Source organism: Maribacter aestuarii (assembly GCF_027474845.2).
Taxonomy (GTDB): domain Bacteria; phylum Bacteroidota; class Bacteroidia; order Flavobacteriales; family Flavobacteriaceae; genus Maribacter; species Maribacter aestuarii.
The window spans coordinates 3576371-3633160 of the sequence record NZ_CP107031.2 but is presented as its reverse complement, the minus strand read 5'-3'; the positions used below and the strand labels follow the sequence as shown (position 1 = coordinate 3633160).

Sequence of the window (56790 nt, the reverse complement as noted above, 5' to 3'; positions counted from 1 at the left end):
CGATAGAATCTACATCTTGGACTGTTTTAACCTACGGTTTTGTCAAATTATAAAGTATGTTAAGCTCATAATAAACTTTTCTTAATACATGCGGCTCCTATTTGTTTAATTTGATAATTTAAAAGGATTCAATCTAACTATAATCGCAACGAATGGATTCATCAATCAACTATTCTTACGACGCTTATTTTCATATTTTTAAGGTACCCCATTGGCGGGCCTACTTTTATAAATTTCTATCCGTTAACTTATGGGGCTCCATTCCAAGCACTATTCAAAAAAGGCTCTCCGCTTTTTACGCTAATATGTACAACAAGCCTTTTTCTAAATTTATAATTAGGCCCTACGTACAAGTCAATTATAGGAATAAAAATTACTTGGAAAAGTTTAAACCACCCTTTGGAAAACCCGATTTTGATAGCTTTCAAGACTTTTTTGTTCGCGAATTCAAGACGCTGCCAATAACAAAGAATACAGAGGTCTGGCCCTGTGAAGGATTGCTATGTGATATGGGCAATGTTGGTGAATTCAAAGACGTATGTGTAAAATCGGACAGAAGAAATATCCATACTATTTTTGGGGTCTCCCAAGGTACCATTCCCCCGGGTTATTCATTTTCTAATGTTTTTTTACATAACAAAAACTATCACCGCATTCACGCCCCCATCTCAGGTAAAATAACGAGAGTACAGCATGTTCCGGGAGATTTGATTGTACTTAGACCATGGATTTACAAGCAAAACCCCTCCTTACCGGCCTTTCGCAATGAACGCTATAATATTGACATTTTAGATACCGATAATAAAACTTGGTATTTGTCTATAATCGGAGGCCCGGCAGTTGGTACCATTGCCCTGCAAGATGGAATAGCGGTTGGAGCCAGCGTCAAAAAGTTACAGCAATTGGCCATGTTCTATTTGGGCTCAACCTGTTGTATCGCTGGTCCCAGGTCACCTCGCTATCATACAAAAAACACCTTCGTAGAAGTGGGGATGTGCTATTAAAAGGGAGATGGGGCATCGATTAATGTTTTAGGTACCGTAAGTCCTAAATCAAAACGTTCGTTAAGCTTCTTAATAAAATACGCGGAAAGTAAGGGCGACTCTAGTTCCATATTTTGGTGAATAAAGAAATTCACTTTTTTCAATCCTTGTTCTTGCCATTCCCCAATTCGTGTCACCCATTCATCCAAACGCGTATAGTCACTTTCATGATTCGCACCCACAAATCTAATGAAAGCTTCGTTGTTGGTGAGACGCATATGCATGATATCCCTTCTGCCAGCAGTATCCACCAAAATATTGGCAATACCATTTTTCTCCAATAGATGGTATAATTCCTGTGCTACTTTTTCATCATTGAACCAATCCGTATGTCTAAATTCCATGGCCAACCGAAGCTCCTTTGGCCATTTTTCAACGAAACGGACTACCCTATCCAAATCCTTAGGCGCAAAGTTATTATGCATCTGTAAAAACAATGTTCCAAGCTTATCGCCAAGTTGTGTAGTAACCTCCAAGTAGCGGTCTAATACAGGATACGCGTGATCGTTCAAACGCCTTAAATGACTCACATTTTGCACTATCTTGGGAAAGAACGTAAAGTTCTCAGGTGTCTTTTCCTTCCATTTTTGATAGGTTTCCACGGGAAAAATACGATAAAAGGTAGCATTGAGCTCTATAGAATTAAATTGTGTAGAATAATAAGCGAGTTCATCTTTGGTACCTCTGGGATAAAAATTCTTAAGGTCATTTTTGTTCCATTTGGCACATCCAACTTGTATGTGAAAAGGACTTTTATCTTCCAATCTCCTTAAAACCACTTCCGTATCGGGATGGTCCTTGGGCAAGGAAAAATCTATTAACTCTGGTTGTTCTACTTTTCCAAATTTCATCTACGCTACTTATTTCTTTAAAAGTAGGTAATTATTGAAAACTTTTGAGTTCACTAATCATTCCTGTTTATAACCCCGTTGAAAACTAATCTCCTTCTTATAATCTTAGGCATTCTTAATCCTTACCTTTATAAAAACCACATAAAATGAACGACCGATCCGAAAAGTTGATTCAGATACGTCCCCAAATCCCTTCCGCTAAAATACTTCCTCATATGAGTTCCGAAGAGCATTTTCAGAACATGACCTTACGTCCGGTTCTTAAATTGCAGAACAATTTGTTATTGGCCTCTTTCCAAAATTATATCGTGAAAACGAAAAATGCTTTTTACGAGTTGAAACTGGAAAGTCGGATGGACTTCATCACCAATGCCATCCAAAAAGACATCAAATTCCGAAATTCTTTAAAGGGAATGCTCATCGGACAGTTTACTCTGGAAGAGTACGAACTTTACATCCAGAACTCTTCGGCACTGAACAAACGGATGATGAATATGGTTATTAAAAGGCTGCAGGACCAAATCCAATTTTTTGAAAAAGTGGCCTTAGTCTAAAAGCGACTCCCCGTTCAGGTTTGTTGTAAGTACGGAGCTCATCAGATCAAAATAGGGCCTTATGGCCTTAAAATCATCGTTGATTTTTTCAGCGAAATCGGGCGCAATTACTTCTTTATCCGTAAAGTTCTTTACAAAGATGAACTGCTTTTTGCGGATCAAATCAATATTTGGGTCCTCTTTATTAAACCCTTTGGGAGAAGTTTTAAGCTCCTCCCCTGCCATTTCACCCCAAACGGATTTAAATTCTTTTTTGTCGATTATGGTGCGCAATTCGGAAGCATCTATCTCCCATTCTTTTCGAATCCTAAAAAGGTCTTCCTTTTCCGGAGCCCAAAAACCAGTGGCTATAAAGCTTCCTTCGGGTTGTATATGAACGTAGTATCCTCCGCGTCGGTGGGCTCCAGCACGTGAATACGAAGCCGAAAAATTAAATTTATAAGGTGTTTTGTCCTTGGAGAAGCGTACATCCCTATAAATCCGGAATACTTTCAGTTTTTCAATTTCATCGTGGGATTTCAGTCGTTCCAAGAGTCCGTTAAAAAAGGCTTTGGCATTCGCTTCATGTACTTTAAAGGTCTTTTTATGTTCCGTAAACCACTCTCTAGTATTGTTCTTTTTCAGTTCATTTAAAAATTGAAGGGTTTCTTTGGTAATTACTGGATTTAACATACGACCTAGCTCTTGTGATTTTAAGCTAAAGTTAACCATTTGCCTAAAAGGCAATACGTTTTATTGGTTAATTTTGGGAACGTAAGCAACAGCCATGAAACAGCAACAAATAATTGATCGCATCAATAAACACAAGAAGCAGCCCAACCTTCGGTTTCGGTTGAAAAGGGATACGGAAATCTTTACCAATTTACTTTTCTATACCCTTTTTGATATAGAAACCCCGGTTTCCGATAATTTAGAAGTCTTGGAAAAGCAATTTGATAATCTTGTGGACCTTGCTTGTTGGGACAGTGAAAAGGCATGCAAAAAGATATGGGAAAATTATGTACAAAAGCTTCCCCGTATATTGGAAAGCCTAAATTTGGATGCAGAGGCTACGGTGAATTGCGACCCTGCTTCGCTATCCATTGAAGAAGTTTACATGGCTTACCCCGGTTTCTATGCCATTGCCATCTATAGGCTGGCACATGAACTCTATGAGGTAGGATTTCCTTTGGTCCCAAGACTAATGACGGAATATGCGCACCGCCAAACCGGCGTGGACATAAACCCAGGGGCACAAATCGGTAAATCTTTTCATATAGACCATGGGACCGGGGTGGTTATTGGAGAAACAGCAATCATAATGAACGATGTAAAAATATACCAAGGCGTAACGCTAGGGGGATTGTACGTGGCTAAACATTTACAGAAAACCAAACGGCACCCGACCATAGAGGATAACGTAACCATTTATGCCAATGCTACCATTCTAGGTGGCGATACGGTAATTGGTGCGAATAGTGTCATTGGCGGTAATGCCTGGCTGACTTCCTCCATACCTCCCCATTCTACGGTGTACCACACCCCGGAAATTCAGATAAAAACAACTACTGATGCCTAAGAGTATTCTAGATTTAATCGGAAACACGCCCCTTGTGGAATCTAGGGTTCTAAATACGAATCCCGATGTGAGGCTTTACTTTAAGATGGAAGGCCATAATCCCGGAGGAAGTGTAAAGGATAGGGCTGCCTATAATATGATTAAAAACGGACTGGAAACCGGTAAAATAAAAACTTCAGACAAATTGATTGAAGCAACCAGTGGCAATACAGGAATTGCCCTTGCTATGATCGCGGGAATCTACGGACTTGACATTGAACTCGTAATGCCGGAAAACTCCACCAAAGAGCGGGTACAGACCATGCGGGCCTATGGCGCCAAGGTTACGCTCACTTCTGCGGATGTTGGTATCGAAGGCGCTAGGGATTATGCTGAAAACAAAGTGGAAAAAGAGGGATACGTTATGGTGAACCAGTTTGCTAATGACGATAATTGGAAAGCCCACTACAAGACTACAGGTCCTGAAATTTGGAAGGACACCGAAGGTAAAATAACCCATTTCGTTTCTTCCATGGGAACTACGGGAACCATCATGGGGACCTCTACCTATTTGAAGGAAAAGAACAGCCAAGTACAGATAGTTGGCGTACAGCCTACCGATGACGCCAAAATTCCCGGTATACGTAAATGGCCTAAGGAGTACCTTCCTAAAATATTCGATGCAAAAAAGGTAGACCAGATCATGGAAGTGAGCGAAGCGGAGGCTAAAGAAATGGCCATTAGGCTCGCCAAAGAAGAAGGTATATTTTCTGGAATGAGCAGTGGTGGCGCAGCAACGATAGCGCTTCGACTGGCTGCACAACTGGAAAGCGGTGTTATCGTTTCCATAGTTTGTGACCGTGGTGACCGTTATCTATCCTCGGATTTGTTTGATTAACGCAACTACAAAGTCACATCGTTTGACATTCATTTCCCATTCAACATATTAAGTAGCTATAAAAGTGTTGGGGCTTAGCTCCTCCTTTTAGTTAAAGGGAGGTGTCCAATACAATTGGACGGAGGTTTTTGAAATAAACAGCAAAAGCTATGACAGAACTCCCCTTTCTTCCATCACTTCGTTCGGAATTCATTCCCCTCTTAAATTTATTATGTTGCTAAAAAAATTGCAGGAGTTTAGCTCCTCCCTTTAGTTAAAGGGAGGTGTCCAATACAATTGGACGGAGGGTTCTGGAATCAAAACGGCAATATGTATAACGGAACTCCCCTTTCTTCCGTCACTTCGTTAAGAATTCATTCCCCTATTAAATTTAAGAGGGGAGCTTAAAAAGTGCGGGAGTTTAGCTCCTCCCTTTAGTTAAAGGGAGGTGTCCAATATAATTGGACGGAGGGTTCTGTGTTTTTTGCTAAAAACTTTCAAAAACCTTAGTGGGAAAGACTTGCAATGCATTTTGGAAACTTCGAAATTCGTTACTAGTGCTGAACTTGCCTCAGTATCGGCAGATATAGACGATTGAAACCGATTTATATCCAAAACGTGGACAAAAACAAGACAGAATCACTTTCCTTAAATGGGTTGATTAAAAATTAAATCTTTTAGTACTAATTCACTTATTTCAGACCAACCCTGAAAAAGCTCAAAATTTCAGATACTAATCAAGTATAAAAATTCTAAAAACTTATAATGACTTTTTCATCTTTAAAACTATGTTCTATTTTTTTTGTAATTTTTAAGTGAACATTAAATAAGAAGAAATGAAAAAATTACTACTAATTATTTCATTCGCCACATTGTCATTGACAAGTATGAATGCCCAAACATTTAAGATCGGGGCTTCTCTGGGGTTACCTGCCGCTGATGCATCAGATCTTACTTCCTTTGTTTTAGGGGTAGACTCATATTATTACTTCACTAATATTGACGCACCAATTGAATTTGGTTTAAACGCTGGATTCAGGAATTTCTTTGGTGATGAGATTGAAGTATTAGGTCAAAATGTAGATTTTGAGGATGCCCGATTTTTACCAATAGCAGCAGCAGCACGATTAAAATTATTTGGAATTTTATCAGGAGGAGTTGATGCAGGATATGCACTAGGTATTTCTGATGGTTTAGATGGAGGATTCTATTTTAGACCTGTAGTCGGCATTGACATAGCAGATGCTATAGAAATTAATGCTTCCTATGAAAATATATCAGATGCGGCCACTTGGGGAAACCTTAATATTGGGGTCTTATTTGAATTCTAATAGGATGCTTTTTTCAAAAAAAGGAGAAGTTAAATCACTTCTCTTTTTTACTTAATTTAAAAACTGTTTTAAATTAACAAGTACCTTAAACAAGAGTTATAATTCACAACGGTTTATTTCCTAATCAGGATTTCGAGCCTTTTTGCTATGTTTATAGTATATTTCGACCGTCGCTTCGCTCACATCAGAGGAACAATTCTTCTGTACATTTTCGTAACGACACGAAACGCTACACGTATTGAACTAACGATGTAATTCATCACCAAGGCCGTTGGCAAACATTTAAAAAAAATCAAATGAAAAAATTCACTTTCTTAATCTTAATTCTGGTAATTTCAGGATGTCAAAAAAAACAGTCATTCAACAGTAGCTTGCTTGATCCTGAAGTAATTGACCACAATGTTCCATTGGAAATCGAACCCTATGCCGATGAAGGAATATTGAAGAATCTGGCTCCCATTCGTGCCCGGTTTGAGAACTATGCTATTACAGAAGACAGTGAATTCATAAACGATAGAATGACTTCTTTTGGTAAGCAAATGCCCAAAACCATTTATGAACCGGTAAAGGATAAAGCCTTTTTAATGGCCGGTTGGCAGTTAACATCTACTTTAATTGTAGTGGGAGATAATGGATTGATTGTGGTAGATCCGGGAGAAAGTGACGAGGCTTCAGGGCGAATTCTAAGTGATTTTAGGAAAGAAACAAGTATCCAACTACCTGTAAAAGCTGTGGTTTATACGCACAGACATCCTGATCACTCATTTGGCTCTGCCGGAGTGGGCGTTACTCAAGAGCAAGTCAACAATGGGGAAGTTAAGATATTTGCCCATCATCAATTCATGGAGTATCTGGCCAATGATGCCAGTGTGGTTGGTTCAATTCTTACAGAGCGCACGGCTTACGGGGGGCAACCTATTTAGGCCAGAATGAAAAGGGGCTCGTACATGCAGGTTTAGGTCCTACCTTCGCTGGAGGTAAAATTTCTTTTTACCGTCCTACTGATATTGTAAAAGGTGCATTAGAAACAGAAGTTGCTGGAGTAAAAATAGTATTGTTTGAAGCTTATGGTGATGCAGAAGACGAAATAGATGTTTATTTTCCTGACCTGAAGCACGTACACGGTTCTGAGACTGTTCAAGGAGAATCGTTTCCGAACCTTTATACGTTAAGGGGAACAAAATACCGAGACCTGGTAAAGTGGTATAAAGGAGTTGACAACCTATTGGAATACGCCAAGCAGAGTGATAGTTACAGCCATTCGCATATGAGATCATGGGTTGGAAATGAATTTATCGTAGAACGAATCCAAAACTATAGAGATGCCATTCAATTCACCCACGACCAGTCTATTTACTACATGAATCAGGGAGCAACTCCGGAAGAATTAGTAGAACTGGTGAAGTTACCTGAAAATCTCAAAAACGACCCATGGCTACAGGAGTTTTACGGTAGTGTGGAGCACGTTGTCAGAAATGTTTATAATGGTTATTTGGGTTGGTATTCCGGTGACGCCACAGAACTTGCAACCCCTTCTTTTAAGCGAAAGGCAGAACTCTATGTTTCGGCGATGGGTGGACGCGAAAATGTCCTTAAAATTGCCAATCAAGCCATTGACGCAGAAGACTATGGATGGGCGATGGAAATTACTACTCACTTAACACGGTCTAATCCAGAAGATTCTGACGCACGAAAAGTGAAAGCCAAAGCAATGCAGGCTTGGGGTTACGATCAGGCCAATATCTATTATAGGAATTTTGCGCTGTCCGGAGCAAAGGAACTTGATGGTGCACTGGACAAGTCTGGTGCCTTTGACTTTGCAAATCCGGTCATAATTCAACAATTCGGAATTGGAACAATTCTGGAAAACCTAAGAGTAAAAATTGATGCCTCTAAGGCAATTGACTCCGATTTTAAAATAGGATTTAACATTACAGACCGTAATGAGAAATATGGTTTCCACGTGCGGAATGGTATTGCAGCCTTCTACGAATATATCCCTGAAAATTCGGATATAGTGGTTGATATTCCAAGCAGCGTAGTTTATGATTTCGTCTTGGGGAAAGGTCGAGTAAAAGATGCCATAAATAATGGAAAAGGAACTGTCAAAGGTGATCTTGACCAGCTAGAAGTCTTTGCTAGCTTCTTTGATTTTAAGAAATCGGATATCAATCTTTCGTCTAGATAAAATTGAATGTTTTCGCTTTCATTCCATGCGCTATGAAAAATTCATTAGTGATTTTTTGCCTTTTCATCAGTTTGACAGGCTTTGCACAGCAGGAATTTTTTAGCGAAGCTGGTCTTGAAAAAGCGGTTTTTTCTAAAAACAGATTGTCTGTTATTTTAGAAGGTAATTATAAGCATGCTTATCAAGACAGCAAATGGCGCAGACTTGGGATTGATATTGGTTTACAGAGAAAACTAAATTCAAACTGGATGCTTTTTGGTGGTATTGTTAATTATTATCGATTTGACCAAGAGCTTGGAAATTTTTATGAATTAAGACCAAAAGTTGGGTTTCAATTAATTACACCAATGATAAAAAATTTAAGCCTAAAGCAAAGAATACTTGGAGAGTGGAGAAATTTTTTTCTTTCTAAACACCAGCATTATTTAAGAGCTCGGTATAAAATAGCCCTTACCTATAACTTCAGTAAGCACAATGACAGCTCCAAAAGTTGGAGCTTGCTGCCATCATTTGAATGGTATTTTCTAAAAGATCCAATTTCTCAGGAACGCTACTCAAACTCAAGGGAATTTTCACTCTTTATATCCAGAAACTTAAAAGACATAAAAATCAAGCTTGGATATATAAGAGAGGTCTTCCTTTTAAATAGTGATAGCTTTGGGACCGAGGGAAATACAATTTCGCTGCGGGTTAATTTATAGTTTTTATATTACGGTAATAATATTCCAAATAATTATGAAGTATTTACTACTTGTTTGGATACTGTTAGGGGCTTCTTTAACATCCCTTGTAGCTCAAGAACAAGATAGAAGCCGTTCAAGCGGGGCACAAGCCAATAATCCGTTGGCAAATATGACTGCTTTCAACATTCACAATTACTATATACCAAAGCTCACAGATGCACCGAATGATGCTTATCTGAATACTTCATGGTTGCGTTTTGCAAAACCATTTTCTGGAGGCAGACTTTTGTTAAGAGTATCGGCACCCTTCAACACAGTGGCTTTTCCAGATGGCACGGGTAGTGTTAATGCTGAAAATGGTCTCGGAGACATTAATGCCTTATTAACGTACAACTTTATTTCCAAGCCAACTGCTACTGTTGGCATAGGGCCAATAATAACAGCTCCTACAGCTTCAAATGATGAATTGGGATCCGGGAAATGGCAAGCAGGGCTGGCACTAGTAGCATTTGTAGTTAAGTCGCCTCAATTTCAATTAGGCGGCCTCGTGACTTGGCAAACATCAATCGCTGGAGAAAATAATCGTGAGAACAAAACAATACCATCATTCAGCCATTTTATTTCTGGCAATTGGGTATAGGTACGTACCTCCGTGGAGCTCCTGCCTGCTTTTTTAATTTTGAAAACGAATCCTATTCAGTGCCGATGGCGTTGGGAATAGGCAAAGTAATTAAAATTGGTAATACCGTATTTAATTGTTTTATAGAACCTCAATATTCGATGTTGCATTGGGGAACTCAACCGCAATTCCAATTTTTTGCAGGCATCAATTTGTAGTTTTTAAATGAGTAAAACGTTTGCCAACAACGTAGAAAAAAATTAGCGGCTAAAGTGATTAAATAAAAGATTAATAAAAAAATAAAGATCAGTTCTAAACCCGAAATTTAGCGCTTCTTAGCACACTACTTTTCAAATACAATCCCGATAACAAAACCTCGCCCCTATTTGAAAGCCTCGTCCATTGCTTTATTAAAAGCCTTAAAATCTTGTAAGTAGTTATGTCCTCCGCCTTCTACGGTATAGAACGTGCCTTGGCCTTCGGGAATTTTCTCGTAAAGGTCTGCAGCCTGTTCAAAGGGTATGATGCTGTCATCCGTCCCATGAATAACATAAATGGGGCACTTTACTTGCTGTACATATTTGTAGGAGGGGAAGCGGTACTCAGATAATAGATCAATAGGAAAAATGGGGAAACGATGTTTTCCCAGCTCTACGGCGCTATAAAACGGGGATTCCAAAATAAGCTTGTAGGGGTCGTTATTGGCAGCTAAACCGGACGCTACTCCCGTTCCAAAAGAGCGGCCGTAAATGATAATTTTATGCTCATCGTACAGATTTTTAGTATAGTCGTAAAAAAGCTGCGCATCCTTTTTTATGGCCGCCTCGCTCATTTTGCCCATACTTTTTCCATAGGTTCTGTAATCCACAAAAATGGCATCGTAGTCATAACGGGTAACCAAGTTGGCGACGTGTGTTAAATGGGAGATGTTACCGGAGTTACCATGAAAGTATAGAATAACACCTTTTTGTGAGTCGTTTTTAATATGCACGGCGTTCAATCTGGCCCCATCGTCAGCAGTTAACCAAAATTCTTCAAATTCTTGACAAAACTCATAAGTATGGTTGGCCGGCATCTGCTGCGGAATGAAAATCAATTTTTCTTGGAAAGCATAGGTGACCCCTAAGAGCAAAACATAGATTACGAATAGAACTATCCCGATTTTTTTAACTCTACGCATGTGATCTTTTTGAGGAGTGTTTTACAGCTATACTGGAGCCCTCTAAATTTACCGGTTTTGGTCGTGAAGTAATAATGTCCGCTAACATTTTGTGGTAGGCTTCAAAGGTATTCAAATCTTTATGCCCTCCGCCAATGACAGTATGCAGCGTCGTTAATTTTGGTTTAATACGGGATAGCTTTACGCTAGTTTTATAGGGAATTAAGCGATCATCCGTACCATGGATGATATGGATGGGGCATTCCACATATTTCAACCATTTGTAAGTAGGCATTGGAAATTTAATCAATAAGGACAAGGGCATGAACGGAACATACTTTTTGGCTACTTTACTTAGACTGTAGTAAGGTGCATCCAGTATGAGCATACGCGGATGGTTCATGGAAGCCAATTTGGTGGCAAAGCCGGATCCCAAAGAACGTCCGTAGAGAATGATATACTTTTCTTCCACATTATGCTTTATCTTGTTGTAAACCACCTGAAGGTCCCTTTTTATGGCTTTTTGGGTACGTCTTCCGGTACTCTTTCCAAAACCACGGTAATCTACCATTATAACATCATATCCGTGCCTGGTAAAGTCCACCGCAAATTTACCCCACCCCTTTATGCTCTTGGAATTTCCCTTAAGGTAGAAAACAACGCCTTTGGGATTCTTTGTCTTAAATCGCAACCCGTTGATGATGGCTCCATCCCTGGTCTCTATATTGTATTCCTCAATTTCCTGATTCTCATAGTAGAATTGAAAGTCCTTGGCCAGTTTCTCAGGTTTGAACATTAAAAAATCCTGCAAAAAATATACTAAAATATTTATTACAAGATAAATGACCGCCACAAGCGTCAATATATATGTCCAATTTAAATCAGAAAACATCTGATTTCAATGTACGAAAAATCAAGATATATTAGATGTAGAAAGAAAAAAGACCTTAGAAAGGTCTTTTTAATCTACGGCTAGCTATTTACTCGGTTTTTACTGATTGGTCATATTAGTATGTTCTTCTACCAAAAATTCAATCTCTTTTCCATTTTCATCGGTAAAAATATAGGTAGATTTATTATTTGCTTCATTTTTTGATTTCAAGGTCATATCCTCAATAATTTCAAGGTTTTCCCCTTTATCAATGGCCACCAACAGATTTTTATCTTTTGAGACCAATACGAAATCTTCGGGAGTATTAGAATTGTACGTAAAGACTATTTTTTCGTCAAACGCATCATCCTTATCGTTGTCTATTTTCACGGTCTTGGTTATCTTGGGCATACTGTCCAAAACTCTTGCTTGGTTTACATTATCCTTATCTGAATCTTTCATCATTAGTTCAGAATTTATATTTGTGTTTACCTCTACGGTTCTCATCTCCCTTTCATCTCCCATATTTATTTTATAGGTCTTTACGGTCGTAATTTCTAAACTTTCACTCGATTTGTCCTGCGCTAAGGAAACTCCTGCAATTAAACAAATAGTCGTTAGTGATAGTGTAATTTTTTTGATGTTCATTTATACTTAGTTTTTTATAATTAAAAATTATTTGAAATCGTTAGGATGAGTGTTATGGCATGTCAAAAGAAAATTCACAAATTTGGTAAATGCCGATGTAGGTTATGTGTAATTGCCTCATCCTAACTTTTAAATTTTAAACAATGAGACCGGAAAAGTCAAGCGGTTTAACGGTGTTTAACCCTTGAGGAATTAATTTAACTTAAATTATGTTAAAGCCAATCCTTTTTCTTAAAATAAATTAACATCCCCAAGAACAAAGCAATCATCAGCCCCCACACGTAGAAATAGCCATACTCCCAATGAAGCTCTGGAATATGGTCGAAGTTCATCCCGTAAATACCGGCGATAAAGGTTAAGGGAATAAAGATGGATGCCATAATGGTAAGCACCTTCATTACCTCGTTCATCTTATTACTCATGTTGCTCATGTACATTTCCATAAGGCTCATGCTCATTTCCCTATAAATTTGAAGACTTTCATTGATTTCCAAGGTATGGTCCAAGGCATCCCTTAGAAAGAGCTTGGTATCCTGTTGAATTAATGGGTGTTCGGAATCTATAAGTCGACTAATGAGTTCTTTGACCGGAAAAATCCAACGTCTCACTTTTAGGACTTCTTTCTTTAATTGTTGGATTCGCTGTGCGACCTCAGGCTTGGGATTGGAGTAGACCTCTTCCTCCAACACCTCTATCCTATGATTGATTTGCTCCAGAACCAAGAAATAATTGTCTATGATGGCGTCCAAAAGGGCGAAAAATAAATAGTCCGCACCCCTGGAGCGTATCCTTCCCAACTTGGACTGGATACGGTTTCGTACCCCGTCAAAAACATCTTCCCTTACTTCTTGAAAGACCAGTACACAATTGTCTAAAAGCACCATGGCGATGTGTTCCCCAACAATTTGATCGTCCGTATTTAAGTACAGCATCCGGAATACCCCAAAAATGTAGTTTTCGTACTCATCTATTTTAGGGCGCTGTTCTGTATTAATGGCATCCTCCATGACCAAAGGATTCAAGCCAAAGGCCTTTCCCAATTCCTCAATGAACGGTTCATCGGTTATACCAACAACGTTTATCCAATCGGTCCGCTCCGTATTTTTGAGTTTTACTATCTCTCCAATATCGGTAAGTTCCGTGAGTTCGAAACCTTCACTGTCATACTCCGTAGCATAGATGATACTAGGTGTTTTTTCTTTAGTGCCCAGGTAACTAACGGTACCTGGGGCTTTTCCCATTTTTCCTTGTACACGGGAGGTTTTTCTCTTTATTTTAGGAATTGCAAGTTTCCGTTTTCTGGCCATTGTTAAAAAATTTGTTTAAATATACTAAAACCCATACCTATCCCTTTGTGTATTTCACACTGTTTAAGATGAGTCCGGAGCCAGGGGCAATCGAGTTTAGCACTATACCTTTTTCTGGATTGAGAGAATCTTTGATTTGGTCTAAAGTAAGATGGCCTTTGCCCAATTCCAGTAGCGCTCCCATAATCATTCTAATCTGATAGCGCATGAATCCCGCTCCCACTATTCTAAGAACATAGCTCTTTTTTGGAAAGAAATTAGCCGTCAGGATGGTATTCTCTTCAATTCGGCAAGTATCGATGTGTCTGACCACTTGGGTATTGGGCTTCAAATTTGCGGTATAGGAGGAGAAATTATGTTCGCCCTCGTATAAGGTGGCGGCTTCTATCATTACATCAATATTTAATTCGTCTATTACGTTTGCCATAAACGGCGCACAAAATGGATGGTTTTTCTCCCCAAAGGAAAATAGGTACAGATACTCTTTTCTTTTGGCATGTTGAATGATATTGAAATCGGAATCCTTTAGGTTTATTTCCATTATCCGAATATCCGGTGGAAGGTTGTCATTGAATGTTTTTAAAAGTTGTTCCAATTTCGTTAAGGGGTTGTCGGCAACGAATAATTCAAATACAGCATCCAGAGCCGATACTTTGGCGTCCGTTCTACCTGAAGCTAAAATTTTTACTTCTACATCCGGAAGTATAAATTTCAATGTCTTGATGAGCATACCTTCGACCGTGCGTTGTCCCGGTTGAATTTGCCATCCACTATATCGAAAACCGAGATATTGAATTCGCACTATATAGTTAAAGTATTCTTTACTCATAAAAACAGATTTGTGGTAAAAATAGGTGCATTCTCATAATAAATATCAATTACCACTTTTTTTGTACTTTACCGTGTAAAACAATCTAAACCAATTAATTATGACAACTGAAACAAGAATTAAACCACCGGCGTGGTTTTGGGTCGTTAGCGTGTTGGCGCTACTTTGGAATTTATCGGGAGTTGTAGCTTATCTCGCTCAAGCTTTCATGACTCCTGAGGATATTGGAAAAATGCCAGAGGCGGAACGCTTGCTTATTGAATCCCAACCCGTATGGGTTACAGGTGCGTTCGCACTAGCCGTTTGGGGCGGTGCTTTGGGTAGTGTTGCCTTATTATTACGAAAGAAGTGGGCCGTTCCCATACTTATAATTTCTTTGGTCGGCATATTGGGGCAAATGTCTTATGCTTTCTTTATGAGCAATAGCTTTGAGGTTTATGGTCCTGGCGCAATGGTAATGCCAATTGTGGTAATAGTAATTGGAATCGCACTCGTTTTTTTCGCGAGAAAGGCATCGGCAGAACAATGGCTCAATTAATTGTTCTTAAAAAATTCGTAAGGGGAGCAAAAGCTCCCTTTTTATTTTAAAATGTTTCCAGCCAGGCCTTTAAGTCTAGTTAGTCAACGTTAATTTAGTTTTAGGACATCAATCATAAACAATCAATCATGAAAGCAATTGTTAATCAGCGTATCAACATAGTAGATGCGCTCCGTGGTTTTGCCTTGGCCGGAATCGTAATCGTTCATATTGTAGAAAATTACGTGGGCGCTCCTACCCCAGAAAATACGATGCAAGGAACGCATATAGGAATTTTGGATAGTATCGTCGATGGGTTTATTTTCCTTTTTTTGAGGGGTAAGTTCTTTGCCCTGTTCTCCTTTCTGTTTGGACTTAGCTTTTACTTGCAGTTGAATCGCAAAAAAGAAGGAGAAGATAACTTTATTGGTCGCTTCATCTGGCGACTGGTGTTATTATTCCTAATTGGCTACGTCCACAGCTTGTTTTATCGGGGTGATATTTTAACGGTTTATGCGCTTTTGGGTGTTTTTCTGGTACTCTTTTATAAAGTTTCCAATAAATGGGTATTAATTTTTACAGGTTTAATGTTCATAGGACTTGGCAGATTTACCGTATTTCTTATAACCCACGGGGGTAATATTTTCATTCCTGGAGATTTTAGCCCCAATAGTCCCCTAGTGCTGTCATATTTTGAAGCTATACAGCATGGAAGTCTTTGGGATGTTTTTAAAACCAATGCGGTGGAAGGGCACTTGATGAAAATGGACTTTCAACTCGGGGTATTCTCACGTGGCTATATTACCTTCGGTTTTTTCCTTTTGGGAATGGTGGTAGGTCGTTTAAGATTTTTTGAAAATTTCAGGGAATTGACAAGTGAAACAAAAAAGGTGCTCATTTACTCGATCGTTGGTTTCTTCGTTTCCCTTGGTTTGGTAATTCTAGTGTTTTCACAGCTGGGTCCTGAAGTAAAGTTTGACAATTGGTTGAGCATGTTGGGTCTGACGTTTGTGGATTTGAACAATATCTTTATGACTTTTATATTGATTTGTGTTTTTGTGATTGCATACCGCAAAAATTGGGGAGAACGAGTGCTAAATATTTTTGTACCCTATGGTAAAATGGCATTGACGAATTATTTTATCCAGAGTATTATCGGTACGTTCATATTTTTTGGGTGGGGTTTGGGTTATTTAGGAACAATACCCAATAGTTCTGCTTTTCTTTTAGCACTGTTGATTATTGGGCTGCAGGTAATATTTAGCAAATTGTGGCTCTCTTATTTTACCTACGGTCCCTTGGAATGGTTATGGCGAAGTGCCACCTACTTTAAATGGTTTAAAATTCGAAAGGAAAAGGCTTAAATTGTATTTTTGAAAGACTGCGAAGTGCCTGAAGGAAGGATGTTCGGTATAAGAGGTTTTTCGTCGAAATTTTTAAAATAATTCAATTCGGTATGCGTTCTTAGAGCTCCACAATTGGTTCCCCAAGACCGCGAAACTTTTTAATATGAATTTCATTAAAGGAATTTTACCTTGGAAACGCACTTTGTTCATCTCAATAGCGGTACTTGTTATTTTAAATATCTTTAGTTTTTATGGCCTTTACACCAATAAATTTTATTTCTTCAAAATAGACAATTATATATTTCCAATTCTTACCATAGTGCACTTCATTTTCCTTTACGTTCTATGGTTCAAGATTAAGGAGGATGAATTGAGTGATCCTCCCATGCGGAATTTGGAATATTCCCTATACATTATTCTTTTTGTTTATGCCTATAAGTTGTTTGATAATCTCTTCATTCTTATTTCCTATGGTGAATTTGAAAATCACCTCATACCTGGCACCTTTCTCCCTTTAGGAATACTCATTTTTACGTTGCATCTATTCCTTATTGGCCTCACTTTATTGGCTTTTAGTTATCGGAAAGAAGTAGTTGGTAATTATCTTTTTGACGATATGAACCAACACGTAGATAGCTGGAAGTAGGTACGGTATCCTTTGCATAAACCCGAATTCAATTTAAATTTAATCTTCCTTTTCTAAGTAGTCCCTCTTTCGTACTACCGCTAATCGATTTTGGGCTTGAAATGCTAAGCAAACAATTTTTGATGAAGTCCTTTTATTGCGACACCCTAGATTATTGAGCTTAGGATGGGAAGTATTAGTGCTAAGAAAAAACCCTTCCATTTGGAAGGGCTCTGTTATTTTACAGTCCGCTAATAAAACTCCCGTATAGATCTTTGAATTGATAACCTTCGGTAAACCGATTTTTATTTAGTTTTTTATAAGCAACTAGACCCCAAAGCACTAGTTCCTTCAAGAAATACGTGTCTTCCTCAGGGAAATCTGGCTGGTGTCTTTTAAGCAACGCGTTTAGTTCAGGAATACTATCCAATGTCCTTTTGTATTCCTCATCCGTAAAATCATCCAAAAGTTCAAAACCTTCCCCTTGAAAAAACCAATGAAGCAGTTCATCATAGGGTGTTTCGTCATCCTTTCGTTCCAACTTATTTATTTTGGGGAAATACTCAGGAAAAAGGGATTTTACGGCATCATCGATTAAGATTGCGGCGACTCCGTCCGCTCCCTCCTGCTCCCCTTCATATACCAACTCAATTTTTCCTGTAATAGCAGGGATAACCCCAAGAAAATCGCTTAGACGGACCATGGTTTTATCCGCTCCAGTCAATAAGGCCCTTCTTTCTGCCGTACTTAATAAGTTCTCAAAGGCCGTAATGGATGTCCGAGCACTCACGCCACTTTTAGCATCTACATATTCGCTATTCCTTGCTTCAAAACTGATTTGCTCCAATAAATCCTTGGCAATGTCCGGGACATATACCGCCTCAGATTGTCTGATGTCCAATTTGGACTCCTGTTCCGTTATCTTTCGGGCCGTATTAATATCATCCGGGTAATGGGTCAATATTTGAGAACCAATTCTATCCTTTAAAGGCGTCACGATACTGCCCCTATTTGTGTAATCCTCTGGGTTTGCCGTAAATACAAACTGAATATCCAACGGTAATCGCAATTTAAAGCCTCTTATTTGAATGTCACCTTCTTCCAAAATATTAAAGAGTGATACTTGAATCCTTGCCTGCAAATCCGGAAGTTCGTTTATGACGAAAATACAACGGTTAGCTCTTGGTATCATCCCAAAATGGATGACTCGATCATCAGCATAGGATAACTTTAAGTTGGCTGCTTTAATAGGGTCTACATCCCCGATTAAATCGGCCACGGTAACATCTGGCGTAGCCAACTTCTCGTAAAACCGTTCATCCCGGTGTAACCATGAGATGGGAGTTTTGTCTCCCTTTTCTTTAATAAGTTCCCGGGCATATCTAGACATAGGCTTTAACGGGTCGTCGTTTATTTCCGAACCCTCCACCACGGGAATCCACTCGTCCAAAAGATTGACCATTAATCTGGCCAAACGTGTTTTTGCTTGTCCGCGGAGCCCAAGTAAGTTAATGTTATGTCGTGAGAGAATGGCACGCTCCAATTCTGGAATAACGGAATTTTCATAGCCCCATACCCCGGTAAACGTTTCTCCCCCGTTCTTTATCTTTTCACGCAGGTTATCACGGAGTTCATCCTTTATGCTTTTGGTTTCGTAACCCGCTTCTTTTAACGCGCCGAGGGTATTGATTTTATTGTGATTCAATTTCATATTTTTTTAGTCTTTTTTCTATTTCAATAATCGAATAACGTTTTTATAGCTAATCCTAAATTATTTCAATTTTTTTCGTCTATTAGATTCATAATCCTCAAAAATCATTTCTCCCAAGCCTTTTAGACCTGTGAAAAATGCTTTACCCTTATTGGCCTCGGTAAAATGCCTAATAAATTGCATCAAATAGGGGTCTTGGGCAATCATGAACGTTGTTATGGGAATATGGAGCTTTCTCGCTTGGCGTGCCATGTTATAGCATTTCTCAACGATATAATCGTCTAACCCTACACTGTTCTTATAATAGGTCCCGTCCTGCATGCGCAAACAACTAGGCTTACCGTCGGTAATCATGAAAATCTGCTTGTTCGTGTTGCGTTTTCTTCGTAGCATATCCATGGCCAACTGAAGTCCGGCTACGGTGTTCGTATGGTAGGGCCCTACTTTTAAATAGGGTAAATCCTTAATTGGAATAGGCCAAGCATCGTTACCAAAAACCAAGATATCTAAAGTGTCCTTCGGATAACGCGTTGTAATCAACTCAGAAAGGGCCATGGCTACTTTTTTGGCAGGTGTAATCCTATCCTCCCCGTATAAAATCATACTATGACTAATGTCAATCATAAGTATGGTGCTCATCTGTGCCTTGTACTGCGTATCCTCTACTACTAAATCCTCTTCACTGAGATGAAAGCTGCCGATACCATGATTTACTTGCGCGTTTTTCAGACTTTCCGTCATCGAAATATGCTCCAAACCATCTCCATATCGATATTCCCTTAAGTCACCCGTATGCTCATCGCCTAACCCGGACTTACCTGTTTTGTGGTTTCCTGCACCACTACGCTTCAATTTTCCAAAAATTTGGTCTAGTGCACGCTGACGTATGATGCGTTCCATTTTAGCGGTAATAGAAATCGTACCGTTTCCTTTACCATCTCCTTCATCTCCCTCTTCACCCATTTCGCCACCACCATCCTCAAATTCTTCGCGGATATAGCCCTTGGCCTTCAGGTCTTCTATAAAGTCATCTATAGTGTAATTCTCGTCCGTTAATTCGTATTCCTTGTCCAATTCTCGCAACCAATCAATAGCTTCATCGAAATCACCCGAAGTATGGGTGATCAATTCCTGAAAAATATCAAACAGTTTATCAAAGGGAGTTTGTTCCGGAGCTTCATAGGGGACAAATCGAAACCCATTTCTCATATTCATAGCCATAGTATAAAAATAAGTTATTTGAGAGTGACAATAACTGATTTTAAGAAAACTTAAAGGTTTGTATTAACTTCGCTCCTATGGTATTTGAACAATGTATTGGATTTTTAAATACGCCTGCACTCTGGAAAAACGAGCAGTTTGGAATAAAACAATTTAATTTTCCGGAAATTGATACAAAAGCACTTACAACAACAGCGATTCCCCAAAACATTCGATTGGGACATCAGATGGAATATGTTTTCAAGCAGCTCTTAGAGAGTTCTTATACGTACGAGGTTTTAATACACAATCTTCCCGTCAAAATTGGCAAAAGAACAATAGGTGAAATAGATTTTATAATTCGCGATTTGGCGACTCAAGTTTTGCTCCATATTGAACTTACCTATAAGTTTTACATTATAAATCCAGAGATAACGGAGCCCATTCATCAGCTAATGGGCCCTAACAAACGGGATATGTTCTTTACCAAAATGGAAAAAATACGGGATGAGCAGTTTGCCTTAATCTATTCTGAATCAGGAAGGGACGCGTTGGCTATACAAGGATTAAATAGCAATGATATTGAGCAGCGAACCTGTTACAAAGCCCAACTCTTCTCGCCCTATGGTACTAAAAAAGTTCATATACGACCTCTTGAAAAAGGGTGTATAGAAGGATATTGGCTAAAATTTGATGAGTTTAACACAAATGAGTTTAAACCGTATCAGTATTATATTCCCTTCAAATCCGAATGGGTGGTAACACCACATGGGGATGTGCAGTGGTGTTCCCATTTTCAAACATTAATGGACATCAATCTAAAAATGCTGAAAGAAAATGCACCCATGGTCTGGGTGAAAAAGTCCGAAAATACTTTTGAGAAATTCTTTGTGGTTTGGTGGTGATTTAAAAATTATTGAAAGGTGAACCATAATGGGCCTTTGACCATCAGTGTTCTAAATGCATAAATTGTAACACTTTGATACACATGCTAATTGTTGTAATTTTAAAGTCCTATTTAAAATCGAAATGAAAAACTACGCTAAGCTTATATTATTTGCCATCCTGGTCTGTTGCACTTCAATAGTTTCAAGTCAAAATACTGACAAAGCTTCGGTACAATCTGCAATCGAAGATTACGTAAACGCGCTATATGAGGTAGACCCTTCTAAAATTGAACGCAGCGTGGATACCACACTACGAAAAATTGGTTATTGGTATGATGACAAGTCTAGTGCCTACAGGGATAATTTGCCGATGACCTATCAACAGTTGTATGATTTGGCAGGTTCATGGAACAAAGATGGGAACCGGATAACTCCCGACTCGCCTAAGGAAATTTTAATTTATGAAGTAAACGATAAGACCGCAACGGCCAAACTTACGGCTGAATGGGGAATAGATTTATTCCACCTGGCTAAAGTGGACGGACAATGGAAAATCATGAACATCATTTGGCAAAGCTCTCCAAAATAATGCTGGGCCACCCGCATAACCGTTGTGATTTATTCCAGCCGCTAATCAGATTATTTTTTTCTTTTCATTAATTCCGATTCAATATCCTGGAGTTTAAAACCTTTGGCTTGAAGCAGTACCATATAGTGAAACAATAAATCGGCACTTTCGTAGAGAAATAGCTCATCATTATTATCCATAGCCTCTATGACCGTCTCCACGGCTTCTTCTCCTACCTTTTGAGCAATTTTATTAATGCCTTTTTCAAACAAAGACGCTACGTAGGATTGATCGCCATCTGATGAAGTTCTACGCTGTTCGATGGTCTCTTCAAGCGTAGAGAAAAAGCCAAAATTGGAATCATTATCCTCGGCCCAACAGGTAGCTGTACCTTTATGGCAGGTTGGGCCTACCGGATTGACCGAAATGAGCAAAGTGTCATTATCACAATCATTTTTTATATCCACCAGATTCAAGAAATTGCCACTTTCCTCCCCTTTGGTCCATAAGCGTTTTTTAGATCTACTATAGAAAGTAACCTTACCGGTTTTCTTGGTCCTATCCAATGCTTCTAAATTCATATAGCCCAACATCAAAACATTTTTGGTTCGGACATCCTGGATGATGGCAGGTACTAAGCCATTATTGTTCTTATTAAAATCTATTTTCATCTTTATTATTCTTGTTGAAACCTATTTAAGATAAAGCAAAATTGAGCGCGGCATTAACGTGCTCTTTGGTTGTGTCAATGACTGCAATATCACAGTCTTCTTGTGAAATTAGTAAGGGAATTTCGGTACAACCTAAAATAACACCCTGCGCCCCTTCTTCTTCAGACTTTTTAATAATCTTTAAGTATTTCTGTTTGGAATCTTTCGAAATAATACCTTTTGCAAGCTCGTCATATATTACTTGATGTATAATTTTTCTATCCTCTTCGGAAGGAACCAAGACCTCGATCCCGAATTGGTTCTTAAGAATATCCTTATAAAAATCCAGTTCCATGGTATATTTTGTGCCAAGCAATAATACTTTATGACATCCTTTTTCCTGAACGACCTTACCGGCAACTTCGGCAATGTGTAGTAAGGGAACGGTTATTCTTTTCCGTATAACATTAACACTCAGGTGCATTGTGTTAGCACAAATTAAAATGATATCAGCCCCCGCATTTTGGAGCCTTACCGCTATCTCGGCCATTTGGGAGTGTAAAGTGTCCCAATCCGCTTTTGCTTGCTTATCCGCTATCATTGCAAAATTTACCGATTCAATTATACATTCACATGAGTTTTGTACTCCTAATTTTTCCGCTATTCTTGTATTTAAGAGGTGATAGTACAATTGAGTAGACTGCCATGTAATACCGCCAATAAGACCAATTTTTTTCATGGTAATTTTTCTTATATCCTTACAGGGATCTGATTTTCTCTTAATTCCTGTTTCAAATCATTGATGGTAATTTCTTTGAAATGAAAAACACTGGCCGCCAGAGCTGCATCCGCTTTTCCCTTTACAAAGGTATCTGTAAAATGCTGCATGGTACCCGCACCTCCAGAAGCTATGATCGGTATATTAAGTTCTGTGGATAACTTGGCCAAAGCCTCATTTGCGAATCCGTCTTTTGTTCCGTCATGGTCCATGGAAGTAAAGAGTATTTCTCCGGCACCACGTTCTTCTACTTCTTTGGCCCAATCAAACAAATCTAATTGTGTCGGCACCTTGCCTCCGACCAAATGTACGAGCCATTTACCATCTATTTGTTTGGCATCAATAGCCACCACAATGCATTGGGAACCGAATTTAGCGACCAAATCATTAATTAATTGGGGATTCTTGACTGCTGATGAGTTTATAGACACCTTATCGGCGCCGTTTTGCAACAAGATATCAACGTCTTCCACCGATGAGATTCCGCCTCCGACCGTAAAGGGAATGTTTACTTTTTCCGCTACTCGGCAGACCAAATCTGCAAGGGTTTTACGCTTCTGTTCCGTAGCGGATATATCTAAAAAAACCAGCTCATCAGCCCCTTCCCTACTATATATTTCCGCTAACTCCACAGGGTCCCCGGCATCCCTTAAATCTACAAAGTTGATGCCTTTAACGGTGCGGCCATCTTTAATGTCCAGACAGGGTATGATTCTTTTTGCTAACATATTCTTAAGTACGAGGTAAGATTTACGAAATAAGAGGAATAAAAAAATTTAAAATATTTTATTTATAGTATCATTTTTTATGATTCCTTCTAGTTGTTTTGATTGATGCCACGGTTATTGCCAGTAATTCTTCACTCTCTATTTTCAACCGTTTCATCTCTTCATGATTTATATCTAGCACTTCCAAAAATAATTCCAACCAGTAAATTGTTTCATCCGCTTCTTCCTCCACAATTTTAAGTTTATTGATAAAGTCAGCTGTAGATTTAGCTCTTTGAGATGCTCTGTAATTAGCTCCAATAGAACTAGAACAGCGAATGAGCTGTCTTACCCAAGCATCTAATTCTCTTGATTTTGGAATTTTAGCACAAAGCTGCCAACAATCGACGGCAAATCTCTTAGTTCTTAATTTTAAATCTTGCATCCTTTTCTTCTTGTACCTCGTATTTTGTTCCTCTAACCTTCTAATTTATTTTTAATTTTTAAATCGATTCCCTCATAAAAACCAAGGTCTTTATCCTTTAGTTGTTTTACCCAAAAAGCAATTTGCCCGGTATGGTACGAATAATGTTCCACCGCATGGATAACAACCCCAATACCTGAAAAAGTAAAGCCCTGTACCGACCTTACTTTTAGGAATTGATCTACGTTAGCATCAAAAATGACCCGCTTTGCCGTATCCACTGTATCTTCAAGTTTTTTGAAAACTTCTGATTTGTTTAGTCCATCTTTTTTAGTAAATTCCAGGTCACGATTTCTCATGTCCTTTGTTTCTCCGAGCGAAGCGATCACATACTGTGTTATATTTCCGCATAAATGTAATATCAAATTTGCGATGCTGTTTAAGTAGCTGTTTGGTTTTAACCATAGTTCCTCTTCAGAAATTGATTGCAGACTAATACTAATCATCCTAGTGTTCTCATCCATGCGATAAAGCGCATTCTTCACTAATTCATCAATCAATTGAGCCTCTCTATCCATGATTTAAAATATAGTTTTCCAATTGTTTTAGGCTGATTCTATTTTCATAAATCGCCTTTCCAATTATGGTTCCCTCACAGCCTATTTCAGCTAACCGAGGTATTTCTTTAAAATCCGAGATTCCGCCAGAAGCAATCAGCTTGATGCCAGCTATATTTGTTAGGATTTTCTCGTACAAATCAAAAGAGGGCCCTTCTAACATGCCATCCTTGCTTATATCGGTACAAATAACATATATGATTCCTTTGGCCTGATATGCCTTTATAAATGGAAGCAATTCTTCCGTTGATTCTTCCTGCCAACCAGAAATAGCTACTTTTTCGTCCAAAGCGTCAGCACCTAGAATAATTTTATCCGCCCCGTAGTTATCAATCCAACTGCTAAACGTTTCCTTATCCTTTACAGCGATGCTTCCACCAGTTATTTGAGTGGCACCACTTTCAAAGGCCACGCGCAAGTCGTCATCAGATTTCAATCCTCCACCAAAATCTATTTTTAAATTTGTATGGCTTGCAATCTGTTCCAAAATTTTATGGTTCACAATGTGTTTGGACTTTGCACCATCCAAATCCACCAAATGTAAATATTTAATCCCATGAGCTTCAAACGCTTTGGCAACTTCTAAAGGGTTTTCATTATATATTTTTTTGGTATCATAGTCTCCTTTAGAGAGCCTTACGCACTTACCATCTATTATATCGATTGCTGGGATTATTCGCATTACTATTAATCTAATTTTTGTCTGTCAATGGACATCCACAAAGGAGAATCTCCAATTCTTTTAAATCCAAATTGTTCATAAAGACTGTGGGCATCCTTTGTTTTTAAGGCAATTGTCTTAAGGCTTTTAATGACATCATCTTGGAGCATATGTTCTATTAGTTTCTTTCCATACCCCCTACCCTGAAATTTTGTAAATATGATGACGTCCATGAAATAGCCAAAATAGATATAGTCCGTTACTACCCTGCTAAAACCAATCTGTTCATGATCCGTTGTATAAATCCCGAAGCAGTAGGAATTTTTAATGGTCTTTTCAACATCTTTCAAGGTCCTGCCATCGCCCCAATATTCTTTGGCTATAAAATCTCTTATTTTGCCAACGTCCAATAGCTCATTATCTTTTGATATATAATAATTTTGCACCATTACATTATTAAAAAATTCTTTAAAATCTGTTCGCCTACGACACTACTTTTTTCTGGATGGAACTGTGTTCCATAGAAATTATTTTTCTGTAGTGCTGCGCTATATTCCAGTCCGTAATTAGCTTGTGCGATAGTCTCTTTGCACAAAGGCGCATAAAAACTATGTACTAAATAGATATGCTCGTTATCCGCAATGTTTAAAAACAGCTTCGATTTCAAATTGGTAATTTGATTCCAACCAATTTGCGGGACTTTTACCTGGTTTGAGAATCTAACCACATCCACATCAAAAACACCTAAACCCTTTGTAGCACCTTCCTCAGACGAATTACACATTAATTGCATTCCAAGGCAAATTCCCAAAACAGGTTGCTTAAGGTCGGGGATAATTCTGTCCAGGCCACTATCCCTAAGTTTTTTCATCGCACTACTCGCCTCACCAACCCCTGGGAAAATTACTTTGTCCGCGCTTTTAATTTCGTTGACGTCGCTACTTAGTACGGCTTCCATCCCCAATCTTTTAACAGCGAATTTGATGCTTTGGATATTACCTGCACCGTAATTGATAATCACGATTTTCATAGAACGCCCTTTGTTGATGGTAAAATCATTTTTTCAACATCGCGCTTTACCGCCATTTTGATAGCTTTCGCAAAAGCTTTGAAAATAGCTTCAATTTTGTGGTGTTCGTTTTTGCCCTCTGCTTTAATGTTAAGGTTAGCCTTTGCCCCATCGGTAAACGATTTAAAAAAATGATGGAACATTTCCGTAGGCATATCACCTACCTTTTCACGTTTGAAATCCGCATCCCAAACCAACCAATTGCGTCCTCCAAAATCAATGGCAACTTGGGCAAGACAATCATCCATGGGCAAACAAAATCCATAGCGCTCTATGCCCAGTTTATTTCCTAGAGCTTTGTGAAATAATTCACCCAACGCAATCGCTGTATCCTCAATGGTATGGTGTTCATCCACTTCCAAATCACCGTCTACCTTAATGTTCAGGTCCATCTGTCCATGCCGCGCTATTTGGTCCAGCATATGGTCAAAGAAGGCAAGTCCTGTCTTAATGTAGCTAGTACCCGTTCCGTCTATGTTTAGTTCAATTTTAATGTCGGTCTCATTGGTTTTACGGTGTATGTTGGCTTTCCGTTGTTTCAATTTTAAGAACTCGTAAATCGTTTCCCAATCATTACTTTCCAGAGCAATAACCGATTGCAACTCTTTCTGCTTTACCGTAATCTCATCGGTTCCAAGATTTGTGTCATCATTAATAAATACACCTTGGGCGCCTAAATTTTTAGCCAGTTCCATGTCCGTCAACCTATCTCCGACTACAAAGGAATTTTTTAAATCATAGCTTTCTGAAAAGTATTCAGTTAATAAGCCTGTACCAGGCTTTCGCGTATTTGCATTTTCATGTGGGAACGTACGGTCCAAGAATACCTTTTTAAAAACTACTCCTTCATTCTCAAAAGATTTTAAAATAAAGTTTTGGACAGGCCAAAACGTATCTTCCGGAAAAACATCTGTACCTAACCCATCTTGATTGGTTATCATAACCAGTTCAAAATCCATTTCCCTGGCAATTTTCCCCAAGTAAGTGAACACCTTAGGGTAGAAAACCATCTTTTCAAAGGCATCAATCTGCTCGTCTACGGTTTCCTTGATGATAGTTCCGTCCCTATCAATGAAAAGCACCCGCTTCTTTGCTTTTTCAGTACTCATAATAATGATTTTAAAACCGTCATTAATTTTTGATTTTCATCCTTTGTACCAATTGTAAATCGTAATGTGTTTTCACATAAAGGTTGCGCAGTACGATTTCTGGTTACAATTCCTTTTTTCAATAATTGATTATAGCGTTTGGTAGCATCATCCACCTTAACTAAAACAAAATTTGCGTCCGATTGATAAATTTTGGATATAAAGGTCAGTCCTTCTAATTCCTCAATCAGTTTACTGCGTTCTTCAAGAATATTAGTGATTTCTTGTTGTATTTGACTAATTTTTTCTAAACGTTCTAAAGCTTTTTGTTGTGTTAACTCATTGATGTTATAAGGCGGCTTTATTTTATTTAGAATGCTGATAATCCCATTTGAGGCATAGCATATGCCAAGCCGGATTCCCGCCATGCCATAAGCCTTGGAAAGGGTTTGTGTTACGACCAAATTTGGATATTTATCTAGTTTAGTGACCCAACTTTGGTTGGGCGAAAAATCGATATAAGCCTCATCTATGATAATGAGTCCGCTAAAACTATCTAGCAGCTCATCAATAACCTTTGATGAAATGCTATTTCCGGAAGGATTGTTCGGGGAACAAATAAAGATGATTTTGGTGCGTTCATCAATAGCATTTTTTACTGCATTCAAATCTGGTTGAAAATTTTCTAGCAATAAAACTTCCCTATTCTCTATACTGTTGATACCGGAGAGCACCTTGTACATCCCGTATGTTGGTGGTAACGTAACAATATTATCTACATTGGGTTCGCAAAAAGCCCTGAATAATAAATCCAAAACTTCATCACTGCCGTTTCCCAATAAAATTTGATTCGTATCTACACCTTTTGTTCTAGCCAAAACATGCTTTAAACTTCGCTGCTGAGGGTCCGGATACCTATTTACACCGTTTTCGAAGGGATTCTCGTTCGCATCTAAGAATACCATTTCCGAGCCGTCCGAGATATATTCGTCCCGTGCGGATGAATAGGGACTTAGCCCTTTTACGTTTTCCCTGGTTATATTTTCTAAGTTGAAGTTCATTTTAAACTATTCAATCTAAACGTAACCGCATTTTTGTGGGCCTGCAATCCCTCCGCTTCTGCCATCAATTCGATGGCTGGTCCGATATTCCTTATGCCTTCCTCGCTAATTTTTTGAAAGGTCATACTCTTCATGAAACTATCTAAATTAACACCACTATATTGCTTGGCATATCCATTAGTAGGCAGGGTATGATTAGTACCCGAAGCATAGTCTCCAGCACTCTCTGGCGTATAGTTCCCTATAAAAACCGATCCTGCGTTAATGGTGTTCTCAATATAAAATGATTCATTTTCGACACATACAATATAGTGTTCCGGGCCATATTCGTTAATTAAATCAATAGCGGTCTGGTCATTATCCACGTAAATCAATTTACTATTGGCAATAGCTTTTTTAGCGATGTCCTTTCGTGGTAAATCTTTGAGTTGTACTTCGATTTCCTTCTCAACACTTTCAATCAGTAGTTTTGAGGTTGATACCAATATCACCTGACTATCAACACCATGTTCGGCTTGGCTCAATAAATCCGAAGCTACAAAGGCCGGATTGGCAGAATCATCGGCAACTACCAATAATTCACTCGGGCCGGCAGGCATATCTATAGCCACCCCGAATTTTGTCGCAACTTGTTTTGCTACGGTAACATACTGATTACCAGGCCCAAATATCTTGTAAACCGCCGGTATGGTTTCGGTACCAAAAGTCATTCCCGCAATGGCCTGTATTCCGCCTACTTTGAAAATTTGTGTAACACCGCATTGGGATGCCGTATATAAGATTGCTGCATCAATTTTACCTTCCTTGTTAGGAGGCGTGCATAGAACAATCTCTTTACAACCAGCGATTTGAGCTGGAATAGCCAGCATTAAAATGGTGGAGAATAACGGAGCCGTTCCTCCCGGGATATACAACCCAACTTTTTGAATGGGTCGCTTTTCCTGCCAGCAGCGCACTCCTTTCATGGTCTCTACTTCTACCTTGCCAGTAATCTGTGCTTTATGGAATTTTTCAATATTTGCTTTCGCCAATTGTATGGCACTTTTCAATTCCGGTTTAAGAATATTATTGGCCTCATTTATTTCCGTATCGGAAATAACTAAATCCTCCAAAGAAACACCATCAAATTTCATGGTGTACTGCTTGAGGATATCATCACCAAATTCTTTTACTTCTTTGAAAATAGTATTTACAGTGTTTTCAATTGCTGCAAAGTCTGTGTTGGTCGCTTTAACACGTCCGACCAATTTTCTTTTTTAGGATTGTATATTTTGTTCATTACAATACCATTTTTTCGATAGGACATACCAAGATACCTTCGGCACCTGCTTGCTTCAATTCATCGATGACTTCCCAAAAGGTATCCTTATTGATTACGGTATGAACGGAGCTCCATCCTTCTTCCGCTAAGGGCAGCACCGTAGGACTCCTCATTCCCGGTAATAGCTTTAGAATGTTTTGCAGTTTGCTGTCAGGAGCGTTCAATAATACATATTTGGACTGTCTGGCGCGCAAAACGGATTGGATTCTGAACTGTAATTTTTTCAGTAATGCTTCCCGTTCTACAGAAATCTCAGGTGAAACCGCTAAAACGGCTTCACTTTTTAGCATGACCTCCACTTCCTTCAAATTATTTTTGAAGAGGGTACTACCACTGGAAACGATATCACAAATGGCATCCGCTAGCCCAATATTAGGGGCTATCTCAACAGAACCCGTAATAATATGTAAATCTGCTTTTATCCCTTTATCCTCCAAATAACTCTTCACCGTATTAGGATAGGACGTAGCAATACGTTTGCCCTCAAAGTCTTGAACGGAGCTGTACTTCATTGATTTTGGAACAGCCAAAGAAACTTTACATTTAGAAAATCCGAGCCTTTCTGCAATGGTGATGTACGCTCCTTTTTCTATAAGTACATTTTCCCCAATTATGGCAATATCCACGACACCATCACGTAAATATTGTGGAATATCCCCGTTTCTTAAATAAAAAACTTCCATTGGGAAATTCCTACTGGATGCTTTTAGCTGGTCCTTTCCATTATCGATAGAAATTCCACAGTCCTTTAAAATTTGTAGCGAGTCTTCATTGAGTCGACCCGATTTTTGAATAGCAATTCTAATTTTTGTCATTTTTCTGATATGGTGTTCGAACAATCAAAATAGATTAAAAACAAAACCCGTTTGATGGCTCAAACGGGTTTTAAAATATGTTGCACTACTACAATACATTCCTAACTCGCCAGAGCGTGTATATGGAAATGATGATGTGTAGTTTTGTATCTCATAATGATGTAAAAGTAAAATCTATTTTCGATTTCTCAAAAGAATAGTTCAAAAATAAACTAAATGAGTTTTCCCTATGATTAACCGGAATTTTAATTATTTCCCAAAATTAGTGGAAGTCCAGAATCTCCGCTACCCACAATGACTACCTTGGCATTAGGTGATTTTGATAGTTCTAAAGTAGCATCTATACCCTTGTCCTGTAAAATTTTATCGGTTAGTGAAGCACTTAAAATTCTGTTGGCGTCCGCTTTACCTTGAGCTTCGATGGTTACTTTTTCAGCTTCTTTTTGTGCTGTAACCAATCTAAACTCATATTCTAACGATTCCTGCTCTTGTTTTAACTTTCGTTCGATCGCTTCCTTGATAGTAGCAGGTAAAGTAACGTCACGAACCAACACCTCATTCAATTGAATATATTGACCATCCACAATTTTTTTGGTTTCTTCGTAAATCTCGGCCTGTATGGCATCCCTTTTACTAGAATAGAGTTGCTCTGGAGTATAACGGCCAACCACACTTCTTGCTGCTGAACGTATCGTGGGTAATAATACACGTTGTATGTATTCCGTGCCCTTTTCTTGGTGCAGTTTACCCAAAAACTCTCTTTTTGGCTCAAACCATGCTGAGGCATCCAACTTGATTTCCAATCCGTTTGAAGAGAGTACTTGCATCTTCTCAAAAACTTCTTGTTGTCTTACTTCATAAATGAAAACTTTATTCCAAGGTGCAACAATATGGAAGCCTTCACCCATCGGAGGTTCCTCTGTTACTACCCCTCCTCCAAAAGTCTTGTACAGCACACCAGCTTCACCCGATCCAATGGTGACGGCGGATTTGGAAATTAGTATCACTAAAACTATTAAAATGAAAATAGCTGGTAAGGCAATCTTTGGTAATTTGTCCATTAGTATCTTATTTTTAAATTAATCCGTTAAATTTTCTGATAAACCACTCTGCGGCGAATGCCAGCACTATTATAATCAGTAGTATTTTATAATTTATCAAAGATACGACATTTTCGGTGCCTTTTTGAGTGGGTAAGTATTCTTGATTGGAAGTAAAATTGTTCAAAAGCTCATCCAATTGGGAAGGGAAGTGATGTTGACCCCCTGTATTGGCAGAAAGTTGTGCCATCTTTTTATAATTGCTGGAAACGAATTGCTTTTCAATATCAAAATCCGAAATGATAAAACTTCCTGATTCAGAAAACCCCTCATTAGCAACAGAAACCTTAAAGCTGTATTCACCAGGTGTTAAATTGGTCAAATCCGCTTCAAAATATCCGTTTTTTAAAACCATGGGCATGTCTTGGATTTGCTTAGTTTCCTTGTTTGTTATTGAAATCTCCAAAATGGCATTGATATCAAAAATATAAGCTTCATCAAAATAAGTGGCAGTAATATAGGCTTCACTGACACCTTCATACCTTGTATTATATTCCACGTTCAAACGGTCTTTCCCCTCAGTGGTTGCCAGGTAACGCATTATCTTACCTACAAACTCATCGAAGTTTGAAAAATTCCCCGAATTTCGGTAGTCCTGAATTCTCCATTTCCAAATTCCTTCTCCAATCAATAGTCCTTTTTTCATGGAATCGGTTTCCCACAAGGAGAGTAATGGAGTATCCATTTCCAGTCCCTTTATCTCCATATTCAATAGAGCTTCTGGGGAAAAGACCAAATTTATAGGACCCGCATCACTTACGAGCGGAGGAAAATCGGTCATGTCAAAATCGGTAATATCAAATTTTGAAAACCCCTTATTGAGATTGCCAAAAATCTCTTGCTCAGGATAACCACTTTCTATTTCAAAATCACTTTGTATCGTGTTCAAGAAATAAAAATCGGTATTCGCTCCAGTGACGATGAGCCTATTGGATTTCTTTTGTTCTATGAATTCAAAGACATTTTTGAAAGAAGTGGAGGGTTGATAGAGTATGAATACATCTATTTCTTCCAACAAACCATTGTCCGCGTATGGTTCCAGTATATTTACTACGCGCTGTTCGTTGCTTTGTATGGCTTTTTTGAGCGCTCCAAGATCTGGATGCAAAATTTCTGAAATTAAACCAACATTTGTTTTTTCGTCTATCACTTCTACAGAGGTCTCACGTACATTGTTTAACGTATTTCTTTCCGTCGCTAGTGGTTTGATCTCTACTTTAATGCTTTTTAATCCAATAGCATCAGCGTCAATGAAAGTGTTGATATTCTTTAGATTATCCGTTTCTGAAAGCTTGATCGATTCCTCAGAGACTATTTTTCCATTCACAGAAATCGTGACAACGGAAGTAATGTTTCCTGTACCCTGATAGGTAACATAAGTTTCCACCGGATACTTATTCTTTAAAAAAGCATAGGTGTTGGTATTGATAGGTCCAATATTCAAATCCTCATATTTGGTAGTATCACCCACCGTCACCGTATAGACGGATGGACCCCTCTTTCGGTTAGCAAAAACATAGTCTTGGCCAATGGTTTGATTTCCATCGGAAATAAGAACTACGGCGGTCTTTTGGTTAAGATAAGTGGATGCTAGAAGATTCAACGATTTGCTGATATTCGTCTGTTTCTCATTAAAGGAGAGCGAATCCAATGTTTTAAGTTCAGGACCAAAAGAATAGAAATCCAGTTCAAACCTATCGGTCAGTACCGATGACTGCTGAATTTTCTCTACTATTTCACTAATGGTCGCTTCTTCTTGCTCGAGAGAGGAGGAATTATCTACGAGCACAGCCAGCGTAGGCTTTTCTACGGTATATGTTGTTTTGGTAAACTTTGGGTTTATAAGCAATACTAACAGCCCAAAGATTCCAATAAAACGCAGAAAAGATAAAAGAAGAGTTAGTCCGCCTTTTCGTTTTGCCTTATAAAAATATTGGAGAAGCACTATTGCTACAGCCACTATTGCAGCCAAAATTATCAATAGTACCGTTTCTGTTTGCATAATTATGCGATTGAATTGTTTGTCAACCTAGAACCGTTCGAAATAATCTGGTCAACTCGAAGGTTTGTGGTGAACAACTAGGTAAGCATTCCTCCATCTACATTTAGCACCTGTCCGGTAACATATGCAGATAAGTCCGATGCGAAGAATAAACAGGCGTTTGCAATGTCTTCGGTAGATCCACCACGCTTCAAGGGGATAGCATCCCTCCATCCCTGAACGGTTTTTTCATCCAATTTATCTGTCATTTCCGTTTCAATGAAACCTGGAGCAATTGCGTTGCATCGAATGTTCCGGGACCCTAATTCTAGGGCTATAGATTTAGTAAAACCGATCATTCCGGCTTTTGAGGCTGCATAATTTGCTTGCCCGGCATTACCTTTTACCCCTACTACGCTACTCATGTTTATTATGGAACCATGTCTTTGCTTGAGTAACGTTCTTTGTACCGCTTTCGTCATGTTAAATACGGACTTCAGATTAATCTCTATAACCGTATCAAAATCGGCCTCGGACATGCGCATTAAGAGATTGTCTTTCGTAATGCCGGCATTATTAATAAGTACGTCAATTACCCCATCAAAATCTTCTAAAACCTTCTGAACAAGCGCTTCCGCTTCATCAAAACTCGCAGCATTACTCTTGTATGCCTTAGCTTTCACCCCACTCGATTTAAGCTCTTTCTCCAATTCCAAAGCTGGAGCTTCACTGGAACTGTACGTAAAGGCGATATTCGCACCATGTTCGGCAAAAACCTTGGCAATACCCATTCCGATTCCGCGACTAGCACCTGTAATGATTACATTTTTTCCTTCTAAGAGCTTCATAAATTGTTTGATTTATTTCGGGTTTATCAAATATAAGTTTTGTTTGATATATAGGCGAAAAAAAATCCCGCGTAAAACGGGATTTATTATAGATTTAACGGGTTTTTAGCCCATGACTTCCTTAACTTTCTTTCCTATTTCTGCAGGGGAATCCACTACATGAATGCCATGTTCGCGCATAATTTTCTTTTTAGCCTGCGCCGTATCGTCACTGCCTCCTACAATGGCTCCAGCGTGTCCCATGGTGCGTCCTGCAGGGGCCGTTTCACCGGCTATAAAACCAACCACTGGTTTTTTGCTACCACTTTCCTTATACCATTTGGCTGCATCGGCTTCTAACTGACCGCCTATTTCTCCAATCATCACGACGCATTCCGTCTCAGGATCGTTAATTAATAGCTCAACTGCTTCTTTGGTCGTAGTTCCGATAATTGGGTCACCTCCAATGCCAATGGCCGTTGTTATACCCAAACCTTGTCGTACTACCTGATCCGCTGCTTCATAAGTAAGGGTTCCCGATTTGGAAACAATACCCACATTACCTTTCTTAAAAACAAAACCTGGCATAATGCCCACTTTTGCTTCACCTGGGGTAATAACTCCAGGGCAGTTTGGTCCAACCAGTCTGCAATCCTTATTTTTTATATAATTAGAGGCCTTTACCATATCCGCAACGGGAATTCCTTCCGTTATGGTAATAATGACCTTAATTCCAGCACTTGCAGCTTCCATAATGGCATCGGCTGCAAATGCAGGAGGTACAAATATAATGGTGGTATCCGCGCCTACCTTCTCAACAGCCTCCTCTACCGTATTAAAAACTGGTTTTCCCAAATGTTCTTGTCCACCTTTGCCCGGTGTTACTCCGCCGACAATATTGGTACCGTATTCTATCATTTGCTCAGCGTGAAAAGTACCTTCGCTACCGGTAAATCCTTGAACAATTATTTTGGAATCCTTGTTGACTAAAACGCTCATACTGCTGTTGGTTTTTATTTTAAGAGAACAAAAATATAGGTTTAACCATGAATTGTAAAGTATTCTTGCTCTAATTATTTTTCAATTGCTCAATTATGCCCGGTATTTTTTTGACGTATGCAAGTTGTTTTAATTTTTCTCTAGATTCTTCTATGGGTGTTCCAAAATAACTTTTACCACCTATAACTGACTTAGTGACTCCGGTTTGACCCATAATCACTGCTTTTTTTCCAATGGTAATTCCGCTGTTTGTCCCTACCTGTCCCCAAAGGGTAACTTCGTCCTCGATGATTACGCAACCCGCTATTCCGGTTTGGGAAGCGATAAGACATTTTTTACCAATTACAGTATCATGTCCCACGTGAACTTGATTATCCAACTTCGTACCTTTTCCAATTGTCGTGTCACCGGTTACCCCGCGATCAATAGTACATAGTGCCCCCAAATCTACATCATCTTCCAAAACTACCCTGCCTCCGGAAATTAGTTTGTCGAAACCATCGGGTCTGTTCTTATAATAAAACGCGTCCGCCCCAAGAACACTACCTGCATGAATGGTGACGTTGTTACCTATGATGCAATTATCATAAATAGCCACATTGGAATGAATTCGACAATTATTACCGATTTTTACATTATTACCTATAAAAACATTGGGTTGAATAACGGTTCCTTCACCTATTGATGCCGAATCTGCAATTGACTTATTAGCCCTTACAAAAGGCTTAAAGTAATTAGAAAGTTTATTGAAATCGCTAAAAGGATCCGTAGAGATTAATAGGGCCTTACCCTCTGGGCAATCAACTTTTTTATTTATGAGTATGATGGTAGCTTTTGAGGCCAAAGCTTTGTCATAGTATTTTGGATGATCCACAAATACAATATCACCTTCTTCTACCACATGAATTTCGTTCATGCCAAATACAGGAAAAGCAGCATCCCCTACATAATCAACGTCAATTATCTCGGAAATCTGTTTTAGAGTGAACGTAGTGGGAAACTTCACTTGCTTATTCTTTTACCCGTTCCATATATGATCCGCTAGAGGTATCCACCTTTATTTTATCGCCTTCGTTAATAAACAAGGGGACATTAATTTCTGCCCCAGTTTCAACTTTCGCAGGCTTTGTAGCATTGGTAGCCGTATTCCCCTTTACTCCAGGCTCCGTATATGTAATTTCTAAAACCACACTAGCTGGCATGTCAACTGATAACGGCATACTATCTTCCGTGTTGAACATAATGGTGACCACTTCTCCTTCTTTCAAAAGACCTGGAGCATCAAGCGCACTTTCCTGAAGTGTAATTTGATTATAATCATCGGTGTTCATGAAATGATACGTTTCCCCATCGGCGTACAAGAATTGATACGACCGGGTTTCCACACGAACGTCCTCAATTTTATGACCCGCAGAGAATGTATTGTCCAATACTTTTCCTGAAGTAACACTCTTAAGTTTTGTTCTAACAAAAGCGGGACCTTTACCTGGTTTTACGTGTAAAAACTCAATGATTTTATAAATATCATTGTTGTACCTAATACATAATCCTTTTCTTATATCAGAGGTTGATGCCATTTTTAATTTTTACTATTGAATTTATAAATTGATTTTGAAGAAAAGTATGCTAGCTATTACTAAAGTAACCTTTCATTATTCCTCTTTGCGAATCTCGTATGAATTGAAGTATCTCATCCCTTTCCGGGGTAGCTTCCATTTCAGCCTCAATAATTTGTACTGCTTGGGAATTATTGTAATGCTTTTGATACAATATGCGATAAATATTCTGAATCTCCCTTATTTTATCCGAAACGAACCCGCGTCTTCTTAAACCTACGGAATTAATTCCTACATAGGATAAAGGTTCCCTAGCCGCCTTTACATAAGGTGGGACATCTTTTCTAACCAAAGAACCACCCGTTACGAAAGCATGTTGGCCAATGGATACAAACTGATGCACGGCTACAAGGCCCGCTAAGATTACGTTATCACCAATTGTGACATGACCGGCAAGGGTGGAATTGTTTGAAAATATACAGTTGTTGCCAACAAAACAGTCATGGGCCACATGACAGTAGGCCATAATTAAACAATTCTTCCCGATAACGGTTTTCATACGGTCGGAGGTACCCTTATGTATTGTGGCGCACTCCCTAATCGTGGTGTTGTTTCCAATTACGACCGTAGTTTCCTCTCCGTCATACTTTAAGTCCTGGGGAGGTGCAGAGATTACTGCTCCTGGAAATATATTGCAATTTTTTCCTATTCTAGCGCCCTCCATAATCGTGACATTAGAACCGATCCAAGTACCGTCTCCAATGGTAACGTTATTGTGAATGGTAGTAAATGGTTCTACCACTACATTTTTAGAAATTTTAGCACCAGGGTGTATATAAGCCAAAGGCTGATTCATACTATGTTCTTTTTACTATTTGCGCCATCATTTCCGCTTCGCTCACCACTTTGCCGTTCGCATACGCGTAAGCTTGCATGTGGCAAATTCCCCTTCTTATGGGCGATATTAAACTACAATGAAAAATCAAGGTATCTCCGGGCAACACTTGTTGCTTAAATTTGACTTTGTCTATTTTCATGAAAAGTGTCAAATAATTTTCCGGATCAGGAACGGTACTTAAAACCAATATTCCCCCTGTTTGAGCCATTGCTTCTACTTGCAAAACCCCTGGCATAACAGGTGCCCCTGGAAAATGACCCACAAAGAAGGGCTCGTTCATTGTAACATTTTTCATCCCGACTACATGTTGGTCGGAAAGTTCCAGAATGCGGTCTATTAGCAAAAATGGAGGTCTATGAGGTAACATGGCCATTATTTGATGGATATCCATCAAAGGAGGCTGGTTCAAATCATAGGTAGGGACATTGTTTCTTTTTTCCAGCTTTATAATTTGTGAAATCTTTTTGGCAAATTGAGTATTTACGTAATGCCCCGGTTTGTTTGCAATCACTTTACCCCTAATTCTACTTCCTGCTAAAGCAAGATCACCTATAACGTCCAGCAGTTTATGACGTGCAGCTTCATTGGGTTGATGCAAGGTTAAGTTATCCAGGATTCCGTTAGGTTTTACAGAAAGCTTTTTCTTATTGAAAGCCTTCTCCAATTTTTTCATAGTAGCTTCTGAAATCTCCTTATCTACATAAACAATGGCATTATTTAAATCACCACCTTTGATGAGTCCGTTTTCCAATAACATCTCCAGTTCGTGCAAAAAACTAAAAGTACGTGCATCAGCAATTTCAGCCTTAAAATCCGAAAGCCTTTCAAGTGTCGCATTCTGTGTTCCTAACACCTTTGTACCAAAGTCTACCATTGTAGTTACTTGGTATTCATCCGAAGGGATAACGGTTATCTCACTCCCTGTGGCTTCATCCTTATAGGAAATAACCTCCTTTACCACATACTCCTGTCGCAGGGCTTCTTGTTCTACTATACCTGCCTTCTCCAAGGCCTCTACAAAGAATTTTGAAGACCCATCCATTATTGGAGGCTCGGGCGAATCCAGTTCAATAAGAACATTGTCAATCTCCAATCCCACCAAGGCAGCTAGAACATGTTCTGACGTTTGAATTTTTACTCCACGCTTCTCCAGATTCGTTCCTCTTTGCGTGTTAATAACGTAATTGGCATCGGCCTCAATAATGGGTTCGCCTTCCAAGTCCACGCGCTTAAAAGCATACCCATGATTTTCCGGAGCAGGAAGAAACTTAATGGTAACATTTTCCCCTGTGTGAAGTCCAACCCCGTTAAGGGTAACTTCTTTGGCTATAGTCCGTTGTTTTTTATCGGTTGTTTTCATCGTCACTACTTATTTTCCAAGTCGTCGATTCTACTGATTATTTTAGGTAAGTTTTTAAAGTGAACATAGGATTTATTATAATCCCCGTAGTTTAATGCAGGAGATCCCTGAAGTACTTCTCTATCCTTAACATTTCTTCCTATTCCTGATTGTGCCTGTATTTTTACATAGTCACCGATTACAATATGGCCTACAATTCCTACTTGGCCACCGATCATACAGTGTTTACCAATCTTTGTGGAGCCGGCAATGCCTGCCTGTGCCGCAATAACGGTATGTTCTCCAATTTCTACATTATGGGCAATCTGTATTTGATTGTCCAATTTAACTCCTCTTCTAAGAATCGTTGACCCTAATGTAGCACGATCAATTGTAGTACCTGCTCCCACATCTACATTATCCTCTAGGATAACGTTTCCCGTCTGCGGAACCTTACTGAATTCCCCATCCTTATTAGGCGTAAATCCAAATCCGTCAGCCCCTATTACAGCACCACTATGCACCGTGCAATTATTTCCAATAACGCTTTCCGAATATATCTTGGCACCAGCAAAAACAACTACATCATTTCCAATATGGACATTGTCTCCTATATATACATTAGGATAAATTTTTACATTTTCACCTATGACGACGTTATTTCCCAAATAAGAAAATGCCCCTAAGTAAAGTCCATCCCCGTAAGTAGCGGATTCGGCCTTAAATACTGGCTCTTCAATACCTAATTTATTGTTTTTAACCTGATTGTAATATTCCAGTAATTTGGAAAAAGATTTATAGGCGTCCTCTACTTTAATCAAGGTAGTGCTAAGGCTTTGTTCGGGAACAAAATCCTTATTAACGATAGTAATAGAAGCCTTGGTTTTGTAGATGTAGGAGGTGTATTTAGGATTGGACAAAAAGGTGAGAGAGCCGGTTTCCCCCTCTTCTATTTTTGCAAGTTTATAAACGGCTATCTCTGGATTTCCATGTACTTCGCCTTCTAAAATACCTGCAATTTGACCTGCTGTAAATACCATGAGCACAAAAGTAAGAAAAATAGTTAGATCTGAATTTATTAAAACTTAAACAGCGTCTTTAGGGTAACAGATGTAATATTTAGTCACCGTTTTGGAAAGTGCATTTAAGTTTAAGTGATCAGAAAGCTTGGCCACATCCACAATTTTGCCATTTTTCCTTAAAATATTAATGTTCTGATTGTTACGGTCGTATGCCTTGTTTTCAAGTTTTCCGCTAAAAACGAAATAGGACGCTTCATCTTCTGACAGTTTCAGTTTTGCTTTTACTTTTTTAATCTTAATTTCAAATTTATCCTTGGATATAGGTTCCTTTTTTATTTTGATATGCAACAACCGCCTATTTATAATCATTTTACAAAGCTCCGAAAGAATGAAGTCATTATGGTATTGCCATTCTTTTAAGGCGGCCATAATATCAATATCATCCAATTTGGAAAAGATATCCAAAATTTTTGGGTCAAAATGTTCTTCTTTGACCTGGTTTTTGAGAAAATATAGCAACGGCTCACTTGCCGGTAACTCAGACTGTTTTTCAAGTAGAAATCTTGCTCTTTTTAAAATTCTAATCAAAAGTTGTTCGGCGACAACACCCGTTTTATGCAAATAAACTTGCCAATACATAAAACGTCTGGCCATTAAAAACTTCTCTACTGAGTATATCCCCTTTTCTTCTACAACCAAATTACCGTCCACAACGTTGAGCATGGTAATAAGTCGTTCCGCGTTCGTATTGCCCTCGGCTACACCGGTATAAAGACTATCGCGTTTAAGATAGTCCAGTCGATCCATATCCAGCTGACTTGAAACTAACTGATTGAGGTATTTTTTTGTATGTGTACCCGTAAAGATAGAGATGGCTCCCGTTAAACTTCCGTTAAATCGTGTATTCAATTCTTTCATGAACTGCAAGGAAATATGCTCATGATCAAGCCCCTCTACAATGCTGTGTTCCATGGCGTGGGAAAATGGCCCATGACCAATATCGTGCAATAATATAGCGCCAAGAAGCCCGTCAGAATCCTCATCAGTAATTTCAACTCCCTTAAAACGAAGTACTTGAATTGCTTTCTGCATTAAGTGCATACTACCCAAAGCATGGTGAAATCTTGTATGATGCGCACCGGGATAAACCAAATAGGATAGTCCCATTTGGGAAATTCTTCTAAGTCTTTGGAAATATGGATGAGCTATGAGATCAAAAATGAGCGTATTAGGGATGCTGATAAATCCGTAAATTGGATCATTGAAAATTTTCAGCTTGTTGGATTTTACCAAAATCACTTAATTTATTGCAAATATAAAGCTTACATGAACAAAATTAGAATACTCTGGGTAGATGATGAGATAGATTTATTGAAGCCGCATATTATTTTTTTAGAGAATAAAAATTATGAGGTGATAACAAGTCAAAGCGGTCAAGAGGCACTGGAAGAATTGGTAAATACCAGGGTAGATATTGTGTTTTTGGATGAGAATATGCCAGGTATTTCTGGATTGGAAACCCTGAATGAAATAAAGGTTATTGACTCTTCCTTACCGGTAGTTATGATTACTAAAAGTGAGGAAGAATTTATAATGGAAGAAGCCATTGGCTCCAAAATCGCCGATTATTTGATTAAACCTGTAAATCCTCATCAGATATTGCTGTCGCTTAAAAAAAGCCTTGACCATTCACGGTTAGTCTCAGAGAAAACTACCAGTAATTACCAACAGGAATTCCGCAAGATAGCTATGGATTTATCCATGGTGAATTCCTATGGCGAATGGGAGGAACTTTATAAAAAGTTAATCTATTGGGAGCTTCAACTAGAGGAGATCGAAGATAGTGGAATGTTTGAAATTTTGGAATCCCAAAAAGTAGAGGCTAACAATCAATTCGGAAAGTTCATCGATAAAAATTATGCCGATTGGTTCGCTAGCACAGACTCTCCGGTGATGTCCCATACCTTATTTAAGGAATGGATTGCACCAGAACTGAAAAAGGGCAAAACACTTTTAATCGTAGTGGATAATCTCCGTTACGACCAATGGTACGCTTTTGAGGATACGGTCAATTCCTTTTACAAAAAGGTAGCTGAAAAGTCCTATTACAGCCTACTGCCTACAGCGACCCAGTACGCAAGAAATGCCATTTTCTCGGGACTTACTCCTTTGGACATGGAGAAAAAATATCCAGATTGGTGGAAAAACGATACGGATGATGGGGGCAAAAACTTGTTCGAAGACAAATTTCTAGGGGAGCAATTAAAGCGTTTAGGCTTGGACATTAAATGGGAATACCATAAAATAAGCAGTCTTAAACAAGGAAAGCAATTATCACAAAACTTCAAATCGCAAAAGGATAACGACCTTACCGCTATTGTCTATAATTTTGTGGACATGCTTTCCCATTCCAAAACAGAAATGGAAGTAATAAAAGAATTAGCCTCTAATGACAAAGCGTATAGGTCATTGACCCAGAGCTGGTTCAAGAATTCTCCCCTATTGGAAATAATCCAACAGGCACAGAATTTAGGAATGAAACTTATAATCACTACGGATCATGGCACCATTAATGTAAAGTCACCATCCAAGGTGGTTGGGGACCGTGATACAAGTGCGAACCTCAGGTATAAAACGGGCAGGAGTCTTTCCTACGAAAACAGCGATGTATTGGCAGCAAAAGACCCTAAATCCATTCATCTGCCCAGTATAAACATGAGTAGTTCCTATATTTTTGCCAAAAATGATTTGTTCTTCGCCTATCCAAATAATTACAATCACTACGTAAGTTATTATAGAAACACCTATCAGCATGGCGGGGTGTCGTTGGAGGAAATGATAATTCCTTTTGTCATATTGGAGCCCAAATAATAACTTAGGGGATGTACTTGTTCTGCGGTGGTGCTATTTTAGAAATCAATATTCTTATAATCATAATTGACATTAAAAGGGATATTAAGCATATCATCCAATATAAGAACCCAAAATCCAATTTCTGTAAAATAGAAATATAATGTTGTTGAAAAAACACTTCATAAAATATCGCTATACTATTCATTGTGACGTGGCAGATTATAGGTACCCATATATTCTTGGTTTTCCAGAAGATATAGGATAAAAACATACCCATTACAAAAGTCATTAATACTAAGTTAATAGAAGTCCAATGTATTACTGAGAATAGAACGGATGAAAGCAATATTGCCAACCAAGGATTTGAGCTCAGGTTTATAATTTTTTTAAAGACAATAAATCTATAAATAATTTCTTCAGAAATTGGACCTAAAATTACCACAATCAAAATATCAAGTAATTTTGGGTGAAAAAATATAATTGAGTTGCCGATATCAAAATATCCTAAAATACTATCAAAATTAAAAAGTGGGTTTAATCCGAATTTCAAAGTGAAACCTAAAATAATTGAATAGAATATAATGGGTTTTGAAATAAATGATTTATTTGTAAAATTTTCAAAATTTTTGTTTCTAAACCTAGCGAAATAGGCAATAAATAATACGTTAGCTGTAAAAACAATTAAATACAAATTATTAATTGGCAAACCCAGTAAGAAAGAAACTAAAACCGGCACCCAAGAAACTAGTATCCAAATTTTTAATATATAGCCTAATGATTTAAGCATAAGATTTTAAATAAAAGGATTGAAGAATATGAGTGTGATTCAAAATTCTTCAATCCTTTGAATAATTAAATAAGCTTAATTTTCAACACTTTAAAATTTTGCTATTTAGGGGTAAAATCAATTTTTTACAATCGAGTATCATTTAGGATAGGCAAATCAAAAATAAACTAAATCTATAGTATAAAAAAAAGCCGCTTAAGTTTGCTATTAAATTTCCGTTGAACTATTAATGCTTTTGTAAAGCATATAAAATGATATCAAAAACAAGATTATGAAAATTGGCAGTAAAAATATAGAGTTGCCCCCGTATGTTCGTTCCAGACCTGTAAATCCAGCCCTTACACCTTGTAATTCATAACCTTCGATACTACCTATCAAATTATGCAAAAAATGAACCCATATGACCAAAGCCAAATTACGCGTACGATAGTAAAGCCAACCAGTAAAAACTGCAAAAAGAAATATAGTCGAAACTAAATATGGATTAAGATGCAATATGGAAAATAGAAATGCAGTAAACAAAATTGAAATCATAGGCCTATTTTTTTTCAACAGACCATCCAAAAAGATTCCTTTAAAAATTGTTTCCTCAAAAAATGGAGCAATCACCAAAACGGCAATTACATCATAAACCCCGTCAAATGGGCTATTTAATATGATATTCGACTGATTGAAATAACTTAAAATTATTTGATAAATTGGGGCGCAAATTGCTAGGTTTAAAAGCAAAACAACAAGACTGCAACGCGCGTATATCCATTTCTTTTTAACAGAAAATCGGTACTGGATTAGGCTTTTTCTCGAAATTAGATGTAGTAATATCAAAGACAGAAAGCAACTAATGAAGAAAAAGCACAATGTCGACAACGTAGTACCAAAGAACAGCTCTGATATTGTCAGTAGACCTATAGTTATGCCAAAGAAACCCAGTGCCATTAAAAGACATTGCCATAAAGTAAAAGGATATATTTCTCTGCTCTTCAAATTCTAATAAAGAATTTATCGGTTAAAATGGTAACAAAAAATTAAGTTGTCTCCAAGTAACTATGTTAATAATATTTTCCCAACCTATATTTCAAGCAAGGGTCCTAAGCCGTGGCTGCACATAAATTAAAAGCCAATTCGAATCAACTCGTTTAACTGAAGAAGAAATCAAATTGGCGTATATAAAATCGAAATTTCTCAATGACAACCATCACTATTGTCTGATACATCAAGGTTCCATCTCAATGGTAGGGTTAAATCGCTCCATGTTGACCGACGAGATTTGGGTACATTTTGAAAATCACATCCGGCACAATCCGGTTCACCAGTTGCTTGACTATACATTGGCATTTCTGGTCCGGTATAATTGCCATAAACCAGAACCTCATCGGCATCATTATAACCTCCCAACCGAATTTCCACCTCGCACTTTTTTTATTTTCATAAAGTTCCACTTAGTAAAGGCCATCAATTCATTACATTTATATTCGTATTACCCGTTGTGCATTTTGAACAAATAAATGGAACCCTGTCAGTTCAAGTGTATCGAGAACCTTTTTCGGACTTAAAGGGTTCTCGATACATTTTCTTCATTTTATTTCGATAAAATACTCGAATTGACATTGAAAAATAAGAAATTCAAAATACACCACTAATTCGTATTAGTAATTGATAGATTTATGTAAGATGCAGAAAATTAGCTATACCGCAAAAGAAATTAGACAAGTTGCTAAACTAATAATTCAAAACGCCGCAACCACCGCCCTAGCCTTCCAAGGCCCAATGGGAGCAGGCAAAACCACACTTATTAAGTCGATTGTAAAGGAGCTTGGCGGAAAAAACGAAGTAAGCAGCCCCACTTTTGGTTTAGTGAATGAATATGAATACGAAAATGGAGATTTACTGGGCTATCATTTTGATTTTTATCGCCTAAATGATGAAACCGAAGCATTGGATTTGGGCTTGGAGGATTATTTTTCTGCTGATGTATGGATTTTTATGGAATGGCCAGAGAAAATTCCAAATCTTTTACCTGAGAGGTTTACGAAACTTCAAATAGAGATTTTAGGTCCCGATGAAAGACGAATTACTATTGATTTTTAACTAAAGCCTTCACTTATTTCTTATAATTACAGCTATTTTTCAAAAAAATAACATCGTTCCTACACCCCTTTTTATTGTATTTTTTCGATGAATGACCGTAAAATCGATAAAATGTTTACTTTTATCGGTAAAACGTGTAATTTTAACGTTTAATAACATTCTATTTGTCCATTTTTTCTTACATTTGCATAGAGAACATAATAATTATCTAAATAAAAACCCCTACGAAAATGAAAAACAAAAGAACTTTTTTAGCGTCAATCGCCCTTGGTGTATTTTTAATGGCCATGGCTGCTCCAGTTGTTATCGATAATCAGGATTTAGGAATAAATAAAGATAAATTCAAGAAAACTAAAAAAGATTTAGATTTAACTCATATCTATAATGGACTTTAAGACGATGAAAATCGTCTTTTTTTATACTTTTTTTTTAATAAAATCGTTAGTCAATGGTAATGTGATTTTCAATGAACACGGAAATAAAGAGGAAAAAGGCGAAAAAAAGTTAATTCTGGAATCTGTTCTAGTCTTTTTCGTTGCCATAACCCCATTTATATACAAGTTGTATGACTATCTGCCAGAAACTCCTGGAGATACTATACATTTTTTTGGGATTTCAATTGGTAGTAACGGATTTCCAGACGTATCAACCTATTTTTGGTTTCTCATTGGCAAAATAGTTCCTCTTTACCTTTTAGTCTTTTGGTTTCTTACCAGCAAGGAGTGGTGGTATCATATAATTATTATTCCTATTGCTATGTATGCTTTTCAACTTTTCGAAGTTCTTTTTGGCTCGGATAAAAATGTTGATGTCGAAAATATCTGGTGGTTGCTTCCAGTTTGTATGACAATAATACCCTTTGTATACTTTATCAGGGTAAAACTCTATGATAAGTATGTGCACGGTATCGATTTAGAAGCCATGGAGGCCGAGTTACAGGAGCTTAAAGAAAAACCTGGCTTAAAAGAAACAAAAACACAAGCTGATAATTTGGAGACTGAAATCTCACAAAATGACTCTTTTTCGGAAGAAATCAATCGAAAGCTCTCCACTGGCAATATAGAAAATATGTTGAGACAGCTTCAACATCGTTTGCAAGATTGGTTGCATCTTAAGTTTTAGTCTACATCCGCTAGGGTTACTTTTCCCATTCAATTTAATTTCCTTAAAAATTGTACATTTGAGTCTATGACCGTTCATTCGGCTTTAGCTAACAGTTTATGAACCAACCCACTTCACCTTTTAGCAAGCAACAATTGCTTCCACAAGAGGAAACCTTAGAAATATTAAAACAAAAAGGGGAACTTTTTATTGGTATCCCCAAGGAAAATCAATACCAGGAAAAACGCATATGTTTAACTCCAGATGCCGTTAACGCAATCACTTCCAATGGTCATCGAATCTTAATTGAGTCCGGAGCTGGGAAAGGATCGCATTACTCAGACCTGGACTACACCAACGCCGGTGGGGAAATCACCAAAGACGTTAATAAGGTTTTTGCATGTCCGTTACTATTAAAAGTAGAGCCCCCAACCCTTTCGGAAATTGGGCTTATCAATCCTCAAACCACCGTAATCTCGGCCTTACAAATCAAAACACAGGACAAAGCTTATTTTGAGGAACTCGCCAGAAAGCGAATTACGGCTATTGCTTTTGAATACATACGAGATGAAGATGGCAAATATCCTGCGGTAAGATCCTTGAGCGAAATTGCAGGAATATCTTCGGTACTCATAGCCGCAGAACTAATGGCCGCAAATAATAAAGGAAACGGACTTATGTTCGGTAATATTAGTGGTGTGCCGCCAGTAGAAGTCGTCATCGTAGGAGCTGGAACGGTTGGTGAGTTCGCAGCAAGATCGGCAATAGGGCTTGGTGCCAACGTTAAGATATTTGATAATTCCATTACTAAACTAAGGAATATACAAACGAATCTTAAGCAGACCATCTACACCTCTACCATTCAACCAAAAAACCTTTTAAAAGCCTTGAAAAGGTGTGATGTAGCCATCGGAGCCACTCGGGGAAAAGATCGTTCCCCGGTTGTAGTGAGCAGTACCATGGTAGAGCATATGAAAAAAGGTGCCGTAATTATTGACGTAAGTATCGACACCGGAGGTTGTTTTGAGACGAGTGAAATTACTGACCATAACAAACCTACCATTGAGAAATTTGGTGTGGTACACTACGGTGTGCCCAATATTCCCTCCAGATACCCAAAGACCGCTAGTGTTTCCATTAGCAATATCTTTACTCCGTATCTTCTAAAAATTGGCGAGGATGGCGGACTGGAAAATTCGCTTCGATTTGATAAAGGTCTACGAAACGGACTGTATATGTACCATGGTATCCTTACGAATAAATCGGTTGGGGAATGGTTCGATTTACAGTACAGTGATATCAATTTCCTTATTTTTTAAAGAACGAACGTATCGCTTTCACATTGTTGGAGAAAGCCATAGTTTTGCCCTATCAAACTTTAATTAGGTTTTAAATGGCATTCCTTAAACGGCTTGGATTTTATTTATTCGGATTAGCTATCGGAATTGTTTTTTTGGCCATGTTCCTGAAGAAAAAATCAGCAGAAACAGGCGTCTATTTCTGTTATCTGCCGAACTGTAGAACTTTAAAGGATATAAGATCAAAACCTTTTTATTACTCGGATGAAGTAAAAGAGCAAATGAATTCAAAAGAAATAGACACTAGTGCTATTAGGGATTTTTTTGTTGATGGTGATATTGATTTTGGAAATAGTGATACGAAATCGTCGCCATGTAAAACTTATCTTATCGAAGGTATACTTTTGGAGAAAGAAGCGTTAGTGACCTTAAGAAACTGTAAGGAAAAAGCGATTCTGGAATCAATCTCCTTCATTCAGAATAACTAAGATAACAAGCTTATATTTTTCTACGTTTACGCTCCTTTTTTATCAAAGATAATTCCCTGCTCGTTTGTCCAGCAACCGAGGTATTTTCCTCTGCCCTACGAATTAAATAAGGCATAACGTCCCTTACCGGACCAAAGGGCAAATATTTTGCAACATTGTAACCACTTTCGGCTAGGTTAAAGGAAATGTGGTCGCTCATACCATATAGTTGACCGAACCAGATTCTAGTATCGTTCTTTTCAATTTCCTTTTCTTCAATCAATTTTATTAATTTATAACAGCTTTCCTCATTATGCGTTCCAGAAAAAAGGGAAATCATATCCAAGTGATTTACCATATAGACGACGGTAGCATCAAAATTTTCGTCCGTTTCTTTTTTAGAGGCACAGATTGGGGTTGGATAGCCTTTCTCCAGAGCCCTTTCATTTTCCTTTTCCATATAGGCACCCCTAACCACTTTTATTCCAATCTTAAAGTCATCTTTCACAGCCTTGGTATGCAGTTCTTTTAAATAAGAGAGTCTGTCCCATCGATAGGTTTGCAAAGTATTAAACACAATGGCCTTATTACGATTGTATTTCCGCATCATTTGTTCTACCAGGTCATCGGCTGCATCTTGCATCCAACTCTCTTCTCCATCGATTAATAAGGATACGTCAAGATCATAAGCTTTTTTACAGACCTTATCAAATCGGTTTACGACACGTTGCCATTCCGCCTGCTCCTTTTCTGAGAGTTCTTTCTTTTCACTGATTTTTTGATAAAGGGCAAAACGGCCAAAACCGCTTGGTTTGAACACGGCAAAGGGGATGGCTTCCTTTTCCTTGACAAAATCTAGAATCTTTAGAATAATTTTGGTCGCATTATCAAAAGGGTCCTCCTCATCTTTTCCTTCTACAGAGTAATCCAATACCGAACTTACTTTTTTCTGCCACATCTTATCAACGACGGGTAAACAGTCCTCTTCGTTGACACCGCCACAAAAATGGTCAAAAACGGTAGCCCTTATGAGTCCCTCAACCGGTAAGTGGGTTTTTATGGCAAAATTGGTCATTATGGTACCGATTTTCACCAAGGGTTCGTTTGCAATCATTTTGAAAAGAAAATAGGCTCTTTCCAACTCCGAATCAGTTTTTAACGAAAATGCTGTTTCGGTATTCTCAAAAATTCGCTCCATTTATAAAGTTTTCACCACCTATCAAATATAAACACAGAATTTATATTCCTCCGATTAAAAATAACCTTTATTTTGCGGCATAAATGTAAGTTCAACGTTTGTAGATTATACTGTTTTAAATGGAATCCATACTATCCGATTCATACGCTGTTCATTTTAATGAAAAAGCTTTTGATGCCTTGAACAAGGAGCTAAATTCAGTTTCTTATTCTAAAATATTTATCCTCGTGGATGAAAATACACACGACCATTGCCTACCCAGCTTCATGGGACGTATTAATGGTGATTATCCATTTGAAATCATTGAAATAGAATCCGGGGAGGTTAATAAGACCATAGAAACCTGTACCGGAGTTTGGGAAGCACTATCCGAATTGGGAGCGGATCGGAAAAGCATCCTTATTAATCTTGGTGGTGGCGTACTTACAGATTTAGGAGGTTTTGTGGCTTCAACCTTTAAAAGAGGAATTACATTCGTTAATGTGCCTACTACCCTATTATCCATGGTAGATGCTTCTGTTGGAGGAAAAACGGGCGTTGACTTAGGTTCTCTAAAAAATCAAATAGGAGTCATCAATCAGCCAAAGATGGTTCTTATCATTCCAGATTTTCTAGAAACCTTGGAGGAGCGACAGGTTAAAAGTGGTTTCGCAGAAATGTTGAAGCATGGGTTGATAAAAGATAGAAAATATTGGGACGAGCTAAAGACGGTTTCAATACTATCTCAGATGAAAGAACATATTTTACAATCCGTTAAAATAAAAAATGAAGTGGTTCTCGAAGACCCAACAGAACAGGGACTGCGTAAAATTTTGAATTACGGCCATACGCTAGGTCACGCAATAGAATCCTATTTTCTAGAATCTAAAGAAAAAGCCACGCTTCTTCACGGTGAGGCAATTGCCATTGGAATGATAACCGAAGGCTACCTTTCGCACAAGTTAATAGGGCTTCCGCTTTCCGAGCTTGATGAAATTAAGAATGTTTTCCTCAAGCATTATAATAAGGTTGTTTTTTCTAAAGACGATATAACTCAAATATTGGCATTGTTAAAATATGATAAGAAGAACTCCCACGGGAGCGTTAATTTCGTTTTATTGAACAACATAGGTGAAACGTCTATAGACTTAGAAATTCCACCAGAAATGTTCCCGGAAGCGTTCGCTTACTACATGGAATAAAAACTTCATATACTAAAAAGAGCTGTTTCACAACTCTTTATTAGTCCCAGTTATTTTTATACTTAGTTTAGGTCTAAGACAAACCAATCAAACCTACGCCTTATGACCAGACGTTTAGTAGATTACCGAAAATTAGACAATTCCTTAGCTAAATTATTGATAGACAGTTATCCATACGGCTATGGCGATGAGGATATCATAGTCTTTAAAAACGTAACCGGGGAAATTATCGAAGCCGTGGAAATTAGAACGGAAGACACCCTATACCTCGTAAAAATAAGTAAGAGTCTTTCCAATTTCATTGCAAATTTTGAGGAGAATATTGAAAAAGAATTGGAAGCAAAGCCAGATTCTATTTCAGAGGAAGAAGTCGTACCTGAAATAGAAAACGAAATGGAGCTGGATTTTGAAGAGGATGAATATTAATCCTGTAAATACCTCTCCCTAATTACATCCCTATGATGCCTTTGATGTCCGCAAATAATAAAACCTAAAGCGGCAACGGAAGTCTCAGAATCGCTTGCAACACCCACTTTTTGTAAATCGGCTCTATCAAAGGAAGAATATAACGCGATTGTTGACTTCCTTACAGCAATATATTCCTCAACTAAAGATTTCTTGGTTCTATTGTTCGCATTAGAGTTTGGCACGAATAAATCTTGATCAAACCCTGGCAGTGGTGTCCTGTCCATTCGTGCAAAGCGTAACGCCCTATACTGAAAAACACGCTCGGTATCAATGATATGAAGTAGGACCTCCGCTATTGTCCATTTGTCCTTACCGTAAGCATAATACAATTTCTCCTCAGGAATGGATTTTATGAATTTTGGAAAATTATCGCATTGTTTACTTAATGTTTCCTTTAAATCACCATTGCCCAAGGCATTGATATAAACTTGATAATAAGGATTGTATTCATTCTTTCTAAGTTCTGAAACGTTCATGGCTTTAAACTAAAATTCCCGATTTTTATGAAAATCGGGAATAGATTATACATTGTTACATTTTACAATTCGTTAAAGATGGTATGCATCAAACGTTTTTTGTCATTAAAGCTTTCTTCCAAAGAAATCATGGTCTCCGTTCGGCTAATACCGTCTATATCATCAATCTTAAAAATGATGTTTTTCGCATGCGTCGTGTCCTTGGCCCTGATTTTACAAAAGATATTAAACTTACCTGTTGTAATGTGGGCAATGGTTACGTTGGGTATTTGATTTAAACGTTCCAAGACAAATTTGGTTTGGTGTGTTTTTTCTAGGAAGATGCCAACATAGGCAATAAATGCATATCCCAATTTTACATAATCCAATGTAAGAGATGAACCTTTGATGATGCCCGACTCTTCCATCTTTTTTACGCGTACATGAACGGTGCCTGCAGAAATTAATAACTTTTTGGCTATGTCCGTAAAAGGGGTTCTGGTGTTGTCAATCAACATATCCAGAATCTGATGGTCTATTTCGTCTAATTTAACTTTACCCATGATTGATTATTTTTTGGCAAAAATAGCTAATTGTGAAATTAAATTCAACGAAAGTTGGTTTTATTTATTAAAAATGTAAAGATATTTTGATTTTGTCTATAAATAATCAACAAAAAATTACCTTAAAAGATTGGTAATACCATTGTTGGTTAACCATTCTACATCCTTCTTTTTCTTACAATCCACTACTTTATGCCCGAAAAAATCGAATGCCTCTAAGGATTTGTTTACAATTTCAGGTTCAAAATAAATTTCATTTTCATGGAGGATTTCCCTGAATAAAATTCCGATGCTATCCTCAATAGATAATGATTTATCGATAATTCCAGCGTTTTTGATAATTACATCGTAAAACTGCTTACCGTTCTCAGGTATGTCATTGTAATCTTGTACAGAATAATCCAATATTTTATTTGAGATAATAATATCGATAGAAGTTTTTAATGCGATGAAAATAAACTTCCTGGTCTTTTCACGAGCGTAATCCTTGGAAAAGTGCCCGGCCTCGAAAAGAATAGTCGGGGTGTTGGTCATTTGAAAGCTATCACCCACACAGTTGGGATTAAATGAATCATCATATCGTCCTACCTGCCCTGGAATTGTTTGTTGCAATGTTTCGTTCATCCCGGCAATCAATTGCATGCTCGCGTTTCGGGATGCGGACATACTTCTTTCCTCATCAAATGCCGGGGCTAGAAAGGATACGGTTGCAGGTTTATTGGTTTTACCCACATTATAAATAGTCCGCTGGTCATGTAGGTTATAGCAGTAGTGAGGCTTAAAAGCGTCAAAACAAGTTTTTAATGCTACACTTTCCGGCTGCGTTTGGTCTTGGGCATCTCTATTTAAATCTATTTCATTTGCATTGACCCGAGTATAAGCCGCTGCACCATCAGGGTTTAAAATCGGAATAATCTTAATCGTACAGTTTTGAAAGCACCGTCCCGATTCCTCACTAGGTAGACTGAAAAAATTTAAAAAGTCCATCGCAGCCTTGGTGGTGGTAGATTCATTACCGTGCATTTGAGACCACATGAGAATACGTATTGGCCCTTCCCCGAATGTGATACATTTTATCGGTTTATTTTCAACAGATTTACCTATGACACTAATGGCAAAACGCTTGTCCAATGAGGTTATAAAACCAGAAATAGAATCATTCGTTAGGTATCTACCAATTACCTCGTGTACTTTAAAATTATTATAAATAGCATCCTTCAAATCAATCTAAATTTTCTGAACACCAAAAATACTACAGATAAAATTTACAATTGTAAACGGCTAAATACGATTTGTTGATTACAATGACCAACAAATTCGTTAAATTTAATTAAACTTCTCATTACTTCATTTAATAATCATTAAACTAGTACTTTAAAGTATTTTATCTTAATTTATACTTCCAGTAATTTAAATAAATATCATTGATTCATTAATTATTTGGCTGAGAAAAATTCGCCTTTGATGTAACTTTGTAAACGGCTATGAACAACGAAGACATTATAAGGAGATTGGAGCAAATCCTAAAGCACTACGAATTGTCCGCATCGACTTTTGCGGATAAAATTAAGGTGCAACGCTCCAGTCTCTCCCATTTACTCCACGGTAGAAACAAGCCGAGTCTAGATTTTATTTTAAAAATTGACAGCGCTTTTCCAGAAGTGGATCTCTATTGGCTTTTGTACGGAAAAGGAGTTTTTCCTGCCAAAGCCGACAAATCAGATCTGCAGTCTTTTTCAGCTGCAACCCACGGCGACACTTCGAACAATCAGAATTCAAACAATTCGGAAAAATCTATAGAAAAGATTGTAATTTTTTATAAGGATGGAACCTTCAAGTCCTTCAAAGAACATTAACGATAGTTGATACGCAGATTTCCGATCAAAGCATTCGGCATAAATCCTATTTTGATTATTTTGCATGGATGTATAAAAAATTCTTCTTAGCCAGTTTATCCCTACTTTTATTTCAATCTTGTTATCAGCCAGAAAGAGATTGCGCTCTGTATCGTACTGGAACTTTCAAGTTTAATTATGAAATTGGCGACACCATAAAAACAGGGCGTTTTGTACGTGATGAGGCTTATAGTGTAGACTACTATGAGGATCAGATAGACAGTGCTACAGTACGCTGGTTTAACGATTGTGAGTTTGTGTTGCAGGACATAAACAGTAAGGTGGCCATTCAATATAAAATCATTAGCACTACAGATAGTTCTTACACTTTTCAATATAAAAGTGCAGTCAAGGATCCTAATAAAAAATTAATCGTTAAAACAGGAACTGCTTATAAAATCAACTAATCATGTTCGAAATTTTTACAAGCCCAGACGCATGGATAGCGTTATTGACCCTTACCTTTTTGGAAATAATATTAGGCATAGACAACATTATATTTATATCAATAGCAGCGGGAAAGCTTGAGAAAGGCCAGCGCAAAAAAGCAACTAATATCGGGCTCGTTTTGGCCATGGTCATGCGTATCGTACTTCTTTTTGGAATATCCTTACTTACAGCGATGAAAAAACCATTTTGGGTGCTGGACACCGATTGGATAACAGGTGGCATAAGTGGACAGGGTATCATTCTATTTGCAGGTGGTCTCTTTTTGCTATATAAGAGCACGAAGGAAATACATGAAAAAGTTGAGGATAGGGGTCATGACGAGCGTGAGGTTAAAAAAGCACGTGGCACCACCCTTACTGAGGCCATTATACAGATTACGGTAATCAATATTGTTTTTTCTTTTGATTCTATTCTAACCGCAATAGGGATGACAAACGGCATCTCCCCCAACCCGAACGATGCACTGATATTGATGATTGTTGCTGTGGTCATTTCCGTAATAATTATGATGCTTTTTGCCAATCCGGTTGGCGAGTTTGTGAACAGACATCCTTCCATACAGATACTTGGACTTTCTTTCCTTATTCTAATCGGTTTTATGCTGATTGCGGAATCGGCGCATCTAAGCCATTTAATCGTATTTGGAAATGAAGTGGGCAGCATACCCAAAGGATATCTATATTTTGCCATCGCATTTTCCCTAATGGTCGAGTTTTTTGATTTGAGGATGAAGAAGAATCAAACCCCATTGGAGACTGAAGAAGATTTGTAATAAATTAGTGCTCTCAATACTTTACTACGCCTTAGTTTTAGAAAACTAATTTGGGGTTAATTGTAAAAATTACCTATTTTGGATGGGACATCAATAGTCCAGACCCTTATAAAAATTATTAGAATCGATACAGATGAAAAAAAATCATAAAAGGAAGTCAGTAATTTCCAGAAGGTCGTTTGTCAAGAATACGGCAATCGCCTCTTCCATATTTCTCGTACCACGCCATGTTTTAGGCGGCCCTGGTTATATTGCTCCTAGTGATCGTCTTAACCTGGCTGCCATAGGTTCCGGAGGAAAAGGTATTAGTGATATAATGAACGCTTCGGTATCTGGGCGTGAAAAAGTTTCGGCTTTGTGCGATGTAGATTTCTCAGGTTCAGCCTCCCGGTCCGTAGAAGCATTTCCTAAAGCCAAATTGTACGATGATTTTAGAGTAATGTTGGATAAACAGAAAAACATCGATGCGGTGACAATCTCTACCCCAGACCACGTGCATGGACCCGCTGCAAAATGGGCTATGGAAAGAGGTATTCATGTTTATGTTCAAAAACCGATGACCCATAACATTAAGGAAGCTAGAATGCTTACTGAAATGGCCAGGACGAATAAAATTGTCAGCCAAATGGGGAACCAAGGCGGCTCTAACCCCCTGTTAAAAATGGTTCAAAAATGGATAGACGAAGATAAGATAGGGGCAGTTTCTAAAGTACAGGTATGGACCAATAGACCAGTTTGGCCACAAGGAGGTCAAATGCCAGAACCAGAACCAAGTAAAAAACCGGAGGACCTTTACTGGAACCTTTGGCTCGGACCTGCGCCGGAAAGGGCATTTACTCCAAATCTGCATCCTTTTAATTGGAGGGGCTGGTGGGACTATGGTACTGGGGCACTTGGCGATGTTGGGTGTCACCTTATTGACATTCCTTTTAGGACCTTAAATCTAAAAT

General features: G+C 38.1%; 64 protein-coding genes and 1 pseudogene (1 of these 65 running past the window's edge). 27 read left to right on the top strand and 38 right to left on the bottom strand.

The window, feature by feature from the left end; genetic code table 11:
• Positions 1-152: 152 nt before the first annotated feature.
• Entirely contained in the window at positions 153-1004 is an 852-nt protein-coding gene (locus tag N8A89_RS16555) for a phosphatidylserine decarboxylase (protein WP_281543223.1), read from the top strand.
• Here the strand turns inward: N8A89_RS16555 and N8A89_RS16550 are convergent.
• The gene (locus tag N8A89_RS16550) at positions 1001-1894 is read right to left on the bottom strand and encodes a DUF72 domain-containing protein (RefSeq protein ID WP_281543222.1); all 894 of its coding nucleotides are present in this window, start codon (positions 1892-1894) and stop codon (positions 1001-1003) included. The two genes, N8A89_RS16555 and N8A89_RS16550, sit on opposite strands and share 4 nt — an antisense overlap.
• A gap of 146 nt (positions 1895-2040) precedes the next feature.
• Here N8A89_RS16550 and N8A89_RS16545 point away from each other — a divergent pair, with 146 nt between their 5' ends.
• Positions 2041-2448 carry a glyoxalase gene (locus tag N8A89_RS16545; protein WP_281543221.1) on the top strand — a complete coding sequence of 136 codons (408 nt, stop codon included), beginning with the start codon at positions 2041-2043 and terminating at the stop codon, positions 2446-2448.
• On the opposite strand, the gene N8A89_RS16540 is transcribed toward N8A89_RS16545, so the two are convergent.
• Positions 2440-3120 carry a DUF2461 domain-containing protein gene (locus tag N8A89_RS16540; RefSeq protein ID WP_281543220.1) on the bottom strand — a complete coding sequence of 227 codons (681 nt, stop codon included), beginning with the start codon at positions 3118-3120 and terminating at the stop codon, positions 2440-2442. The genes N8A89_RS16545 and N8A89_RS16540 overlap by 9 nt on opposite strands.
• A gap of 94 nt (positions 3121-3214) precedes the next feature.
• Between N8A89_RS16540 and epsC the strand changes: the two genes are divergently transcribed.
• The 7 genes from epsC to N8A89_RS16505 all read left to right on the top strand — a co-directional run bounded on the left by epsC (position 3215) and on the right by N8A89_RS16505 (position 9704).
• Positions 3215-4006 carry a serine O-acetyltransferase EpsC gene (gene epsC / locus N8A89_RS16535; RefSeq protein WP_281543219.1) on the top strand — a complete coding sequence of 264 codons (792 nt, stop codon included), beginning with the start codon at positions 3215-3217 and terminating at the stop codon, positions 4004-4006.
• Positions 3999-4883, top strand: a complete 885-nt coding sequence (cysM, locus tag N8A89_RS16530; protein WP_281543218.1) for a cysteine synthase CysM — start codon at positions 3999-4001, stop codon at positions 4881-4883. The genes epsC and cysM overlap by 8 nt, the downstream gene beginning before the upstream one ends.
• An 815-nt stretch (positions 4884-5698) precedes the next feature.
• Entirely contained in the window at positions 5699-6193 is a 495-nt protein-coding gene (locus N8A89_RS16525) for a hypothetical protein (protein ID WP_281543217.1), read from the top strand.
• 296 nt (positions 6194-6489) lie between these two features.
• A complete protein-coding gene (locus N8A89_RS16520) occupies positions 6490-7116 on the top strand; it encodes an MBL fold metallo-hydrolase (RefSeq protein WP_281543216.1) in 627 nt (208 codons plus the stop codon).
• Positions 7117-7247: 131 nt separating this feature from the next.
• A complete protein-coding gene (locus N8A89_RS16515) occupies positions 7248-8381 on the top strand; it encodes an alkyl sulfatase dimerization domain-containing protein (RefSeq protein WP_281543215.1) in 1134 nt (377 codons plus the stop codon).
• Positions 8382-8413: 32 nt separating this feature from the next.
• Positions 8414-9082 carry a DUF2490 domain-containing protein gene (locus N8A89_RS16510; protein ID WP_289644623.1) on the top strand — a complete coding sequence of 223 codons (669 nt, stop codon included), beginning with the start codon at positions 8414-8416 and terminating at the stop codon, positions 9080-9082.
• 34 nt (positions 9083-9116) lie between these two features.
• A complete protein-coding gene (locus N8A89_RS16505) occupies positions 9117-9704 on the top strand; it encodes a hypothetical protein (protein ID WP_281543213.1) in 588 nt (195 codons plus the stop codon).
• A gap of 361 nt (positions 9705-10065) precedes the next feature.
• Here the strand turns inward: N8A89_RS16505 and N8A89_RS16500 are convergent, their stop codons facing one another.
• The 5 genes from N8A89_RS16500 to truA form a co-directional block, all read right to left on the bottom strand.
• Positions 10066-10863, bottom strand: coding sequence for an alpha/beta hydrolase (locus tag N8A89_RS16500; protein WP_281543212.1), 798 nt, complete (start codon positions 10861-10863; stop codon positions 10066-10068).
• A complete protein-coding gene (locus N8A89_RS16495) occupies positions 10856-11734 on the bottom strand; it encodes an alpha/beta hydrolase (protein ID WP_281543211.1) in 879 nt (292 codons plus the stop codon). The genes N8A89_RS16500 and N8A89_RS16495 overlap by 8 nt, the downstream gene beginning before the upstream one ends.
• A 99-nt stretch (positions 11735-11833) precedes the next feature.
• Positions 11834-12361 carry a hypothetical protein gene (locus N8A89_RS16490; protein ID WP_281543210.1) on the bottom strand — a complete coding sequence of 176 codons (528 nt, stop codon included), beginning with the start codon at positions 12359-12361 and terminating at the stop codon, positions 11834-11836.
• Between the two features lie 212 nt (positions 12362-12573).
• Positions 12574-13668, bottom strand: coding sequence for a magnesium/cobalt transporter CorA (gene corA, locus N8A89_RS16485; RefSeq protein ID WP_281543209.1), 1095 nt, complete (start codon positions 13666-13668; stop codon positions 12574-12576).
• Between the two features lie 37 nt (positions 13669-13705).
• Complete coding sequence (truA, locus tag N8A89_RS16480) at positions 13706-14497, bottom strand: tRNA pseudouridine(38-40) synthase TruA (protein WP_281543208.1); 792 nt, start codon at positions 14495-14497, stop codon at positions 13706-13708.
• A gap of 100 nt (positions 14498-14597) precedes the next feature.
• Between truA and N8A89_RS16475 the strand changes: the two genes are divergently transcribed.
• The 3 genes from N8A89_RS16475 (at position 14598) to N8A89_RS16465 (ending at position 17006) form a co-directional block, all read left to right on the top strand.
• Entirely contained in the window at positions 14598-15035 is a 438-nt protein-coding gene (locus N8A89_RS16475) for a hypothetical protein (RefSeq protein WP_281543207.1), read from the top strand.
• A gap of 128 nt (positions 15036-15163) precedes the next feature.
• The gene (locus N8A89_RS16470; protein WP_281543206.1) at positions 15164-16378 is read left to right on the top strand and encodes a DUF418 domain-containing protein; all 1215 of its coding nucleotides are present in this window, start codon (positions 15164-15166) and stop codon (positions 16376-16378) included.
• Between the two features lie 145 nt (positions 16379-16523).
• A complete protein-coding gene (locus N8A89_RS16465) occupies positions 16524-17006 on the top strand; it encodes a hypothetical protein (protein ID WP_281543205.1) in 483 nt (160 codons plus the stop codon).
• A 220-nt stretch (positions 17007-17226) separates the two neighbouring features.
• On the opposite strand, the gene N8A89_RS16460 is transcribed toward N8A89_RS16465, so the two are convergent.
• The gene (locus N8A89_RS16460) at positions 17227-18696 is read right to left on the bottom strand and encodes an AAA family ATPase (RefSeq protein WP_281543204.1); all 1470 of its coding nucleotides are present in this window, start codon (positions 18694-18696) and stop codon (positions 17227-17229) included.
• Positions 18697-18756: 60 nt separating this feature from the next.
• The gene (locus N8A89_RS16455) at positions 18757-19917 is read right to left on the bottom strand and encodes a vWA domain-containing protein (protein ID WP_281543203.1); all 1161 of its coding nucleotides are present in this window, start codon (positions 19915-19917) and stop codon (positions 18757-18759) included.
• Between the two features lie 77 nt (positions 19918-19994).
• Between N8A89_RS16455 and N8A89_RS16450 the strand changes: the two genes are divergently transcribed.
• Complete coding sequence (locus N8A89_RS16450; RefSeq protein ID WP_281543202.1) at positions 19995-20801, top strand: DUF1853 family protein; 807 nt, start codon at positions 19995-19997, stop codon at positions 20799-20801.
• A gap of 124 nt (positions 20802-20925) precedes the next feature.
• Positions 20926-21372, top strand: a complete 447-nt coding sequence (locus N8A89_RS16445) for a nuclear transport factor 2 family protein (protein WP_281543201.1) — start codon at positions 20926-20928, stop codon at positions 21370-21372.
• Positions 21373-21422: 50 nt separating this feature from the next.
• Here the strand turns inward: N8A89_RS16445 and hisIE are convergent, their stop codons facing one another.
• The 22 genes and pseudogenes from hisIE to N8A89_RS16335 all read right to left on the bottom strand — a co-directional run bounded on the left by hisIE (position 21423) and on the right by N8A89_RS16335 (position 41557).
• Complete coding sequence (gene hisIE / locus N8A89_RS16440) at positions 21423-22022, bottom strand: bifunctional phosphoribosyl-AMP cyclohydrolase/phosphoribosyl-ATP diphosphatase HisIE (RefSeq protein WP_289644622.1); 600 nt, start codon at positions 22020-22022, stop codon at positions 21423-21425.
• Positions 22023-22047: 25 nt separating this feature from the next.
• Positions 22048-22740 (bottom strand): aspartate/glutamate racemase family protein, encoded by a 693-nt coding sequence (locus N8A89_RS16435; RefSeq protein ID WP_281543199.1) that lies wholly within the window; start codon positions 22738-22740, stop codon positions 22048-22050.
• An 11-nt stretch (positions 22741-22751) separates the two neighbouring features.
• Complete coding sequence (hisF, locus tag N8A89_RS16430) at positions 22752-23507, bottom strand: imidazole glycerol phosphate synthase subunit HisF (RefSeq protein ID WP_289644621.1); 756 nt, start codon at positions 23505-23507, stop codon at positions 22752-22754.
• Positions 23508-23577: 70 nt separating this feature from the next.
• Positions 23578-23931: a four helix bundle protein gene (locus tag N8A89_RS16425; protein WP_281543198.1), complete on the bottom strand. Its 354-nt coding sequence runs from the start codon at positions 23929-23931 to the stop codon at positions 23578-23580.
• A gap of 32 nt (positions 23932-23963) precedes the next feature.
• A complete protein-coding gene (locus N8A89_RS16420) occupies positions 23964-24488 on the bottom strand; it encodes a DinB family protein (RefSeq protein WP_281543197.1) in 525 nt (174 codons plus the stop codon).
• The gene (gene hisA / locus N8A89_RS16415; RefSeq protein WP_281543196.1) at positions 24481-25209 is read right to left on the bottom strand and encodes a 1-(5-phosphoribosyl)-5-[(5-phosphoribosylamino)methylideneamino]imidazole-4-carboxamide isomerase; all 729 of its coding nucleotides are present in this window, start codon (positions 25207-25209) and stop codon (positions 24481-24483) included. The genes N8A89_RS16420 and hisA overlap by 8 nt, the downstream gene beginning before the upstream one ends.
• A 5-nt stretch (positions 25210-25214) precedes the next feature.
• Positions 25215-25637, bottom strand: a complete 423-nt coding sequence (locus N8A89_RS16410; protein WP_281543195.1) for a GNAT family N-acetyltransferase — start codon at positions 25635-25637, stop codon at positions 25215-25217.
• Entirely contained in the window at positions 25637-26218 is a 582-nt protein-coding gene (hisH, locus tag N8A89_RS16405) for an imidazole glycerol phosphate synthase subunit HisH (protein ID WP_281543194.1), read from the bottom strand. The genes N8A89_RS16410 and hisH overlap by 1 nt, the downstream gene beginning before the upstream one ends.
• The gene (gene hisB / locus N8A89_RS16400; protein WP_289644620.1) at positions 26215-27366 is read right to left on the bottom strand and encodes a bifunctional histidinol-phosphatase/imidazoleglycerol-phosphate dehydratase HisB; all 1152 of its coding nucleotides are present in this window, start codon (positions 27364-27366) and stop codon (positions 26215-26217) included. Before hisB ends, hisH begins: the two co-directional genes overlap by 4 nt.
• Positions 27363-28406 carry a histidinol-phosphate transaminase gene (hisC, locus tag N8A89_RS16395; RefSeq protein WP_281543193.1) on the bottom strand — a complete coding sequence of 348 codons (1044 nt, stop codon included), beginning with the start codon at positions 28404-28406 and terminating at the stop codon, positions 27363-27365. Before hisC ends, hisB begins: the two co-directional genes overlap by 4 nt.
• A pseudogene (hisD, locus tag N8A89_RS16390) lies at positions 28403-29685 on the bottom strand (histidinol dehydrogenase). The gene hisC and the pseudogene hisD overlap by 4 nt, the downstream one beginning before the upstream one ends.
• Complete coding sequence (gene hisG / locus N8A89_RS16385; protein WP_281543192.1) at positions 29685-30542, bottom strand: ATP phosphoribosyltransferase; 858 nt, start codon at positions 30540-30542, stop codon at positions 29685-29687. The pseudogene hisD and the gene hisG overlap by 1 nt, the downstream one beginning before the upstream one ends.
• 245 nt (positions 30543-30787) lie before the next feature.
• Positions 30788-31603 carry a prohibitin family protein gene (locus N8A89_RS16380; protein WP_281543191.1) on the bottom strand — a complete coding sequence of 272 codons (816 nt, stop codon included), beginning with the start codon at positions 31601-31603 and terminating at the stop codon, positions 30788-30790.
• Positions 31604-31616: 13 nt separating this feature from the next.
• Positions 31617-33644 carry a vWA domain-containing protein gene (locus tag N8A89_RS16375; RefSeq protein WP_281543190.1) on the bottom strand — a complete coding sequence of 676 codons (2028 nt, stop codon included), beginning with the start codon at positions 33642-33644 and terminating at the stop codon, positions 31617-31619.
• 77 nt (positions 33645-33721) lie between these two features.
• Complete coding sequence (fabG, locus tag N8A89_RS16370; protein WP_281543189.1) at positions 33722-34471, bottom strand: 3-oxoacyl-[acyl-carrier-protein] reductase; 750 nt, start codon at positions 34469-34471, stop codon at positions 33722-33724.
• 105 nt (positions 34472-34576) lie between these two features.
• Positions 34577-35449 carry a succinate--CoA ligase subunit alpha gene (gene sucD, locus N8A89_RS16365; RefSeq protein WP_281543188.1) on the bottom strand — a complete coding sequence of 291 codons (873 nt, stop codon included), beginning with the start codon at positions 35447-35449 and terminating at the stop codon, positions 34577-34579.
• A 70-nt stretch (positions 35450-35519) separates the two neighbouring features.
• Positions 35520-36455 carry a UDP-3-O-(3-hydroxymyristoyl)glucosamine N-acyltransferase gene (locus N8A89_RS16360; RefSeq protein ID WP_281543187.1) on the bottom strand — a complete coding sequence of 312 codons (936 nt, stop codon included), beginning with the start codon at positions 36453-36455 and terminating at the stop codon, positions 35520-35522.
• A 4-nt stretch (positions 36456-36459) separates the two neighbouring features.
• The gene (gene efp, locus N8A89_RS16355; RefSeq protein ID WP_281543186.1) at positions 36460-37026 is read right to left on the bottom strand and encodes an elongation factor P; all 567 of its coding nucleotides are present in this window, start codon (positions 37024-37026) and stop codon (positions 36460-36462) included.
• A gap of 49 nt (positions 37027-37075) precedes the next feature.
• Positions 37076-37861, bottom strand: a complete 786-nt coding sequence (gene lpxA / locus N8A89_RS16350; RefSeq protein WP_281543185.1) for an acyl-ACP--UDP-N-acetylglucosamine O-acyltransferase — start codon at positions 37859-37861, stop codon at positions 37076-37078.
• A gap of 1 nt (position 37862) precedes the next feature.
• Positions 37863-39263, bottom strand: coding sequence for a bifunctional UDP-3-O-[3-hydroxymyristoyl] N-acetylglucosamine deacetylase/3-hydroxyacyl-ACP dehydratase (locus N8A89_RS16345; protein ID WP_281543184.1), 1401 nt, complete (start codon positions 39261-39263; stop codon positions 37863-37865).
• Positions 39264-39268: 5 nt separating this feature from the next.
• A complete protein-coding gene (lpxD, locus tag N8A89_RS16340; protein ID WP_281543183.1) occupies positions 39269-40282 on the bottom strand; it encodes a UDP-3-O-(3-hydroxymyristoyl)glucosamine N-acyltransferase in 1014 nt (337 codons plus the stop codon).
• A 45-nt stretch (positions 40283-40327) separates the two neighbouring features.
• Positions 40328-41557 carry an HD domain-containing protein gene (locus N8A89_RS16335; RefSeq protein WP_281543182.1) on the bottom strand — a complete coding sequence of 410 codons (1230 nt, stop codon included), beginning with the start codon at positions 41555-41557 and terminating at the stop codon, positions 40328-40330.
• A gap of 33 nt (positions 41558-41590) precedes the next feature.
• On the opposite strand from N8A89_RS16335, the gene porX reads away from it, so the two are divergent.
• Complete coding sequence (porX, locus tag N8A89_RS16330; protein ID WP_289644619.1) at positions 41591-43135, top strand: T9SS response regulator signal transducer PorX; 1545 nt, start codon at positions 41591-41593, stop codon at positions 43133-43135.
• A gap of 4 nt (positions 43136-43139) precedes the next feature.
• On the opposite strand, the gene N8A89_RS16325 is transcribed toward porX, so the two are convergent.
• Together N8A89_RS16325 and N8A89_RS17825 are read right to left on the bottom strand one after the other, a co-directional pair.
• Positions 43140-43904, bottom strand: coding sequence for a CPBP family intramembrane glutamic endopeptidase (locus N8A89_RS16325; protein ID WP_289644618.1), 765 nt, complete (start codon positions 43902-43904; stop codon positions 43140-43142).
• Positions 43905-44111: 207 nt separating this feature from the next.
• Positions 44112-44633, bottom strand: a complete 522-nt coding sequence (locus N8A89_RS17825) for a CPBP family intramembrane glutamic endopeptidase (RefSeq protein ID WP_430682031.1) — start codon at positions 44631-44633, stop codon at positions 44112-44114.
• A 112-nt stretch (positions 44634-44745) separates the two neighbouring features.
• On the opposite strand from N8A89_RS17825, the gene N8A89_RS16320 reads away from it, so the two are divergent.
• Positions 44746-44895, top strand: coding sequence for a hypothetical protein (locus tag N8A89_RS16320; protein ID WP_289644617.1), 150 nt, complete (start codon positions 44746-44748; stop codon positions 44893-44895).
• Positions 44896-45086: 191 nt separating this feature from the next.
• Here N8A89_RS16320 and N8A89_RS16315 read toward each other — a convergent pair whose 3' ends face one another.
• A complete protein-coding gene (locus N8A89_RS16315; protein WP_281543181.1) occupies positions 45087-45311 on the bottom strand; it encodes a hypothetical protein in 225 nt (74 codons plus the stop codon).
• Positions 45312-45575: 264 nt separating this feature from the next.
• Here N8A89_RS16315 and tsaE point away from each other — a divergent pair, with 264 nt between their 5' ends.
• The 5 genes from tsaE (at position 45576) to N8A89_RS16290 (ending at position 48879) form a co-directional block, all read left to right on the top strand.
• Positions 45576-45992 (top strand): tRNA (adenosine(37)-N6)-threonylcarbamoyltransferase complex ATPase subunit type 1 TsaE, encoded by a 417-nt coding sequence (tsaE, locus tag N8A89_RS16310; protein ID WP_281543180.1) that lies wholly within the window; start codon positions 45576-45578, stop codon positions 45990-45992.
• 230 nt (positions 45993-46222) lie between these two features.
• Positions 46223-46387 carry a hypothetical protein gene (locus tag N8A89_RS16305; protein WP_289644616.1) on the top strand — a complete coding sequence of 55 codons (165 nt, stop codon included), beginning with the start codon at positions 46223-46225 and terminating at the stop codon, positions 46385-46387.
• Positions 46377-47114: a hypothetical protein gene (locus N8A89_RS16300; RefSeq protein ID WP_289644615.1), complete on the top strand. Its 738-nt coding sequence runs from the start codon at positions 46377-46379 to the stop codon at positions 47112-47114. The genes N8A89_RS16305 and N8A89_RS16300 overlap by 11 nt, the downstream gene beginning before the upstream one ends.
• Before the next feature lie 98 nt (positions 47115-47212).
• Positions 47213-48412 (top strand): alanine dehydrogenase, encoded by a 1200-nt coding sequence (locus tag N8A89_RS16295; RefSeq protein ID WP_281543177.1) that lies wholly within the window; start codon positions 47213-47215, stop codon positions 48410-48412.
• A 74-nt stretch (positions 48413-48486) separates the two neighbouring features.
• Complete coding sequence (locus N8A89_RS16290) at positions 48487-48879, top strand: DUF4258 domain-containing protein (protein WP_281543176.1); 393 nt, start codon at positions 48487-48489, stop codon at positions 48877-48879.
• A 10-nt stretch (positions 48880-48889) separates the two neighbouring features.
• On the opposite strand, the gene N8A89_RS16285 is transcribed toward N8A89_RS16290, so the two are convergent.
• Positions 48890-50056 carry a proline dehydrogenase family protein gene (locus N8A89_RS16285; RefSeq protein WP_281543175.1) on the bottom strand — a complete coding sequence of 389 codons (1167 nt, stop codon included), beginning with the start codon at positions 50054-50056 and terminating at the stop codon, positions 48890-48892.
• Positions 50057-50175: 119 nt separating this feature from the next.
• On the opposite strand from N8A89_RS16285, the gene aroB reads away from it, so the two are divergent.
• Complete coding sequence (aroB, locus tag N8A89_RS16280; RefSeq protein WP_281543174.1) at positions 50176-51237, top strand: 3-dehydroquinate synthase; 1062 nt, start codon at positions 50176-50178, stop codon at positions 51235-51237.
• 102 nt (positions 51238-51339) lie between these two features.
• Positions 51340-51663, top strand: coding sequence for a hypothetical protein (locus N8A89_RS16275; protein ID WP_281543173.1), 324 nt, complete (start codon positions 51340-51342; stop codon positions 51661-51663).
• Here the strand turns inward: N8A89_RS16275 and N8A89_RS16270 are convergent.
• The 3 genes from N8A89_RS16270 to N8A89_RS16260 form a co-directional block, all read right to left on the bottom strand.
• Positions 51660-52181, bottom strand: coding sequence for a DinB family protein (locus N8A89_RS16270; protein ID WP_281543172.1), 522 nt, complete (start codon positions 52179-52181; stop codon positions 51660-51662). The genes N8A89_RS16275 and N8A89_RS16270 overlap by 4 nt on opposite strands.
• 62 nt (positions 52182-52243) lie before the next feature.
• Positions 52244-52723, bottom strand: coding sequence for an Lrp/AsnC family transcriptional regulator (locus N8A89_RS16265; protein WP_281543171.1), 480 nt, complete (start codon positions 52721-52723; stop codon positions 52244-52246).
• Between the two features lie 117 nt (positions 52724-52840).
• On the bottom strand, positions 52841-53944 hold the full coding sequence (locus tag N8A89_RS16260) for a M14 family metallopeptidase (protein WP_281543170.1): 1104 nt from the start codon (positions 53942-53944) through the stop codon (positions 52841-52843).
• 263 nt (positions 53945-54207) lie between these two features.
• Here N8A89_RS16260 and N8A89_RS16255 point away from each other — a divergent pair, with 263 nt between their 5' ends.
• From N8A89_RS16255 to N8A89_RS16240, 4 genes are all read left to right on the top strand, one after another.
• Complete coding sequence (locus N8A89_RS16255) at positions 54208-54579, top strand: helix-turn-helix domain-containing protein (RefSeq protein ID WP_281543169.1); 372 nt, start codon at positions 54208-54210, stop codon at positions 54577-54579.
• Positions 54580-54647: 68 nt separating this feature from the next.
• A complete protein-coding gene (locus N8A89_RS16250; protein WP_281543168.1) occupies positions 54648-55025 on the top strand; it encodes a hypothetical protein in 378 nt (125 codons plus the stop codon).
• 2 nt (positions 55026-55027) lie between these two features.
• Positions 55028-55840 carry a TerC family protein gene (locus N8A89_RS16245; RefSeq protein ID WP_281543167.1) on the top strand — a complete coding sequence of 271 codons (813 nt, stop codon included), beginning with the start codon at positions 55028-55030 and terminating at the stop codon, positions 55838-55840.
• 133 nt (positions 55841-55973) lie between these two features.
• A protein-coding gene (locus tag N8A89_RS16240; protein ID WP_281543166.1) for a Gfo/Idh/MocA family protein crosses the window boundary here: on the top strand, positions 55974-56790 show its 5' portion. It continues 650 nt past the right edge of the window; 817 of the gene's 1467 nt are visible here — the first part of the coding sequence; its start codon is at positions 55974-55976; its stop codon lies beyond the right edge, outside the window.

Bases quoted from the DNA above. Each gene is read 5' to 3' on its own strand.
- N8A89_RS16525 (WP_281543217.1), top strand. From the start codon at position 5,699: ATGAAAAAATTACTACTAATTATTTCATTCGCCACATTGTCATTGACA.
- N8A89_RS16450 (WP_281543202.1), top strand. From the start codon at position 19,995: ATGGTATTTGAACAATGTATTGGATTTTTAAATACGCCTGCACTCTGG.
- cysM (WP_281543218.1), top strand. From the start codon at position 3,999: ATGCCTAAGAGTATTCTAGATTTAATCGGAAACACGCCCCTTGTGGAA.
- N8A89_RS16255 (WP_281543169.1), top strand. From the start codon at position 54,208: ATGAACAACGAAGACATTATAAGGAGATTGGAGCAAATCCTAAAGCAC.
- N8A89_RS16540 (WP_281543220.1), bottom strand. From the start codon at position 3,120: ATGTTAAATCCAGTAATTACCAAAGAAACCCTTCAATTTTTAAATGAA.
- sucD (WP_281543188.1), bottom strand. From the start codon at position 35,449: ATGAGCGTTTTAGTCAACAAGGATTCCAAAATAATTGTTCAAGGATTT.
- N8A89_RS16325 (WP_289644618.1), bottom strand. From the start codon at position 43,904: ATGCTTAAATCATTAGGCTATATATTAAAAATTTGGATACTAGTTTCT.
- corA (WP_281543209.1), bottom strand. From the start codon at position 13,668: ATGGCCAGAAAACGGAAACTTGCAATTCCTAAAATAAAGAGAAAAACC.
- hisF (WP_289644621.1), bottom strand. From the start codon at position 23,507: ATGTTAGCAAAAAGAATCATACCCTGTCTGGACATTAAAGATGGCCGC.
- N8A89_RS16475 (WP_281543207.1), top strand. From the start codon at position 14,598: ATGACAACTGAAACAAGAATTAAACCACCGGCGTGGTTTTGGGTCGTT.
- tsaE (WP_281543180.1), top strand. From the start codon at position 45,576: ATGCAGAAAATTAGCTATACCGCAAAAGAAATTAGACAAGTTGCTAAA.
- N8A89_RS16265 (WP_281543171.1), bottom strand. From the start codon at position 52,723: ATGGGTAAAGTTAAATTAGACGAAATAGACCATCAGATTCTGGATATG.
- N8A89_RS16320 (WP_289644617.1), top strand. From the start codon at position 44,746: ATGAAGAAAAAGCACAATGTCGACAACGTAGTACCAAAGAACAGCTCT.
- N8A89_RS16305 (WP_289644616.1), top strand. From the start codon at position 46,223: ATGAAAAACAAAAGAACTTTTTTAGCGTCAATCGCCCTTGGTGTATTT.
- N8A89_RS16425 (WP_281543198.1), bottom strand. From the start codon at position 23,931: ATGCAAGATTTAAAATTAAGAACTAAGAGATTTGCCGTCGATTGTTGG.
- N8A89_RS16245 (WP_281543167.1), top strand. From the start codon at position 55,028: ATGTTCGAAATTTTTACAAGCCCAGACGCATGGATAGCGTTATTGACC.
- N8A89_RS16495 (WP_281543211.1), bottom strand. From the start codon at position 11,734: ATGTTTTCTGATTTAAATTGGACATATATATTGACGCTTGTGGCGGTC.
- hisG (WP_281543192.1), bottom strand. From the start codon at position 30,542: ATGACAAAAATTAGAATTGCTATTCAAAAATCGGGTCGACTCAATGAA.
- N8A89_RS16375 (WP_281543190.1), bottom strand. From the start codon at position 33,644: ATGCAAACAGAAACGGTACTATTGATAATTTTGGCTGCAATAGTGGCT.
- fabG (WP_281543189.1), bottom strand. From the start codon at position 34,471: ATGAAGCTCTTAGAAGGAAAAAATGTAATCATTACAGGTGCTAGTCGC.
- N8A89_RS16460 (WP_281543204.1), bottom strand. From the start codon at position 18,696: ATGAAATTGAATCACAATAAAATCAATACCCTCGGCGCGTTAAAAGAA.
- efp (WP_281543186.1), bottom strand. From the start codon at position 37,026: ATGGCATCAACCTCTGATATAAGAAAAGGATTATGTATTAGGTACAAC.
- porX (WP_289644619.1), top strand. From the start codon at position 41,591: ATGAACAAAATTAGAATACTCTGGGTAGATGATGAGATAGATTTATTG.
- N8A89_RS16435 (WP_281543199.1), bottom strand. From the start codon at position 22,740: ATGAAAAAAATTGGTCTTATTGGCGGTATTACATGGCAGTCTACTCAA.
- N8A89_RS16285 (WP_281543175.1), bottom strand. From the start codon at position 50,056: ATGGAGCGAATTTTTGAGAATACCGAAACAGCATTTTCGTTAAAAACT.
- N8A89_RS16520 (WP_281543216.1), top strand. From the start codon at position 6,490: ATGAAAAAATTCACTTTCTTAATCTTAATTCTGGTAATTTCAGGATGT.
- hisIE (WP_289644622.1), bottom strand. From the start codon at position 22,022: ATGAAAATAGATTTTAATAAGAACAATAATGGCTTAGTACCTGCCATC.
- N8A89_RS16470 (WP_281543206.1), top strand. From the start codon at position 15,164: ATGAAAGCAATTGTTAATCAGCGTATCAACATAGTAGATGCGCTCCGT.
- truA (WP_281543208.1), bottom strand. From the start codon at position 14,497: ATGAGTAAAGAATACTTTAACTATATAGTGCGAATTCAATATCTCGGT.
- N8A89_RS16505 (WP_281543213.1), top strand. From the start codon at position 9,117: ATGAAGTATTTACTACTTGTTTGGATACTGTTAGGGGCTTCTTTAACA.
- N8A89_RS16455 (WP_281543203.1), bottom strand. From the start codon at position 19,917: ATGGCTATGAATATGAGAAATGGGTTTCGATTTGTCCCCTATGAAGCT.
- N8A89_RS16445 (WP_281543201.1), top strand. From the start codon at position 20,926: ATGAAAAACTACGCTAAGCTTATATTATTTGCCATCCTGGTCTGTTGC.
- epsC (WP_281543219.1), top strand. From the start codon at position 3,215: ATGAAACAGCAACAAATAATTGATCGCATCAATAAACACAAGAAGCAG.
- hisB (WP_289644620.1), bottom strand. From the start codon at position 27,366: ATGAGTACTGAAAAAGCAAAGAAGCGGGTGCTTTTCATTGATAGGGAC.
- aroB (WP_281543174.1), top strand. From the start codon at position 50,176: ATGGAATCCATACTATCCGATTCATACGCTGTTCATTTTAATGAAAAA.
- N8A89_RS16500 (WP_281543212.1), bottom strand. From the start codon at position 10,863: ATGCGTAGAGTTAAAAAAATCGGGATAGTTCTATTCGTAATCTATGTT.
- N8A89_RS16465 (WP_281543205.1), top strand. From the start codon at position 16,524: ATGAATTTCATTAAAGGAATTTTACCTTGGAAACGCACTTTGTTCATC.
- N8A89_RS16550 (WP_281543222.1), bottom strand. From the start codon at position 1,894: ATGAAATTTGGAAAAGTAGAACAACCAGAGTTAATAGATTTTTCCTTG.
- N8A89_RS16345 (WP_281543184.1), bottom strand. From the start codon at position 39,263: ATGAAAACAACCGATAAAAAACAACGGACTATAGCCAAAGAAGTTACC.
- N8A89_RS16490 (WP_281543210.1), bottom strand. From the start codon at position 12,361: ATGAACATCAAAAAAATTACACTATCACTAACGACTATTTGTTTAATT.
- N8A89_RS16410 (WP_281543195.1), bottom strand. From the start codon at position 25,637: ATGGTGCAAAATTATTATATATCAAAAGATAATGAGCTATTGGACGTT.
- N8A89_RS16545 (WP_281543221.1), top strand. From the start codon at position 2,041: ATGAACGACCGATCCGAAAAGTTGATTCAGATACGTCCCCAAATCCCT.
- N8A89_RS16290 (WP_281543176.1), top strand. From the start codon at position 48,487: ATGGCATTCCTTAAACGGCTTGGATTTTATTTATTCGGATTAGCTATC.
- lpxA (WP_281543185.1), bottom strand. From the start codon at position 37,861: ATGAATCAGCCTTTGGCTTATATACACCCTGGTGCTAAAATTTCTAAA.
- N8A89_RS16270 (WP_281543172.1), bottom strand. From the start codon at position 52,181: ATGAACGTTTCAGAACTTAGAAAGAATGAATACAATCCTTATTATCAA.
- N8A89_RS16380 (WP_281543191.1), bottom strand. From the start codon at position 31,603: ATGGACAAATTACCAAAGATTGCCTTACCAGCTATTTTCATTTTAATA.
- N8A89_RS16250 (WP_281543168.1), top strand. From the start codon at position 54,648: ATGTATAAAAAATTCTTCTTAGCCAGTTTATCCCTACTTTTATTTCAA.
- N8A89_RS16275 (WP_281543173.1), top strand. From the start codon at position 51,340: ATGACCAGACGTTTAGTAGATTACCGAAAATTAGACAATTCCTTAGCT.
- hisC (WP_281543193.1), bottom strand. From the start codon at position 28,406: ATGAACTTCAACTTAGAAAATATAACCAGGGAAAACGTAAAAGGGCTA.
- N8A89_RS16510 (WP_289644623.1), top strand. From the start codon at position 8,414: ATGAAAAATTCATTAGTGATTTTTTGCCTTTTCATCAGTTTGACAGGC.
- hisH (WP_281543194.1), bottom strand. From the start codon at position 26,218: ATGAAAATCGTGATTATCAATTACGGTGCAGGTAATATCCAAAGCATC.
- N8A89_RS16555 (WP_281543223.1), top strand. From the start codon at position 153: ATGGATTCATCAATCAACTATTCTTACGACGCTTATTTTCATATTTTT.
- N8A89_RS16295 (WP_281543177.1), top strand. From the start codon at position 47,213: ATGAACCAACCCACTTCACCTTTTAGCAAGCAACAATTGCTTCCACAA.
- N8A89_RS16420 (WP_281543197.1), bottom strand. From the start codon at position 24,488: ATGGATAGAGAGGCTCAATTGATTGATGAATTAGTGAAGAATGCGCTT.
- hisA (WP_281543196.1), bottom strand. From the start codon at position 25,209: ATGCGAATAATCCCAGCAATCGATATAATAGATGGTAAGTGCGTAAGG.
- N8A89_RS16300 (WP_289644615.1), top strand. From the start codon at position 46,377: ATGGACTTTAAGACGATGAAAATCGTCTTTTTTTATACTTTTTTTTTA.
- lpxD (WP_281543183.1), bottom strand. From the start codon at position 40,282: ATGGTATTTACAGCAGGTCAAATTGCAGGTATTTTAGAAGGCGAAGTA.